Origin of the sequence: Streptomyces sp. WZ.A104, assembly GCF_002382885.1 — a bacterium.
In the GTDB taxonomy this organism is placed as follows: Bacteria; Actinomycetota; Actinomycetes; order Streptomycetales; family Streptomycetaceae; genus Streptomyces.
In genome coordinates, this window is record NZ_NWVL01000065.1 from 1 (window position 1) to 46,522 (window position 46,522).

General features: G+C 71.3%; 42 protein-coding genes, 1 tRNA gene and 1 pseudogene. 23 read left to right on the top strand and 21 right to left on the bottom strand.

Annotated elements, in window-relative coordinates; translation table 11 throughout:
• Positions 1-189 precede the first annotated feature (189 nt).
• The 13 genes from CIB93_RS28245 (at position 190) to CIB93_RS28310 (ending at position 9,530) form a co-directional block, all read left to right on the top strand.
• Positions 190-399, top strand: coding sequence for a hypothetical protein (locus tag CIB93_RS28245; RefSeq protein ID WP_096630928.1), 210 nt, complete (start codon positions 190-192; stop codon positions 397-399).
• A gap of 10 nt (positions 400-409) precedes the next feature.
• Positions 410-766: a DUF6251 family protein gene (locus tag CIB93_RS28250; protein ID WP_096630930.1), complete on the top strand. Its 357-nt coding sequence runs from the start codon at positions 410-412 to the stop codon at positions 764-766.
• An 18-nt stretch (positions 767-784) separates the two neighbouring features.
• A complete protein-coding gene (locus tag CIB93_RS28255) occupies positions 785-973 on the top strand; it encodes a hypothetical protein (protein WP_096630932.1) in 189 nt (62 codons plus the stop codon).
• Positions 974-1,053: 80 nt separating this feature from the next.
• Positions 1,054-1,377, top strand: coding sequence for a hypothetical protein (locus tag CIB93_RS28260; RefSeq protein WP_096630933.1), 324 nt, complete (start codon positions 1,054-1,056; stop codon positions 1,375-1,377).
• An 87-nt stretch (positions 1,378-1,464) separates the two neighbouring features.
• Positions 1,465-3,630 carry an FtsK/SpoIIIE domain-containing protein gene (locus tag CIB93_RS28265; protein ID WP_257002413.1) on the top strand — a complete coding sequence of 722 codons (2,166 nt, stop codon included), beginning with the start codon at positions 1,465-1,467 and terminating at the stop codon, positions 3,628-3,630.
• Positions 3,631-3,834: 204 nt separating this feature from the next.
• On the top strand, positions 3,835-4,041 hold the full coding sequence (locus CIB93_RS28270) for a hypothetical protein (protein ID WP_096630935.1): 207 nt from the start codon (positions 3,835-3,837) through the stop codon (positions 4,039-4,041).
• A 33-nt stretch (positions 4,042-4,074) separates the two neighbouring features.
• Positions 4,075-4,263 carry a hypothetical protein gene (locus CIB93_RS28275; protein ID WP_096630936.1) on the top strand — a complete coding sequence of 63 codons (189 nt, stop codon included), beginning with the start codon at positions 4,075-4,077 and terminating at the stop codon, positions 4,261-4,263.
• A gap of 10 nt (positions 4,264-4,273) precedes the next feature.
• Positions 4,274-4,480: a hypothetical protein gene (locus tag CIB93_RS28280; protein ID WP_096630938.1), complete on the top strand. Its 207-nt coding sequence runs from the start codon at positions 4,274-4,276 to the stop codon at positions 4,478-4,480.
• Between the two features lie 12 nt (positions 4,481-4,492).
• Positions 4,493-4,753: a hypothetical protein gene (locus tag CIB93_RS28285; protein WP_143660097.1), complete on the top strand. Its 261-nt coding sequence runs from the start codon at positions 4,493-4,495 to the stop codon at positions 4,751-4,753.
• 80 nt (positions 4,754-4,833) lie between these two features.
• Positions 4,834-5,748 carry a bifunctional DNA primase/polymerase gene (locus CIB93_RS28290; protein WP_096630941.1) on the top strand — a complete coding sequence of 305 codons (915 nt, stop codon included), beginning with the start codon at positions 4,834-4,836 and terminating at the stop codon, positions 5,746-5,748.
• 340 nt (positions 5,749-6,088) lie between these two features.
• Positions 6,089-7,633 carry a YfjI family protein gene (locus CIB93_RS28300; RefSeq protein WP_096630945.1) on the top strand — a complete coding sequence of 515 codons (1,545 nt, stop codon included), beginning with the start codon at positions 6,089-6,091 and terminating at the stop codon, positions 7,631-7,633.
• Between the two features lie 325 nt (positions 7,634-7,958).
• Positions 7,959-8,204 carry an AlpA family transcriptional regulator gene (locus CIB93_RS28305; protein ID WP_096630947.1) on the top strand — a complete coding sequence of 82 codons (246 nt, stop codon included), beginning with the start codon at positions 7,959-7,961 and terminating at the stop codon, positions 8,202-8,204.
• A 69-nt stretch (positions 8,205-8,273) separates the two neighbouring features.
• A complete protein-coding gene (locus tag CIB93_RS28310; RefSeq protein WP_096630948.1) occupies positions 8,274-9,530 on the top strand; it encodes a site-specific integrase in 1,257 nt (418 codons plus the stop codon).
• A gap of 182 nt (positions 9,531-9,712) precedes the next feature.
• Here CIB93_RS28310 and CIB93_RS28315 read toward each other — a convergent pair whose 3' ends face one another.
• The 4 genes from CIB93_RS28315 to CIB93_RS28330 all read right to left on the bottom strand — a co-directional run bounded on the left by CIB93_RS28315 (position 9,713) and on the right by CIB93_RS28330 (position 15,597).
• Positions 9,713-11,206 (bottom strand): Cys-Gln thioester bond-forming surface protein, encoded by a 1,494-nt coding sequence (locus CIB93_RS28315; RefSeq protein ID WP_096630950.1) that lies wholly within the window; start codon positions 11,204-11,206, stop codon positions 9,713-9,715.
• A gap of 188 nt (positions 11,207-11,394) precedes the next feature.
• A complete protein-coding gene (locus CIB93_RS28320) occupies positions 11,395-11,856 on the bottom strand; it encodes a single-stranded DNA-binding protein (protein WP_096630951.1) in 462 nt (153 codons plus the stop codon).
• Between the two features lie 124 nt (positions 11,857-11,980).
• Positions 11,981-13,957 (bottom strand): YfjP family GTPase, encoded by a 1,977-nt coding sequence (locus CIB93_RS28325; RefSeq protein ID WP_096630953.1) that lies wholly within the window; start codon positions 13,955-13,957, stop codon positions 11,981-11,983.
• A complete protein-coding gene (locus CIB93_RS28330; RefSeq protein WP_096630954.1) occupies positions 13,954-15,597 on the bottom strand; it encodes an ATP-binding protein in 1,644 nt (547 codons plus the stop codon). The genes CIB93_RS28325 and CIB93_RS28330 overlap by 4 nt, the downstream gene beginning before the upstream one ends.
• Positions 15,598-15,892: 295 nt before the next feature.
• Between CIB93_RS28330 and CIB93_RS28335 the strand changes: the two genes are divergently transcribed.
• The 3 genes from CIB93_RS28335 (at position 15,893) to CIB93_RS28345 (ending at position 18,848) form a co-directional block, all read left to right on the top strand.
• Positions 15,893-15,965 (top strand) — tRNA-Arg (locus CIB93_RS28335).
• Positions 15,966-16,408: 443 nt separating this feature from the next.
• Positions 16,409-18,085 (top strand): Eco57I restriction-modification methylase domain-containing protein, encoded by a 1,677-nt coding sequence (locus tag CIB93_RS28340; RefSeq protein WP_096630956.1) that lies wholly within the window; start codon positions 16,409-16,411, stop codon positions 18,083-18,085.
• A 13-nt stretch (positions 18,086-18,098) separates the two neighbouring features.
• Positions 18,099-18,848: a PaeR7I family type II restriction endonuclease gene (locus CIB93_RS28345; RefSeq protein WP_096630957.1), complete on the top strand. Its 750-nt coding sequence runs from the start codon at positions 18,099-18,101 to the stop codon at positions 18,846-18,848.
• Positions 18,849-18,936: 88 nt separating this feature from the next.
• Here the strand turns inward: CIB93_RS28345 and CIB93_RS28350 are convergent, their stop codons facing one another.
• Positions 18,937-19,689 carry a hypothetical protein gene (locus CIB93_RS28350; protein ID WP_143660098.1) on the bottom strand — a complete coding sequence of 251 codons (753 nt, stop codon included), beginning with the start codon at positions 19,687-19,689 and terminating at the stop codon, positions 18,937-18,939.
• Between the two features lie 185 nt (positions 19,690-19,874).
• Here CIB93_RS28350 and CIB93_RS38165 point away from each other — a divergent pair, with 185 nt between their 5' ends.
• Positions 19,875-20,015 (top strand): hypothetical protein, encoded by a 141-nt coding sequence (locus tag CIB93_RS38165; RefSeq protein WP_158740469.1) that lies wholly within the window; start codon positions 19,875-19,877, stop codon positions 20,013-20,015.
• A gap of 152 nt (positions 20,016-20,167) precedes the next feature.
• Here the strand turns inward: CIB93_RS38165 and CIB93_RS28355 are convergent, their stop codons facing one another.
• The 5 genes from CIB93_RS28355 to CIB93_RS28375 all read right to left on the bottom strand — a co-directional run bounded on the left by CIB93_RS28355 (position 20,168) and on the right by CIB93_RS28375 (position 26,432).
• A complete protein-coding gene (locus tag CIB93_RS28355) occupies positions 20,168-22,279 on the bottom strand; it encodes a nuclease-related domain-containing DEAD/DEAH box helicase (RefSeq protein WP_096630960.1) in 2,112 nt (703 codons plus the stop codon).
• A gap of 256 nt (positions 22,280-22,535) precedes the next feature.
• Positions 22,536-23,330: an ABC transporter permease subunit gene (locus tag CIB93_RS28360; RefSeq protein ID WP_096630962.1), complete on the bottom strand. Its 795-nt coding sequence runs from the start codon at positions 23,328-23,330 to the stop codon at positions 22,536-22,538.
• The gene (locus CIB93_RS28365; protein WP_096630963.1) at positions 23,327-24,280 is read right to left on the bottom strand and encodes an ABC transporter ATP-binding protein; all 954 of its coding nucleotides are present in this window, start codon (positions 24,278-24,280) and stop codon (positions 23,327-23,329) included. The genes CIB93_RS28360 and CIB93_RS28365 overlap by 4 nt, the downstream gene beginning before the upstream one ends.
• A gap of 138 nt (positions 24,281-24,418) precedes the next feature.
• Complete coding sequence (locus tag CIB93_RS28370; protein WP_096630965.1) at positions 24,419-25,123, bottom strand: response regulator transcription factor; 705 nt, start codon at positions 25,121-25,123, stop codon at positions 24,419-24,421.
• A gap of 73 nt (positions 25,124-25,196) precedes the next feature.
• A complete protein-coding gene (locus tag CIB93_RS28375) occupies positions 25,197-26,432 on the bottom strand; it encodes a sensor histidine kinase (RefSeq protein ID WP_096630966.1) in 1,236 nt (411 codons plus the stop codon).
• Between the two features lie 480 nt (positions 26,433-26,912).
• Between CIB93_RS28375 and CIB93_RS28380 the strand changes: the two genes are divergently transcribed.
• A complete protein-coding gene (locus tag CIB93_RS28380) occupies positions 26,913-27,788 on the top strand; it encodes a peptidoglycan-binding protein (RefSeq protein WP_096630968.1) in 876 nt (291 codons plus the stop codon).
• A gap of 290 nt (positions 27,789-28,078) precedes the next feature.
• On the opposite strand, the gene CIB93_RS28385 is transcribed toward CIB93_RS28380, so the two are convergent.
• The 4 genes from CIB93_RS28385 to CIB93_RS28400 all read right to left on the bottom strand — a co-directional run bounded on the left by CIB93_RS28385 (position 28,079) and on the right by CIB93_RS28400 (position 34,333).
• On the bottom strand, positions 28,079-28,546 hold the full coding sequence (locus tag CIB93_RS28385; RefSeq protein WP_096630992.1) for a DUF1772 domain-containing protein: 468 nt from the start codon (positions 28,544-28,546) through the stop codon (positions 28,079-28,081).
• A 376-nt stretch (positions 28,547-28,922) separates the two neighbouring features.
• The gene (locus CIB93_RS28390) at positions 28,923-30,641 is read right to left on the bottom strand and encodes a VWA domain-containing protein (protein WP_096630969.1); all 1,719 of its coding nucleotides are present in this window, start codon (positions 30,639-30,641) and stop codon (positions 28,923-28,925) included.
• Between the two features lie 138 nt (positions 30,642-30,779).
• Positions 30,780-31,682: an ABC transporter permease gene (locus CIB93_RS28395; RefSeq protein WP_096630971.1), complete on the bottom strand. Its 903-nt coding sequence runs from the start codon at positions 31,680-31,682 to the stop codon at positions 30,780-30,782.
• Positions 31,679-34,333 (bottom strand): alpha/beta fold hydrolase, encoded by a 2,655-nt coding sequence (locus CIB93_RS28400; protein WP_179500278.1) that lies wholly within the window; start codon positions 34,331-34,333, stop codon positions 31,679-31,681. Before CIB93_RS28400 ends, CIB93_RS28395 begins: the two co-directional genes overlap by 4 nt.
• Positions 34,334-34,465: 132 nt before the next feature.
• Here CIB93_RS28400 and CIB93_RS28405 point away from each other — a divergent pair, with 132 nt between their 5' ends.
• Positions 34,466-34,894, top strand: a complete 429-nt coding sequence (locus tag CIB93_RS28405) for a GNAT family N-acetyltransferase (RefSeq protein ID WP_096630973.1) — start codon at positions 34,466-34,468, stop codon at positions 34,892-34,894.
• Positions 34,895-34,927: 33 nt separating this feature from the next.
• Here the strand turns inward: CIB93_RS28405 and CIB93_RS28410 are convergent, their stop codons facing one another.
• From CIB93_RS28410 to iolC, 6 genes are all read right to left on the bottom strand, one after another.
• A complete protein-coding gene (locus CIB93_RS28410) occupies positions 34,928-35,545 on the bottom strand; it encodes a DUF4291 domain-containing protein (RefSeq protein WP_096630975.1) in 618 nt (205 codons plus the stop codon).
• Between the two features lie 129 nt (positions 35,546-35,674).
• Positions 35,675-37,177, bottom strand: a complete 1,503-nt coding sequence (locus CIB93_RS28415; protein ID WP_096630977.1) for a CoA-acylating methylmalonate-semialdehyde dehydrogenase — start codon at positions 37,175-37,177, stop codon at positions 35,675-35,677.
• Positions 37,178-37,224: 47 nt separating this feature from the next.
• Entirely contained in the window at positions 37,225-39,237 is a 2,013-nt protein-coding gene (gene iolD, locus CIB93_RS28420; protein ID WP_096630979.1) for a 3D-(3,5/4)-trihydroxycyclohexane-1,2-dione acylhydrolase (decyclizing), read from the bottom strand.
• Positions 39,234-40,157, bottom strand: coding sequence for a 5-deoxy-glucuronate isomerase (gene iolB, locus CIB93_RS28425; protein ID WP_096630981.1), 924 nt, complete (start codon positions 40,155-40,157; stop codon positions 39,234-39,236). The genes iolD and iolB overlap by 4 nt, the downstream gene beginning before the upstream one ends.
• A gap of 63 nt (positions 40,158-40,220) precedes the next feature.
• Entirely contained in the window at positions 40,221-41,108 is an 888-nt protein-coding gene (locus CIB93_RS28430) for a deoxyribose-phosphate aldolase (protein ID WP_096630982.1), read from the bottom strand.
• Entirely contained in the window at positions 41,105-42,181 is a 1,077-nt protein-coding gene (gene iolC, locus CIB93_RS28435) for a 5-dehydro-2-deoxygluconokinase (RefSeq protein WP_096630984.1), read from the bottom strand. Before iolC ends, CIB93_RS28430 begins: the two co-directional genes overlap by 4 nt.
• A 133-nt stretch (positions 42,182-42,314) precedes the next feature.
• Here iolC and CIB93_RS28440 point away from each other — a divergent pair, with 133 nt between their 5' ends.
• Both CIB93_RS28440 and CIB93_RS28445 read left to right on the top strand, forming a co-directional pair.
• Entirely contained in the window at positions 42,315-43,241 is a 927-nt protein-coding gene (locus CIB93_RS28440) for a sugar phosphate isomerase/epimerase (RefSeq protein WP_096630986.1), read from the top strand.
• 208 nt (positions 43,242-43,449) lie between these two features.
• Positions 43,450-43,641 carry an AlpA family transcriptional regulator gene (locus CIB93_RS28445; protein WP_010064909.1) on the top strand — a complete coding sequence of 64 codons (192 nt, stop codon included), beginning with the start codon at positions 43,450-43,452 and terminating at the stop codon, positions 43,639-43,641.
• 42 nt (positions 43,642-43,683) lie between these two features.
• On the opposite strand, the pseudogene CIB93_RS28450 reads toward CIB93_RS28445, so the two are convergent.
• Positions 43,684-44,461 (bottom strand): annotated as a pseudogene (locus CIB93_RS28450) (class I SAM-dependent methyltransferase).
• Between the two features lie 360 nt (positions 44,462-44,821).
• On the opposite strand from CIB93_RS28450, the gene CIB93_RS28455 reads away from it, so the two are divergent.
• Positions 44,822-45,136 (top strand): heavy-metal-associated domain-containing protein, encoded by a 315-nt coding sequence (locus CIB93_RS28455; protein ID WP_096630988.1) that lies wholly within the window; start codon positions 44,822-44,824, stop codon positions 45,134-45,136.
• 103 nt (positions 45,137-45,239) lie between these two features.
• Positions 45,240-46,522, top strand: a 1,283-nt coding sequence (locus CIB93_RS28460) for a cation-translocating P-type ATPase (protein ID WP_143660099.1), incomplete at its 3' end; no start/stop codon positions are given.

The following is a 46,522-nucleotide window of genomic DNA, read 5'->3' on the forward strand; positions in this document are numbered from 1 at the left end:
CGAGCACGTCCGTCAATCAGATCTCGATGAAGCGAAGGAGTCTCATGCACGTCCAAATGCTCACGAGTCACGGCCCCCGAGTCGAGCGGATCACCAAGTTGGTGCAGTTAACAGACCAGACCGCCCACATCCTCGCCCTGACCCTCGCCGCCCTCGCCCTGGGGGCCTGACCCGGAAGGACCGACACCTGTGCGCTACTCCACCCCCGCCGGAGGGACCACCACGGTGGCCGCCCGGCTCCTCGGACGCTCCACCGTGACCTGTACGTGCGGCTTCCACCGCACCGTTCCCACTCGGGACGCCGATGACCTCGCCAACCGGCACGCCAGATCGTGCCGACGTGGCACCCCGGCCCCCTCCCGCCGCCCCGGAGCGGGCTCGATCGGCAACCGCCGCTGAGAGGAACACCATGCCCACGAACCTCCCCGAAGCCCGTCGGCCGTCCGTCGTGCACCTCCCGGACGGCACCCCCGCCTACACCGACCACCTCCCCGCCACCTACCAACCCACAGGCGCGGCACCCCAGGTCATCCACGTCCACCAGGCACCCCCGGACCGCACCGTTCAGCGCCTCGCACTCGGATCGGGTGTGGGAGCCGGGGCGGTGGCCGCCGGGGTCTACTTCGGCCCGCTCCTCGTCGGCGTCCTCACCGCCATCGCCGCCAACCTCGCTCTCCTCGCCCTGGTCGCCTCCGTCTGCGCCTGGGGCGTCGTCACCGTCGTGAAGTCCGTAAGCGACAGCAAGAGCGCCCGCAAGCACCGCTGACCAGGAAGGGAAAAGCCCATGTTCCAAGCAGGCCAAGAGGTCCTGATCGTGGCGTGTGAGGACGACCCGCGCGCGGCTGGCAAGACCGGCCGGATTCTCGACGAAGTACCGCCCGGCCCCCTCACCGAGGGCCGGTGGACGGTGGACCGGATCAGCATCTGGATCGCCCCCGTGCTGTGCCACACCCACGAACTGCGGCCCGCCTGACGGCTGCCCGCGCCGCCCCGGCTCCCGGGGCGGCAAGGGGAGCCGGACAGCCCGGCCCCACCCCTTTTCGGGAGGTCACCGTGTACAGCTACACCCGAGCCGAGTCCCGCGAGCGCGCCAAGCTGTTCCGTAAGGGCTTCCGTCAGGCCCTCGCGGACTGCGTCGACCCCGACATCCGCCGCAAGATCGAGCGCATCGACCAGGCCGCCGCCGCCCGCGGCGCGCAGGAGCTGGCCGCGCTGCACAAAGTGCAGGCCGACGCCCGCCAGGACCTCGCCGCCGCGAAGGCGACCGAGCGCACCGCGCCGCGTGCCGACAAGGCCGCCGCCCGGGAGGCCCGCAAGCAGGCCGAGCAGCGCGTACGCCTCGCAGAACGCGCCGTCCGCAAGGCCGAGCAGGGCTGAGCGGGGACGGCCGACCCCGGCCAAGGAAACCGGCCGCCCCCACCTTCACCCCATCCCGTCGCACTGAGCAGGAGAGGCACGTTCATCATGACCGAACCCGCCAGCACGGTCCCCGTCATGGGGACCGTGCACCACCTCAACGACCACCGCCCCACCACCCCCGAGCCCGACACCGAGCCGGTGGTGAGCCTGGTCAAGGACCCCGTCACCACCCCGGCCACCCCGCCGTCCCCGCCCGTACGCCCCCGCGTGTCGCGAGCGGTCCGTACCGCCCGCATGGTCCGCGCCGCCGCCACCCACGACCGCACCCGCAACGGTGCCCAGTTCACCGTCCGGCACGGCATGTACATCGTGGGCGGGGGCCGGATCGTGGCCCGCCGCGCGTGGGAGGGCCGTACCGCCGCCCGCTACGAACGGATGCTGCGGGCGGCGGAAGCCGCGGGGAACACCGAGCTGGCCGACGAGTGGGAAGAGCGGCTGCACCGCTTCCGGGCTGAGCGGCACCGGCGGCGGATGGACCTGCTGACCGCCCCGCAGCAGGCCGTCAAGGCCACCGGCTACGGAACGGCCGGTGGACTCGGGTTGCTCCTGGCGGTCGGGATCGCGCTCGCCATCGCGACGAAGGACCCCGCCGACGTCGTCACCCCGCTGATGGCGCTGGTGGAGCTGATCCGGCTGCTGGTCGTCATCGTCACCGTGGTCTGGGGGCCGCTCCTCGCGGTCGGCCCGTGGCTCGCTCTGGCCGCTGTGTGGGCGGTGGGCCGCCACCAGCAGGCCGCACCGGCCTGGGCGATGCCCGCCGCCGACAGCGAGAACCGGGACGTGGTACCCGACGAGGGCGCGATCCTGGACGCGCTGCGGCACCTGGGCATCCCAAAGCTCAACGCCGCGTTCAAGGACGGGTGGCAGCCCCGCTGGGTCGCCCCGACAACCCGGTTGGGCAACGGGTGGCACTCCCGGCTGCAACTCCCGATGGGTGTCACGGTCGAGATGGTCACCGACAAGAAGACCGTCCTGGCCCACAACCTGATGCGCAAGCCGGTTGAGGTCTGGCCCACCGAAGCAGAGGCCAGCGTCCTCGACCTGTGGGTGGCCGATGCGGGTTCCCTGTCCGGGGTGGTGCCGGACTGGCCGCTGCTGACCGGTGGGGAGGCCGACTACTTCACGGGCGTGCCTGTCGGGGTGTCCCAGCGCGGGGATCAGGTGTCCGGCAAGCTCATGGCCGCGAACTACATGGTCGGCGGGATCATGGGCTCGGGTAAGTCGTCCCTGGTCGTGGCCCTGCTGCTGGGGGCGATGCTCGATCCCCTGGTCGACATCGAGGCCTACGTCATGGCCTACAACGTCGACTACGACCCGATGCGCGAACGACTGCGGACCCTGGTCAAGGGCGACGAGGACGAGCAGATCGAGGCCGCCGTCAAGGCCCTGCGGAACCTGCGCAACGAGGTCACCGAGCGGGGCAAGCTCCTCGAACAGCTCGGCGGGGACGAAGTCCGCCTCACCCGCGCCCTCGCTCAGCGCGACCCGAGAATGCGGCCGAAGGTCGTGGTGTTCGACGAGTGCCACGAGCTGTTCATGCACAAGAAGTACGGGGCCGAGGCCGCCGAACTGGCGGTGAAGGTGATGAAGAAGGCCCGCAAGGTCGGCATCACCCTCATCTTCGTCACCGTCTCGCCCACGGCGGACAGCATCCCGAAGGATGTCACCCGCAACACCTCCCACCGGGTCGCGTTCGCCGTGGGCGACCACGTCGCCAACGACGGACTGCTGGGGACGGGCAAGCACAAGGCGGGCATCACCGCCACCACCCTCAACCCGGCCGAGAACGTCGGCACCGCCCTCACCGTCGGCTTCACCAAGAACCCGTTCGAGCTGGTCCGCTCCCACTACGTCCGCAAGGACGCCACCACCGACCAGATCACCCCCGTCGTCAAGCGCGCCCTCGCCCTGCGCGAAGGCATGGCACCCGTCCCGGACCCGGTGGGCGATGAGCCGGCCGACCACCTGACCGACTTCCTGGCGGTGCTGGGCGAGGCCAAGCGGATGCGGACCGATGAGGTCCGCCAGCGCCTCGCCGCCCATAACCCGGGCGAGTACCGCGGGTGGACCGCGAGCGACCTCATCCAGGCCCTCGACGTGGTCGGGGCACCGGCCTACAAGTCCGGCGGGGTCATGGTCGTCAGCCGTGCCCGGCTCCTCGAAGCATCCGAGGACCGCACCGACACCACCCCCGAAAGTCACACAGCGTGAAGGGAGGCGGGCAGGGAGGAAGGGAGAACTCCCTACCCGCCTCCCTCACCCCGCCTCCCCAGCTTGACCAGCCGTAACACCCCGTTAGGGAGGCAGGGAGGCTACCTACGCCGACCAGCGGAAACCCCCGAAATCCAGGTTCCCGCACCCCTTCCCACTTCCCTCCCTGTCACACACAGCGACCAATTCAAGGAGATCAGAACCGTGGCTACCAAGAGCACCTGGAAGGTTTTCGCCCGCGTCGAGAAGAACGGCAAGTACGCCGAGTACGACGACGTCGCCACCATCCACAGCCCCTCCGGCGTGCCCACCGCGAAGGACGTCCTGGCCGCACAGCTCACCGAGATCATCCGGCAGAACCCGCACCTGCGCGGCGGCCGCATCACCGGCACCGCCACCCGCATCAACTGACCACCCAACAAGACCAGACCAGAAGGGCATCCCGTGGCTATATCCCTCTCCCTCGTCGCCATCTTCGGACTCGTCCTGATCTTCCTTCTCCGTGACCGCAGCCTCACCGTCACCGGCGCGGTCGTCAGCGGCGGATTCGGGTTCTTCCTCGCCTCCACCGGCGCCGCCGGACCCATCAACCAGATGACCTCCGCCCTCGTCGACGCCATCCCCAACCTCTGAGGAGCACCCCGTGGCCACCAAGAGCACCTGGCACGTCCGCGCCCGCGTCGAGAAGAACGGCCAGTACGCCGAGTACGACGACCACGCCGAGATCGTCTCGCCCGGCCCCGTCCCGTCCGCCAAGGACGTCCACGCAGCACAGGTCGCCCAGATCATCGCCCAGAACCCGCACCTGCGCGGCGGCCGTATCACCGGCACCGCTACCCGCATCAACTGAGAGGGCCGCCCCGTGGCTGTACGCCGAAGCATGTGCTGGGTTGCCGTCTGCGACGTCTGCGGCACCGAGCCTGACACCAACCCCGGCGAGTGTGTACCGCACTTCGACACCCCCGCCGAGGCCATCGCCAACGCCGCCTACTGGGGCGACCCCGTCACCAGGTGGACCTTGACCCTCGACGGCCGCCTCATCTGCACCGCCGACGACCAGGAACACCGCACCGCCCGCGAATACCTGCCCGGCCCCGACGCCATGACCGTCACCTACATCTGACACACCGAGAGCGGCCCCCTCATCTCACCAAAGATCCGGGGCCGCTCTCGTCCACCAACTCAACAGTGGAGGCACCCAGCATGACCCACCCTGCCCCCATCAGGCGAGAGGGCCCACAGCTCGCCGCCGCTCTGGCCGCCGCCGAACGCGCCTGGTACGTCTTCCCGCTCCGCCCCGCCGACAAGCGCCCCGCCCTCCACGGCGAAGCCGCCTGCCCCGGCACCGGCAACTGCGCGGCCGGGCACCGGAAGCCGGAACAGCGCGCCACCACCGACCCCGACCGCATCCGCGCCGCCTGGTCGGCAGGGGCGTTCAACGTCGGCATCGCCACCGGCCCGTCCGGGCTGGTCGTCATCGACCTGGACACGGTCAAGCCCAAGGACCCGAAAGGAACGCCTGACGGCGTCACTTCCCTGCAAGCGCTCTGCGAGCGCGCCGGGCAGGCTGTCCCCACCACCTACCGGACCCGGACCGCGAGCGGTGGGCACCACCTGTACTTCACCGCCCCGGACGGCGTCCGGCTCGGCAACAGCGCGGGCAGGCTCGGCAAGCACATCGACACCCGCGCCCACGGCGGCTACGTCGTAAGCGCGGGGAGCACCCTCCCGCACGGTGCGTACGAGGTGGTCGACCCCACCGACCCCGTACCGCTCCCGAAATGGCTGCACGCCCTCCTGGAGCCCCGTCAGTCATCACGGGGCCTGGCGACGGCTGCACCCGTGCCGGTTCGGGCCTCCCGGTACGCCGCAGCGGCTCTCAGGGCCGAAACGGCGGCCGTCGCGGGGGCCGGGGAGGGCTCGCGGAACTGGACGCTGGTTCGGGCCGCACGGGCGTTGGGGCGGTTCATCCCGTCCGGCGACCTCGCCCGCCATGAGGTAGAAGCGGCTCTTAATTCGGCGGGAATGGCGGCCGGACTCCGCGAACACGAGTGCCGCGCCGCAGTGACCAGCGCTCTCAACTGGTCCATCGCCAACAACCCCGAGCGGCCGACATGACCGCCCCCAGGAACACCCGACTTAAGAGCCTGTCAGCCCCCCCGAGTAGCCCGCAGGCCGCCAACCGTGCCGCAGGACCGGCCGGTGGTGGCGTGCCGAAAGGCGTCGGCCGCAAGGCCGTCCCCGTTGCTGTTCGCTCTGACCTTCGGCTGCAGCCGGTCCGGTGGCTTCGCGTCGTCGCGCCGCCGTCGTTCTCGGCGCTGGTGTCGGCGCGGTCCTGGTGCCGGTGCGGCTACGAGCGCACCGCACGCGGCCGGTCCGGTGTCCTGGCCCTGATCGAGGCCCACACCACACATCCCGAGTCCTGCCCGCTGCTCAACACGGAAGGGAGCAAGGCCGCATGAGCGCCGACCTGTGGGAGGGCTTCAACGATGCCCTGGACCCCGAGACCATCACCGGCCCCGTGTGGGACGAACCCGTCCCGCTCAACCCCCGCCGGAAGCTCCCGGTGTTCCCCGTGCACGCGCTGCCCGAGTGGCTGGGCGGCATGGTCGCCGGAGTGGCAGAAGAGACGCAGACCCCGGTGGACCTGGCCGGGTGCCTGGCGCTGGCGGTGCTCGCCACGGCCGCCGGGGGGAGGGCAACGGTTCACGTGCGGGGGCACTGGCGGGAGCCGGTGAACCTCTACACCGCCGTGGCCCTGCCCCCGGGCAACCGGAAGTCGGCCGTGTTCGCGCTCATGACCGGCCCCCTGTTGGCCGCTGAGAAGGCGTTGGTGGAGCTGTCCGGGCCGCGCCGGGCGGAAGCCGAGACCACCGCCCGCCTCGCCCGCTCGGCCGCCGACAAGGCCGCGCAGAAGGCCGCCGCCGCTGAACCCGGGCTGCGAGACCAGCTCACCGCCGAAGCCGTCCACCTCGCCCAACAGGCCGACGAGATGACCGTCCCCGCGAAACCGCAGTTGGTCGCGGATGACGTCACCCCCGAAAGCCTCGCCACCCTGGTAGCCGACCAGGACGGGCGGATGAGCGTCATGTCCGCCGAAGGGGAGATCTTCGACATCATCGCCGGACGCTACTCCGGCACCCCCAACATGGGCATCTTCCTCAAAGGCCACGCCGGAGACATGGTCCGCGTGAACCGGCAGGGGCGAGATGCCCAGCACGTCGAAGCCCCCGCCATCACCATGGGTCTGGCCATCCAGCCCGAAGTCCTCGACGCCTTGGGCAGAGTGAAGGGGGCTGACGGGCGAGGGCTGCTGGCCCGGTTCCTGTACGCCAAGCCCGTGTCCCTGGTCGGGTCACGGAACCTCACCCCGGACCTTCTTCCGGAGGAAACCGCAGCCACCTACGCCAAGCAGTTGGGCGGCCTCGCGCTGGGGTTGGCGGATTGGACCGACCCGGCCGTCCTCACCCTCACCCCCGACGCGGACGCGGTCCTACTGGCCTACCAGAAGGTGACCGAGTCCCGGATCGGGAAGGGCCGCAGCCTCCACCCGATCATCAAGTGGGCGTCCAAGCGCGACGGGGCCGTCGCCCGCATCGCCGGGCTGCTCCACCTAGCCACCCACCCGGACAACGGTTGGATGGTCCCCATCGAGGCCGCAACCATGGCCAACGCGGTGGAGATCGGGGACTACTTCACCGCTCACGCCCTGGAAGTCTTCGACGCCATGGGAGCCGACCCCGCGCAGGAAGCCGCCCACCAGCTCCTCACCCACCTCAAGGAACAGCGCCTGTCCGGCTTCACCAAGCGGGAGCTGTTCCGGGGCCTGTCGCGCGGCGACTTCCCCGCCATGACGGACCTGGACCCCGCGCTGACGCTACTGGACGAACACGGCTGGGTCCGACAGCAGCCCGCACCCCCGCGTACCGGGCGCGGTGGTCGGCCGCCGTCGCCACGCTTCGACACCCACCCCAGCGTCACCCCGCCGCTCACCACCGGCTGACAGAACCCCCATCCCGCTGACAGAACTGACACAACCCCCGCCCGAGGCCGCTGACCTGTACAAACGGCCATGATCACGGCTCTGACAAAACCTCCGGAAACTCTGACAGAACCCCCCCGCCCCCCCGTTTCCGGCACGGCCCCCACCGGCCGTGCCGGTTCGGGGGTGCTCTGGCAGAACCCCCCGCCCGGAGGTTCTGTCAGAGTTTTTCGAGGTTTTGTCACGACGTTGGAAACCGGAGTAACCGCAGGTCAGCGGGCTAGCGACGAGGTTCTGTCAGTTCTGTCACGGAAACCCTGACCACTGCCGCCCCGAGGAGTCCCCCGTGGCACCGAAGCGCACCCCCGAGACCGACCCCCGCGCCACCCTTCGAGGCGGCCTCCCTGACCGCTACCTCACCCCCGAGGACATCGCCGCTCTGCTCACCATCCCGCTGGAAACCGTCTACGCCTGGCGCAAGAAGCGCACCGGCCCGCCCGGCTTCCGCATCGGCAAGCACCTCCGCTACGACCCCGGTGCCGTCCATGCCTGGATCACCACCCTCACCGAGACCAACCGCGAAGCAGCCTGATCCACACACCCGCAGGGGCGCGACCACGACCGGTCGCGCCCCTGCGGCATCGCTAACAGGAGCACCGCCTTGGCTGGCCACATTCAAGACCGCTGGTACAAAACCGAACTCGGTCCTGACGAGAAGCCCCGCCGCGTCCGGAGCGACCGCTATGGCACGGGACTCCGCTACCGCGCCCGCTACATCGGCCCCGACGGCACTGAACAGTCCAAAAGCTTCCCTGACCGCAAGAAGGGGCTGGCTGAGAAGTGGCTTACGCGCATCGAAGCGGACATGGACGCGGGGCAGTACATCGACCCGAAGGCTGGGCAGATCGTCTTCCGGGACTACGGCGAGAAGTGGCTGGGCGGGCTGACGACGGAGCTGGGGAGTCAGGAAGTCGTGGGCAGGCGTATCCGGTTGCACGCGTTCCCCTACCTCGGTACGCGCCCCATGGGATCGTTCAAGCCCGAGCACATGCGCACCTGGTTGAACACCCTCCAGCTGGCCGTACCCAATGGCACCTACCGCCGTGCGATCTACGACTCGGTGTCGTCTCTGTTCAATGCCGCGGTAGACGATGGAGTGATCAAGTCCAATCCGTGCCACGCCCAGTCGGTCAAGCCTCCGATTCCGGAGCAGCGGCTGATCGTGCCATGGACCGAGGAACGGGTACTGGCTGTTCGTTCAGGGATGCCCGACCGGTATGCGGCCACCGTGGACGCTGGCGGGGGTTGCGGTCTGCGGCAGGGGGAGGTGCTGGGCCTTGCCGAAGACAATCTGGACTTCAAGACGGGTTGGGTGCATGTCCGTCAGCAGATCAAGCGCGTTGGCGGCACCCTCGTCTTCGCCCCGCCCAAGCGCGGAAAGCTGCGGGATGCGCCTCTCAGCGACGCGGTGGGGACCGGCTTGCAGGAGCACATGGACTTGTTCCCGCCCGTCGCCGTCACTCTGCCGTGGAAAACCCCGAACGGCCCCTTGGTGACACTGAGGCTGGTCTTCACCAGTACCGTCGGCAAGGCGATCTGGCGAAGCTACTTCGACGACTACGTGTGGAAGCCTGCCCTGGCTCACGCTGGCGTCATCCCTCCCAGGGAGCCGGGACAGCGCTACGCAGCCGCTCCGGACGACGGAATGCACGCGCTGCGGCACTTCTACGCATCGGTGGTCCTGGAAGCCGGAGGGAGCGTCAAGGCTCTGAGCACCTACCTGGGGCACTCGGACCCGGGGTTCACGCTCCGGATCTACACTCATCTTCTGCCCAGCAGCGACGAGAAGGCCCGAGCCGCTATGTCGTCCGTGTTCCGGCGGGTCCACTCGTTGGATGACCTCTCAGCGGCGGCCTGACGGCCCACAGACGGCCCACGGCCCCAGTTCGGCCCCTACCTGGCGGTTCCATCCCAGGTCAGGGGCCGAATGACGTTCTCGGGCCGCCAGAAACACCCCATCTTGCCTGACGTCCAACCCCGGACGGAAACCCGTATCACCGTAGGCTCCTTCCTCGCACGTCACCGCATGTGTGCGGGCACTCACTCGTCCTCGGTGCGCGCCTGCTTCCGGCGGAGGAGGAAGACCGCGCCGCCGCCCACGACGAGCAGTCCGAACGCCACGGCCGCGATCATCGGGGTGGCGCTGGAGCCACCGGTCGCGGCGAGGTCGCCCTCCAGGCCCGAGGTGCTGGAGCCGGTCGTGGCCGGGACGGACCGCTGGGCGCTCCGGGTGCCGATGTCGTTGCCCGCCCCGCCGTCGGCCCCGTCCCCGCCCGGCGGGACGCTGCCGGCGGTGGCGCAGTCCAGCACCCCGGTGAAACTCTTCCGGAAGCCGCCGGGCCCGGTGATGGCGAAGTCGTACGCCTGATCCTCGGCGACCGGAAGGGTCACGGTGCGGGTGGCCCCGGCCGCGACGGCGTGCTCGGCACCGGCCAGCTCGAACGTGAACGGCGCGTCGCCACGGTTGGCGACGGTGATGTCGACGCCGCCCTTCGCGCAGTTCTCCCGGGCGGTCACCGCGGGGGCCGGGCCCGTCTCGGCCCAGGTGGCGGTGGCCCGCGCGGAGACGGTGGACTCGCTGGACCCGGCCAGGATCTGCGCCTGGGTCCGGCCGATCCCGGTGAAGGCCCGGCCGACCGGCACCTGGGTGGTGGCCTGGACACTCAGCGCGGCGGAGCCGTCGGCGGTGTCCTTCGGCAGGTCGAAGTACAGCCGGTCGCCGTCGGCGGCGGCGGTGATGGCCTCGCCCTTCTCGTCGGTGACCCTGATCCCGCTGGCCGCCGCGTCCACCGGGGGCGACACCGAGACCTGGTCGGCGCCGGTGCGGACGGTCACGGGCCCCAGCCGCTCCCCGGCCCGGCCGGAGACCGCCGCCGGTTCCAGGGTCAGGGAGGCGCGGGGCTCCTTCGCGTTGCGCGCGTGGCGGTGCAGCCAGTCGGCCAGCTTCTCCGCCTGCTTGTCCACCGCGGTGACGTCGGCGCCGTCCGAGTAGCGCCAGATGGCGACCTGGGTGCCGGCGGCGGCGGTCCGCTCGGTCAGCGGGCCGGTCCCGGCGGCCTCGGCGAGGGCGGCGAGGTCGTCGACCTGAGGGTAGGAGTGCTGGAGGATCCAGCGGATCTTCCCCGCGTTCCGGTTGCCGCCCAGCGAGGTTTCGGCCCAGGGGGTCTCCAGATACGTCGCCTGGTTCTGGGTGGGGTTGTGGAGGTCGATGCAGTACGTCTTGAGCTTGCCGCCGCCGTCCACGGTCATCTCGAACAGCCCGGCGGGCAGTTCCTGGGTCCGGTCGGCCTCGCCGTTCTCGCCCGGCACGCGGAGCACGGCGCTGTCGAAGGTCTTCAGCCCGTCGAGCACCGCGGCCGCGCCGCCGTGGTGCCGCCCCGGGTCGCCGGCCACCGCCGGGCCCGCGCCGACGAGAGCGGCCGCCGCGACGAGACCGGAAAGCAGCAGCGCGGCGACCGGGCGGAGGATGCCTCGGCCGGGGGGCGCCCCTGTCGTACCGGAAGGCGCAGCGGACACTGAAGACTCAGACAACACAGAATTCCCCTCCGGGCGGGACCCTCGCGCGTGGTGCGCGTGTGGGGAATGTCCCGCCAGCAGACCCAAGTGACCCATGAGCTCTGGGAATCCTAAGGAACGGGCGAAGGGCGATCCCCCGTACTGCCCTGGGACAACCATTCCGAATCGGAATCGTTATCGCCCAGGCGGCACCCCGGCCAGCCTTTTCAGGACACCACCGCCATTTCACCGGCTCGTTCCCGCCCCTGCGGCGACGGCTCCGCATCGCCGTCCGTGACGCGCTCCGGACGCTCCGTCAGACCAGGCTCGGCCCTGATCGCCCTGCGGAAGGCGGCCGTTCCGCGGCTCAGGTCATGACCCACGGCGACGGCCTCGACATCGACGAACGTCCGCCGCTGACCACCCTGTTCCTCCTCACGCACCTTCAACCGGCCGTGCACGAGCAGTGGTTCACCGACGGAAACGGAACCGGCCAGATTGACGGCCAGGGTCCGCCAGGCCCAGACGGTGTAGAAGCTGGTGTGCCCGTCGGCCCAGAGCTGTTTCTCGCGGTCCCAGCGGCGCGGTGTCACGGCGAATCGGAATCGCGCCATTCCTCCGGTGGCCGTCTCCCGGAACTCCACGGCCGTGGCCGCGTTTCCCACCAGCGTCACCAAGGTCTCATTCATTTTTCCCGCCCCCGATTCCTGCCCTGACGTGCTGTCGTCTTCCTGCCCTGACATGCTGTCGTCCGACGTTGTCGTACGGACTCCATGGTGAACGCCGGAAGGGAATCGCGCCGGGGCCTGTGGACTACCGGCCGGTTGTGGAAAACTCCGCCACCGTCACGTACCGCTCGCGCACCTCCCGGTAGCGCACCAGCTCGGCGGCGACCGGGTCCAGGACCCTCGCCCGGCCGCACGCGGCCGCGGCCTCGCGCAGCCGTCGCTCCGCGTCCTGCCCGTAGCGCCGGGCCGGTCCCCGGATGGCCGCCGCGCAGGACCACTCCACCAGCGGCCCGCCGACGACTCCGGCCAGCATGATCAGCGCGGGGGTGACGAGCCCCGGCTCCAGGACGCCGATGATCTGGCCGACCAGCCACAGACCGCCGAAGATCTGGATCAGCGTCATCGACACCTGGGCCAGCACCGCGGCGGGCCACCACTTGGGCCGGGGCGGCTTGGCCGGGCGCCCGCCGACCGGGGGGCCGCCCCTGCTGCCCCGCCCCTCGGCACCGTCACTCCCGGGCTGATCATGCCGGCCGGAGCCGCCGCCCCGCCCGGTGGCTCCGGAGCGCCGCCCGGCACCGCCGCCCCGCCCGCCCGCACCGGGCGCCCCCGCCTTCACCGCGAGCTCGTCCAGCGCTTCGGGCAGCCCCTTCGCCCCGCTGAACGCGGCCTCCCGCACTGCCTGCGCCCAGGGCCCGGGCAGCCCGTCGGCGGCCTCGTCCGCGACGATCCGGACCGCCTGTTCGACCCGCTGCCGGGCCGTCAGTTCCTCCTCTGGCGGGATGAGCGCCTGGCCCATCCGGTCCAGGCTGCCGGGCAGGCCCCGGGACTCGTACCAGCGCCACAGCCGCAGCCACGGCGTCCCGCAGGCCCGCCCCGCGTTCCTGCGCCACTCCCGCTCGGCGGCCTGCCCGGCGGCCGCCGCCCCGACGGCTTCGGCCAGCCGGTCGGTGAACTCCTCCCGGGCCCGTTCGCCAAGACCCGGCCGCCCCTCCGCCACGTACACGGGGCGCAGTCGCGCCGCCGCCGCGTCGACGTCGGCGGAGAGGCGGCGGGTGGCGGCCGTGCGGTCCTGGACGAACCGGCCGACCATCTCGCGCAGTTCGGGCACCCCGTCACCGGTGAGCGCGGACAGGGACATGACGGTGGCGCCGGGTTCGCCGTGCTCGCCCAGGGCGATCCCGTCCTCGTCGAGGAGGCGGCGCAGATCGTCGAGGACGAGGTCGGCGGCCTCGCCGGGCAGCCGGTCGGTCTGGTTGAGGACGACGAAGGTGACCTCGGCGTGTCCGGCGAGCGGGCGCAGATAGCGTTCGTGCAGGGCCGCGTCGGCGTACTTCTCCGGATCGACGACCCAGATCACCGCGTCGACCAGGGCCAGGACCCGGTCCACCTGTTCACGGTGTTCGGTGGCCGCCGAGTCGTGGTCGGGAAGGTCGACCAGGACGAGCCCCTGGAGCACCTCGTCGGAGGCGACGGGCCCGGGGTGGGGCCTGCGCCGCAGCCGCCCCGGGATGGCGAGGCGGTCCAGCAGTCCGGCGGCCCCGTCGGTCCAGCTGCACGCGATGGGCTGGGAGGTGGTGGGGCGGCGCAGCCCGGTGTCGGAGATCTGGGCCCCGGCCAGCGCGTTGAACAGGGTGGACTTCCCGCTGCCGGTGGCGCCCGCGACGGCGACGACGGTGTGCCGGGAGGAGAGCCGCTGCCGGGCCGCGGCCTCGTCCAGCACCCGTCCCGCCTCGGCGAGGGTGTCCCGGTCGAGCCGGGCCCGGGAGAGCCCGACGAGTTCGCGCAGGGCGTCCAGGCGGGCGGGCAGCGGTCCGCCCGAGGGAACGTACGCCTCGACCTGTGGCCGTACGTCGTCCTCGTCCGGGACTCCGGGCCCGGGCTCCCCGCCCCGACGGGCCTCGGCAGCGGCGGCGCGGCGGGCGATGAGCCCGTCGTCCCAGCGCCGGCCGGTGCGCTCGCCGTCGGGCCCCGGCGTGGGCCCGTCCTCGCGGCCACCGTCCTTCCGCGGGCGGGCCTTCGCCGCACCGTTGTCGTGGTCCTCGTCCGTGACGGCGGTCATCGCTGCCACCTCTCCTTCTGCAGTACGGAAAGCGCGGCGATCAGTTCGGCCTGGGGTTCGGGGGCGACGTCGAGGGCGTCGAGCGGGGCGAGGCGGCGGTCGCGTTCGCCGCCGAGCACCTGATCGATATAGCCGGTCAGCAGCTCGCCGCCCTTGTCACGGAGCCTCAGCGCACCCTGGGCGCCGATGCGTTCGGCGAGCTGCTCCCCCGCCGTACGGGCCCGTCGGCCGCCGAGGAGGGCGGCCGCGAGGAGGGCGGCGACGGTCTCGGGGTCGGGCGCCACACTGCGGTCCAGCTGGCGCACCTCCTCGTCGGCCAGCTCCTCCAGGACCCGCCGCCACCTGCGTACGGCGACGGCGATCCGCCCCTCGACGTCCTCGGCGGGCCCCCACACCCCGGCGTCCCGTCCCGCGCCGTCGAACCGGAACAGGGCCCCGGCGGGCTCGCGACGCCACTGGGTGCGGATCTGTTCGTCGGCGGCGGAGACGGAGCACTGGAGGAGGGCCACCAGGCTGTCGACGAGCGCTTCGAGGAGTTCCTCGGGCGCGCTGTAGAGCGGGTAGCCGCGCCACCGGGTCCGCGCGTCCCCGGAGAGCACCGCCCCGCTCTGGAGGCGTCGCCTGATCCGGGCGGCCTCCTTGCCGTACGCGTCCTCGACCACCCCGGTCAGCCGTACAGAGGCGGCGTACTGGGCGGCGACGGCGGCGGCCAGCTCGGGCATCCGTACGTTCAGCGACTCGATGACGCCGGACGCGGTGCGCCCCACCGCCTGCTGCCGGGCCGCGGGGTCCTGGGCCCGGTGGGTGAGCCAGGCGCGCAGCGGGGCGACGGCGGTGGTGGGGAGCAGTCCGCTGCCGCCGCCCGCGGACTCGGGCAGTTCGGGGATGGTGAACCGGGGTACGTCCCCGAGTCCGGCCCGGGTCAGCAGCGCCGCGTACTGCCGCGACACCTCGGCGATCACCTGGTGGGGCACCCGGTCGAGGACGGTGATGAGGGCCGCGTCGTACTCCTTCGCGGTACGCAGCAGGTGCCAGGGCACGGCGTCGGCGTAGCGCGAGGCGGTGGTGACCATCACCCAGACGTCGGCGGCGCAGATCAGCTCGGCGGCCAGGACCCGGTTGCGGACGACGAGCGAGTCGATGTCGGGGGCGTCCAGGATCGCGAGCCCGCGGGGCAGACTGACGGCGGTCTCCACCCGGAGCGCGGTCTCCCCGTGCTCACCGCGCGCCCCGAGGTCGTCGAGCCCGTCGGGGTCGGGCGTCTGCCCCGGCGGCAGCCAGATCCGGGTGAGCTGCGGCAGCACGCGTACCCCGGCGAACCAGTGGTGGTCGTCGGGGTGGCAGACCAGCACCGGGGTCCGCGTCGTGGGCCGCAGCACCCCGGCCTCACTGACCCGGCATCCCACCAGCGAGTTCACCAGCGTGGACTTCCCAGCTCCGGTGGAGCCGCCGATCACGGCGAGCAGCGGCGCCTCGGGGTCCTTGAGGCGTGGGAGCAGGTAGTCGTCGAGCTGGGCGAGGAGTTCGACCCTGGTCTGCCGGGCGCGTTCGGCCCCCGGCAGGGGCAGTGGGAGACGCACAGCGGCGACACGGTCGCGCAGGGCGGAAAGTGCGTCGATGAGCTGAGGCCGTACGTCCATGGTCACCACATGCGAAGAATGCCCAATTTTAGAGCCTTTTTGAAGCTTATAGCCCCCTCTGCGCGGCGGTTCCACCCTCCGGACAGAGGGGACGAGTGGGGCAGGGGCATAACGAGTGCACAACACCCGGCGCGCGGGGGGCGAAAACTGGTGCAGGAATCGCACCCACCTGCGATTATCGGTTCGCTTCACCGAACCTCCACATCGTGCCACGCAGGTGAAGCAGCCGGGTCCAGGGGATCGGAGCCCTATCCTTGTCCCGGCACGGCCACGGAACCACCGATCAGGACTCCCGGCCCCCGTAGCTCAGTGGATAGAGCAGGTGCCTTCTAAGCACTTGGCCGCAGGTTCGAGTCCTGCCGGGGGCGCACGATCCAAGACCCTCTTTCGGGAGGGTCTTTTCTGCTGGTCAGGGCGGTTTCCCACGGCCGGTCGAGAAGCCGGGAAGCGAGGCCGAGGCGGCTTGGAATGTCCCGCTGAAACCGGCCGGTGGCGAGGTTCGGCCTGAAACCGGTCGGCGGCGAGTTTCGCCGGCCGGTCGGCCCGGAAACGGCCCGCAGTTCGGGCCGCCCACCGGGGCTCTGTCGCCGCGGTGGCCGGGCGGAAGCACGCCCGGCTCGGAGCCGAAGGGGAGCGTGTGCGGGACGGTCGAAGTGCCCGATGTCCGGCAACTGCCCACCCGTCCGTCCGCGCCGGAGCAGGCCTGAGCTTCGATCCTCCTGTTCTTCACGGTCACCGGCCTTCCGCTCGCGGACTTACAGCTGCCGTCACAGGCCCCTGCGGCGAGAATCCTCCCTAGTAGGGTCGGAATGTGGCTACTCCTCTGTTCATCGACACAGACCTTCACAACCTTCCCGCCCTCCCCGTGGAGGCTGTGGAACACGGTGAGGTCTTCACGCGACGCTGGGTGGTCGACCTTGCCCTCGATCTCCTCGGCTACACCGTGGACAAGGACCTCACCGAGGTGAGGCTTGTCGAGCCCGCCTGTGGCGCTGGTGCATTCCTGGTCGCGATCGCTTCAAGGATCAGTTCGTCCTGCCGCGCACACAATCGCCCCATCACGGATGCACTCTCCGCAGTTCGAGCCCTGGACCTGTTGCACCGCAACGTGCTGCGGAGCCGCGCGACTGTCGAGGCGCAGTTGGTTGCCGAGGGATGGCCGGCAGAGGAGTCGCGAAAGGTGGCTGCGGCTTGGGTCGAGCAAGGTGACTACCTACTGCAAGCTGACGCCGACCATCGAGCTGACTACGTGGTCGGCAACCCTCCGTACATCCGTCTCGAAGACGTTCCCGACGCCCGGATGACTGCATACCGTCAAGCCTGCACCACGATGGGTGGCCGAGCGGACATCTACATCGGCTTCTACGAAGTAGCGCTACGGAGCCTCGCCCCAGGGGGGCGGCTGGGCTTCATCTGTGCGGACCGCTGGATGCGGAACCAGTACGGTCGTCGACTCCGGCAGATGGTACGCAGCCGCTTCAGCATGGACGTGGCGCTCGTCATGCATGACGTGGATGCCTTCGACGATCAGGTCTCGGCCTATCCGGCCATCACGATCATCTCCAACCAGGCTCAGGGCCGCGCAGTGGCAGCAGACACCACCCGGGAGTTCGGCAGCGCGCAGGCCCGGGACTTTGTGTCCTGGTGTGCACAGGACTCCTCGCGGTCGATCACCACAACGGCATTCCAAGCAGCCCGCATGCCCAACTGGTTCCCGGATGAGGATTCCTGGCCGGCCGCCTCCCCCGCCAGGCTGGCGGTACTCGAGGAACTCACAGAACGCTTCCGGCTGCTGGAAGATGACAAGACAGGCACTCGGGTCGGCATCGGCATTGCCACCGGCGCCGACAAGGTCTTCCTCACGGAGGACAAGGGGCTCGTCGAGAGCGATCGCCTCCTCCCCATGGCCATGGTCCGCGACACGACCAGCGGTGCCCTCCACTGGCACGGCACATATCTGGTCAACCCATGGACAGCCGAGGGCCGCCTCGTCGATCTTGCCGCGTATCCCCGCCTCGCCTCGTACTTCGAGGAACATGGAACCGCGCTACGGAAGCGCTACGTCGCGACCAAGCAGCCTGATCGCTGGTACAAGACGATCGACAAGGTCGATCGCCGCCTGATCGGTCGGCCGAAGCTGTTGTTGCCGGACATGAAGCTGACGATCCATCCGGTCCTCGATGAAGGCGGACTGTACCCTCACCACAACCTGTACTTCATCGTCTCGGCAGCCTGGGACATGCGCGTTCTCGGCGGTCTGTTGCTGTCGAAAGTTGCCGAGGCTTTCGTAGAGGCGTACGCCGTCAAGATGCGAGGGGGAACGATCCGCTTCCAGGCTCAGTACCTCCGCAAGATCCGCGTGCCCGATCCGCAGGCGATCAGCGAGTGCGACCAGATCGCACTCAGGGAAGCCTTCGACAACCGCGATGCGCAGGCTGCCACTGAAGCTGCTCTGCGTGTCTATGGGCTCGCCGAACTACCCGACTAGAAAGGAACGGATCTTGACGGTTACCCGCCAAGACTTCGAGGACGCCATAGCTGCGTACTGGGACGCCAAGAATAATCAGCACGAGCTCTCCGCCATCAAGGACGCCGTGGGGGCGGGAACGGCTGGCTCAGTGCGAGGAGGAAGGCATTTCGACCACATTGTTGCGTTGCTTGCCAAGTTCTTCCTCGATGCTGGTTACGCACCGGAAGACATTCGCGTAAATAAGCAGCAGGGACTGGAGCTTCCTGGGTACTACCGGCCCCAAAAGCAGTGGGATCTCGTGGTGACTCGCGGCAACACCCTGGTTGCCGCCTTCGAACTCAAGGCCCTGGGCGGGCCTTCGTTCGGAAACAACTACAACAACCGGGTCGAGGAAGCACTAGGCAGCGCAGTGGACCTGCGCCGCGCCGCCCTCGCTGACGCTTTCCCCGGCGAGAAGCCGTGGCTCGGGTATTTTTTCCTAATGGAAGATCACCCCAAGTCTCGCAGCCCAGTATCGGTCCGGAAAGGCCCATTTCCGGTCGAGCGGATCTGGCTGGGGAAGTCCTATCAAGACAGGTTCTCCATTTTCTGCGAGCGCCTTATGGACGAGGGGCTTTACGACTCTGTCTGCTATATCACGTCATCGAAGGAGGAAACGAGGCCAACCGAGCCCGTCACAAGCCTGGACTGGCGCCACTTCTCTGCAGCAATCAACGCTCGCATCAGGTACCTGGAGGACCTAGGACTTCCTGGCCCTGGTCAAGGGGATCTGCCGATGTAACAGCATCGCGGCGCCGCTGGATTCGGTGCCGCGATCCGCTTCCGTCAGCCTGCCGGAAACCGACAGTCCGATACAACGAGTGCCGACCTCAGTCGCCCGGAGCATCACTGAGTGCGCCGAGGAGCATTTGCAGCTCGCGCGGACCTCCACCGCAGACCGCCTCCGCTGATTCGATCAGCCCCATTAGGCCCTCCAGCGAGGAATCGCTGCGAACGTGCCCCACTATTCCGACCCAGTAGTCAATCGAATCCGGTGCGCCTGCGACATAGATCTCTTCGGGCAGCTTCGCGTTGCGCAAGAACTCGTAAGCCTTGGTCTTTACGGGAAAAAGAGACAAAAGTACGGCGGATATCGCCAACTCTATTACATTCAGCCAAGCTGCACTGTCGAGCTCCGAGGCAGCCGTCAGTGCGTCAGAGTCAACCTGCGGGCTGCCCCTTCGGTGCAGAAGCGCCCATGAACCATCCCCGTCATGGGGCTCCCGCGCTCCAGCTGGTACGCCCCCGGGCGCTGTCTGCGACGGCTGCTCCTCACCGCCCCCCGCAACGGAATACTCCCGGGCGGCAGAGATCCACAACTCGTGGAACCGGTGCACCTCTTCGTCCCGGTCCCGACCAGCCAGACCGGCAAGTTCATACGCCAGCGCGCGAACGACTGTCAGCGCGGGCAGGTCCGGCTTGCGGAAGGCCGCATGGATGGTGCTCTTGGAGCCGGAGGATGACATTCGTGCCATATCCGGACAACTCGGCCACCCAGCCAGCAAGTGCAGCTGGTGCAGAGCTTCGTTGAGTTCCCTGAGAGCGCCCGGGGGAAGCCCCGGCTTCTGCAAGGCCTTGGCCACGACTTACCCCCGACCGTCCAGCACCGTCCAGAAACGTCCAGCAATACTCGCACGGCGTCCAAACATGTGCTCGGACGCCCTAAGACGTCGAAAGGCAGCCTCACACATCCTGGCCTGCAAGGGAGGGGTGACTCTAGGTTCGGGGCGCCCAGCCAGGGGTGCACGACCAGGAGGGTCTCGAAAGCATGTCGAAGAAGTCCACTTCCGAGAAGTCCACCTTCGAGCGGTTGATCCGCACCGCGCTGTTCGCATCCGTCCGTGGGGCGGCGTACACCGCAGGCGCCGTCATGGTGACGGCAACCGTCTGGTGGCTACAGAGCCTGTAGGTGCCTATCGAGTTCACGAAACGGGGCGTTGAGCTCCTCCTTGCGGGTGGCTCCTGCCGGGGGCGCCACGGCCCTCCCCGACCTCCGCTTCGAGGTCGGGAAGCCGCGCGGCGGCCGCTGAGGCCTGTCCGCCGGGGAGTACGGGACAGCCCCTAAGAGGCCACGCCGCCCAGCCACAGCACGTCACGCGCCCGGGTCATCGCCACGAACAGCTGGCTGCGCAGCAGCTCTTCACGCTCCCGTGCCGTCTCGGCCGCCTCCGCCGCGTGGGGGTCGCCGGACAGCGACCCGTTCGGCAGGGCGGCAGTGTGCTGCGGCAGGTACACGCGCTTGAACTCCAGGCCCTTGGCCCTGCGATAGGTGCCCAGCTTGACCGCGTCGACGGGGCGGCCGTCGTAGTGCTCCAGCGGGCACACCGGGATCTCCGCCTGGGTGAGCAACCGCTGGTAGTGGCCGATGGCCCGCACGGAGGGACACAGCACGGCGGCGTCGGCCCGCGCGCCGTCGGGCAGGGCGTGCAGCGCGTCGAGGAGCGCCCGGTCGTGTTCGGTCACCGTCGGCTCGGTGACCCGCACCACCTGGCCGTCGTGGTACGTGAGATCGACGTCCCGGCGGCCCGGTGTGCGCAGGCCGTCGATGTCGTCGAACGCGACATCGGCTACCACCGCGAGTGCCGTGTCGAGGATCTCCTTGCTGTTGCGGTAGTTGGTGCGCAGGACCTGGCCGCGGTCGCCCCGGATGTCGATGCCGGCGTCGGCGAGGCGGAACCCGCCCGGGTAGACGGCCTGTTGGCCGTCGCCCACCAGAAGGAGGCCGTTGGGCGCATCGCCGGCCAGGGCGTGCAGCAGGCGCACCCCGACGAGGGTGAGGTCTTGGACCTCGTCGACTATCACGGCCGCGTAGGGCGGCTCCCCCGTGTGTCGGGTCGCCTCCGTCAGGGCGAGGGAGAGGACGTCATTGAAGTCGTGCACGCCGCGTTCGGCGCGCAGCGACTCGTACGTCTCGTACAGCTCCCACACGGCCTGCCGGTGCGGCCTGCGCAGAATCGCCCTGCGGCGGCGCCGGGCCACGGTCGCGTACTCCTCGAAGGCGGTGATGCCCCGGCCCTTGATGACGTGGTCGATCTCCTCGCGCCAGTAGCCCGGCGCCGGGTCGATCTCGGCGAGGCGGCTGCCGCGCCCGACACGCGTCCAGGCGAGGCTGAAGGCGGTCTCGGCCTTGTCCTTGTGCAGCCGGACCTGGACGCCGCGCTCCTGGAGGAACTCGTGCGCCCACGCGTGCAGACTGCGGAAGTCCACACGGTCGGCGACCGCCGGGGACATGGCCCGCAAGAAGGTGCCCTGGACCCGGGGCAGGTTGTTGGCGAACGTGACGAACAGGATCCGGCCGCTGGTACGCCGGGCCAGGTGGGCCGCGCGGTGCAGGCCCACAACGGTCTTGCCCGTGCCCGCCGGACCGCTGATGCGCGCCGGGCCCGACCAGTTGCGGCGTACCAGCGCGACCTGGTCGGGGTGGAGGAACGTCATCCACTGCTCGATCGGGTCCCGCATCGCCTCTTCCAGCGCCGCGTCCCGCAGACCGGAGATGTCGAACAGCCCTTCGGGTTCGGACTGTTGGCGCGCATCGGCCTGGCGAGGGAGCCCGGCGGGAGGCGGCGGGGGCGTCTGTGCGACCTCCGATCCCTCGTAGTCGGGGAAGACGCGCTCCAGATGGTCGGCGATCGCCCGGACCGATTCCTTACGCAGCCGGGAGCGTTCGGACAGGAGGGCGGGGCCGACCTCGTGCTCCCCCAGGAGCCGGATCCGGCCGAGCTCGGCGTCGACCCGACGGCCCGCGAAGACCATGAGCGGCTGGACCGCCACCGGGGACAGTCCGAGCGAGGCGACCGCGCCCTCGGCGGCCTTCGTCACCGCCAGGAGCCTGGTGGCGTGCTCGTCGCGCGGTTCGCCGCCCGCCCGGAGCTTGCCGTCCAGGACCTCGGGTGCGGACCGCCAGTTCTTGACGTCGATCACGAAGACCCCGCCGGGCCCCACCAGCAGCATGTCCACGTTGGCGGTACGCGTCCCCGGCCACCGCCGGTCCACGAGCAGACGCCAGCCGCGCTCCGTGAGCACCAGCAGCTGAGCGGCGACCAGGCGTTCGCCCTCGCTCCCCGCCTCCCACTGGCGTGCCTGGCGCCGGGCCGCCTGCCACTGTTCACGCAGCAACCGCTCCTGGCGCCGCGCCTCCTGGGCCCGTCGCGAAGCCGACCCGCCTGCCCCCATACCCAGCCCCCCTCGTACGCCCCGTAGTGATCATAGGACGGTCAGCGACGGGGCGTCAGGGCGCGTCGCTTTCCGGGGCTCGACGAACCGCGTGGCCGCGAGCGCCGGAAGCAGCGGCCCGGCGCCTACAGCGCTGGACACCTCGACCGCGTCGGAGTCCGGTTCCTCGTTCGACCCTCCACGTCCCCCGTCCGCCTGGGTGACGCGTTCCGTCACCGGGTTCGTCAACCTACCGGGGGGGTGACTCCCCGGCGTCTCACGCGTCCCGCCGCCTCAGGAGCAGCAGGGCGGCCGACGCGACGGCGGCCGTGCAGGCGGCGACGAGGAGCAGGGAGGGCCAGGGGCCGAGGCTGCCCACGGCGTCGGCGGTGGCCTCGGAGGTCTGGGTGAGCTTCTCCAGGGCGGCCGTCGGGGAGACTCCGGCGACCCAGCGCTCGGCGTCGCCGAAGAGGGGGCCGAACAGGGACGGCAGGAGCAGCACGCCGATCACCGTGGTGACCGCCCCGGCGGAGTGGCGTACGAGGATGCCGACGGCCAGGCCCAGCACGGCGGCCACCGCGAAGGAGGCGGCGATGCCGAACAGGGCGGGCAGCGGCTCGCCCTGCGCGTAACGGCCCTGCGGCAGCAGCGCGTCCCCGACGAGGTAGGCGAGGGAGCAGGAGAGCAGGGCGAGGACGTACATCACGCCCGCCACCAGGGTCGCCTTGGCCGCGAGGACCGCGCCCCGGCGGGGAACGGCGGCGAACGTCGTACGGATCGTGCCGCTGCTGTACTCCCCGGTGACCACCAGCGCACCCACCACCGCCGCCAGCATCTGGGCGACGACCGAGAGCGTGAGGCTGCCGCCGAGGACGGTGTCGTCGGGTTGCAGGCTGCCGGTGGCGGCGACGAACACCGCGCCGACGACGGGGAGTGCGGCGGCGGCCGCGGTCGTCCACACCGTGGAGCGCACACTGCGGAACTTGATCCACTCGTAGGCGAAGGCCTCCGGGAAACCGGTCCGCTTCCGCCGCGTTTCCCTGTTCGTTCCGGGTCGGTCGAGAACGGTCATCGGACTGTCTCCTTCCGGCTCGCCGAGTGGGTCCTGTCCTCGGCCCGGTAGGCCCGGAACTCCACCGAGGACTGCGACAGCGTCGTGTAGACCTCCTCCAGCGAGGAGTGTGCGGGCGTGAGTTCGTGGACGGCGATCCCGTGGTCGCGGGCCAGGTCGCCGATGGTCGCGGCATCGGGCCCGTCGACCCGCCAGCCGCCGCGGGCGTCGAGCCGGACGCCCGCTCCAGCCGCTGCCAGCAGGGCCCGGAGCTTCTCCGGTTCGGGGGACCGTACGAGCGTGTGGGCGCGGGAGTTGGTCTCGATGAAATCGCGCATCGTGGTGTCCGCGAGGAGCCGGCCCTGTCCGATCACGATGAGGTGGTCGGCCGTGAGCTCCATCTCGCTCATGAGGTGGCTGGAGAGGAAGACCGTGCGGCCCTCCGCCGCCAGCGACTTCATCAGCTCCCGGATCCAGCGGATGCCCTCGGTGTCGAGGCCGTTGACCGGTTCGTCGAGGATCAGCACCTCCGGGTCGCCGATCAGCGCGGCCGCGATGCCGAGCCGCTGGCCCATGCCGAGCGAGAAGCCCTTGGTGCGTTTGCGGGCCGTCGCGACCGGCAGGCCGACCAGGTCGAGCACCTCCTCGACGCGGCGGCGCGGGATGCCGTTGCTCGCCGCGAGTCCGGCCAGGTGGTGGTAGGCGGAGCGGCCGCCGTGGACGCCCTTGGCGTCGAGCAGCGAGCCGACGGCGCGCAGCGGGCGGGGAAGGTCCCCGTACGCCTTCCCGTCCACGGTGACGCGTCCCGCGCTCGCGGAGTCGAGGCCGAGGATCAGGCGCATGGTGGTCGACTTCCCGGCGCCGTTCGGACCGAGGAAGCCGGTCACCCGGCCGGGGCGGACGGTGAACGACAGCCGGTCGACGGCGGTCCGGTCGCCATAGCGTTTGGTGAGTTCCGTTGCTTCGATCATGCCGCCGACGCTACGAGCGGGGGGCCGGGGGCGAATCCTCCGGCGGGAGCCGCCTCCTACTCCCGCCGGAGTACGGTCCTGTCGGCGCACGGTCCTGTCGGCGCACGGTCCTGTCGGCGCGCCGTCCTGTCGGCCTGGTCAGCGGTCTCCGGCTCTGACCAGGCCCGTTTCGTAGGCGAGGACCACCAGCTGGGCCCGGTCGCGGGCTCCGAGCTTGGTCATGGTCCGGCTGACGTGGGTCTTCGCCGTCAGCGGACTCATGATCAGCTCCTTGCCGATCTCCTCGTTGGTCAGTCCGGCGGCGACGAGCGCCATCACCTCGCGTTCCCGGTCGGTGAGGACCGCGAGCCGTTCGGCGCCCGCCGCCTCGGGCGCCTTCAGCCGGGCGAACTCCTCGATCACCTGACGGGTGACGGCCGGGGCGAGCAGGCTCCGGCCCGCGGCGACGGTGCGGATCGCGGCGCGCAGGTCGTCCGGCTCGATGTCCTTGAGCAGAAAGCCCGCGGCACCGTGGCGCAGGGCCTCGAAGACGTACGCGTCCACCTGGTACGTGGTGAGCATGACCACGCGGACGTGGTCGAGGGAGCGGTCCCGCGCGATCCGGCGGGTGGCTTCCAGGCCGTCGACGCCGGGCATCCGGATGTCCATCAGCACGACGTCCGGACGGGTCATCCGGACCGCCTCGACGGCCTGGGCGCCGTCGGCAGCCTCCGCGACGACGATCAGGTCGTCGGTGAGGTCGAGGAGGGCCCGGAACCCGGCCCGTACGACGGTCTGGTCGTCGGCGAGGACCACGCGGACGGTCGTCGCGCTCGCGGAGGTGCCGTCCGGCCGCTCGGTCATGAGGTCGCTCCGGAGGTCGTGCTCACGGGGTCGCTCCAGAGGTCGTGCTCACCGGTCGCTCCAGGAGTGGTGCTCACGGAGTCCCTCCTTCGGCCGGGAGCTCCGCCGGGAGTTCCGGCGGGAGTTCCGCCGGGAGTTCCGCCGGGAGTTCGGCGTGGACGCGGAATCCGCCGCCCGGGTCCGGACCGTACGTGACACTGCCTCCCACCGAGACCGCCCGCTCCCGCATCCCGATCAGGCCGAAGCCCTGGTCGGCGGCCCCGGCTCCGGGCGGGTCCGGGGGCGGCGGGACCGGCGGGCCGTCGTCCACGACCTCCACGCTCAGCCGGGGGCCGGTGCGGGTCACCGACACCGCGGCGTGCGTGGCCGCGGAGTGCCTCACCACGTTGGTCAGCGCCTCCTGCACGATGCGGTACGCGATGGCCTCGACGACCGCGGGAACCCCGGCGCCCCCCGTGTCCCGGCGCAGGCTGACCCGTACCCCACCCGCCTCGACCCCCGCCACCAGCTCGTCCAGCTGGTCCAGGCGGGGCGCGGGGGCCGTGGACTCCGCCTCGCGCAGGACGGACAGGGTGGCGCGCAGCTCCCGTACGGCTTCCTTGCCGGAAGCGCGCACCTGGGTCATCGCGCGCCGGGACACCTCAGGGGCCGTGTCCAGCGCGTCGAGGGCCACCCCGGCCTGGACGGTCATCGCGCTCACGGTGTGCGCGAGGATGTCGTGGACCTCCCGGGCGACCCGCGCCCGTTCCTCCCGGACCCGGCGGGCCGCCTCCCGCTCGCGGTCCTCCTCGGCCCGGACGGCCCGTGCCGCGTACTCGGCGAGCAGTTCCCGGCGGGTCCGTACCACCTCACCCAGCAACAGCGGGACGAGCGGCCAGACCATCTCCAGGACGGGCAGGCCCTGCGGGTTCACCACGTCCCGTCCCACCACCAGCGCGACCGCACCGGAGGCGAGCGAGGCGACGACCGCCGTCCACAGGGTGCGCCGCCGGTCGCCCAGCACCGCGACCGTGTACAGGGCCACGATCACCGGGAGGTTCAGCAGCTCCCCGATGTGCCCGTACAGTGCCCACCCGGCGCAGGCCGCCCCGGTCACGCAGGCCACCGGAACGGGCCAACGGCGGCGGCGCACGAGTGCCGCCAGCGAGACCACGAGCAGCGCCCAGGTCAGCGCGTCGGCCTGGCGGTAGCCGGGATCGTTGACCGCCGCGTCGGCCGCCGTGAACACCCCGACCACCGCCGCCACCAGCAGATCCGCGGCAAGCGGCGGCAGGGCCCGCGCGCGGGCGGCCAGGCGGTCGAAGGTCATCACCCCCTCACGGTAGGAGGCGCTGCGCCCGGCCGCATACGACAGAGGGAGTACGACAGCGGGAGCGGGAGTATCCGGGGCGCGTCGTTCCGGAGGTACGGCACACCCCCGCCGCGGCATGCTCCCGGACAGGCGTTCGGACCCGCTCGGGCGGGAGTTCGGAAGGCGGCGCAACCTTCCGCCGGACGGGACGTTCGGTAGGGCTCGGAAGCGGGCAAATCATCAGGTAGGCCATATGTGGCCCTCGTCCCCCCACCCCCCAGGCCGCTCCCGACGGCCGCATCAACCGGCGCACCTGCGCAACTTCCCGTGCTCTCTCCCCCCCGGGGGGCCGTCGGCCCCGCCGCACGCACAACGGACCGCGGACACCGAACCGCGCACGACGAACCGCCCGCACATCGAACCGCCCGCACACCGACCGCCCGTGTGAACCCACACACCCGCTTGACCCCACGCAGCCGCTGGGAAAGGAGCGCCACGATGGCGACGCCGCTGTCCGCCGACAAGCTGCTCAAAGCCCTCCGCGACGAAGGCCTCCACGTCGTCGAACACCGGAGCTGGCGTACCAACAACCGCAACCACAAGGGCCCCTGGGGTCCGACGCACGGGGTGATGATCCATCACACCGTCACCTCGGGCACGACGTCCTCCGTCGAGCTCTGCTACAACGGCCACTCCGCCCTGCCCGGCCCGCTCTGCCACGGCGTCATCGCCAAGGACGGGTCCGTCCACCTCGTGGGCAACGGCCGCGCCAACCACGCCGGACTCGGCGACGACGACGTACTGCGTGCCGTCATCGCGGAGAAGGCGCTGCCCCCCGACAACGAGGCCAACACCGACGGCAACAGGTATTTCTACGGCTTCGAGTGCATCAACCTCGGCGACGGGAAGGACCCGTGGCCCGCCGCCCAGCTGCTGGCGATCGAGCGGGCCGCCGCCGCCGTCTGCCGGGCCCACGGCTGGACGCAGCGGTCGGTGATCGGGCACCTGGAGTGGCAGCCGGGCAAGATCGACCCGCGCGGGTTCACGATGAACTCGATGCGCACGAGAATCGGCAAGCGGCTCGGCGGCGCCCCGGACGGCCCCTCCAAGCCGCCGCCGAGACCGAGGTACGAGCCGTACCCGGGGGCCGCGTTCTTCAAGGTCGGCCGCAACAGCCCGATCGTCACAGCGATGGGAAAGCGCCTGGTCGCCGAGGGCTGCGGCCGGTACACGGTGGGTCCCGGCCCAGCGTGGTCCGAGGCCGACCGGCGGTCGTACGCCGCCTGGCAGCGCAAGCTGGGCTACACGGGCGGCGACGCGGACGGCATCCCCGGCAGGACCAGCTGGGACCGGCTGAAGGTCCCCAACGTGTGACGCTGGAGGCCGGAGGCCACCCACGTGCGGGTGACCCGGCGACTGACTGTCTGCCTCCGAGGAGCGGTGCGATGACGGTAGAGGTACGGACGGTCACGGCCGGAGGACTGCCCCGGTACACCGACGGCATCCACGACGCGTACGCACGAGCGTTCGCGGGCCCGCCGTGGAACGAGAATCCGGCCGGGGCGGACGCCTGCGCCGAGCGGCCGGCGCGGGACGCACGGCGGCCCGGGCGCCCCTCGGCCCCCGTCACCCCTGGCGCGCGGAGGCCGGTCGGGGATGACGCCCTACAGGGCCGCGGTCAGCAGGGCGCACGCCGCCAGCGCGAACGCGGTGCGGACCTGGTGGAGGGTGTTCCAGCGGGGCTCGAAGGCCGCGCGCGCCGCACTGTCGTCGCCGCCCTCGGACGCGGCGAGGGCGTTGTTGAGCGGGACGTTCCCGGCGATGGTCACCACATGGCCGGCGACCGCGCAGACCAGGGCGGCCACGATGGCGGGCCCCGCCACCTCGTCGTGCTCGCCCAGGCCGGTGAAGAACGCGGCGGCGGGCAGGGCGACCACGCTCAGGAACAGGACGAGGAAGACGGGCCCGGGAACCTTCTCGTTGAAACGGCGCATGGCAGCCGTGAACTGTTGGTCCGTCAGTTCTGCGAGGCCGGGCATGATCGCGACCAGGAAGGTCAGCATGAAACCCGCGTAGAGGCCGTTGACGATCACGGAGAGCGCCAGGAGCAGGGAGGTCATGGCGGACATCATGACGCGGAACTCCGGTGCGTACGGCCATTCACCGGATGACCGTACGAACACCTCCGCGCGGACGCACGCCCTTCTCCGCTCCCTCCTGGTGTGACGTGACGCCGCAGTTGGCCAGTTGGCGGTCCAGTTGGCCGGTGCGGCTCGTCCTGCGCGAGGAGCTGGTACTCGGGCGAACCGCCGGGCCGCGTGACCACCCGGCTCACCGTCCCGCCTCCGCCTCGTGAGGAGATCTGCGTCCACCCCTCACACGTACGCGTTGCAGCTGACCGGAACGCGCAAGACTGACTGGCCGGCGGACTGACTCGTGGCCCTGGTCGACCAGACCGGCCGACCAGGGCCACGACACAGCTCCCGCCCCGCTCGGTCGATCCCGCCCTCAGTCGATCTCGCCCTCGGTCGGTTCCGGTCCCTTGTCCGTGCCCGGTCCGCCCTTGAGCCGGTTCGCCTGGCCGATGGCCGTGGCCAGCTTCCGTACGGAGCTGTCCTCGGTCGTCTCCGCCAGTTGGGCCGCCCGGGACGCGAGTGCTCCGAGCCCGGGCGCCCCGGGGAGGTCGCCGTTGCGCAGGTTGTCCGCGAAGAAGGCAGCCACGGCTGCCACTTGGAGCCGGTCGGTGTCGCCGCCCCACAGGGGGCCGCCGATCGCGTCGGTCCGTACGGTGCCGGTCTTCTCGTGGGCCTTGCGGGTCTTGGGGTCGAGCCAGCGCACGGTGGCCCTGGCGACTGTGCCGGACGTGCCCGCGCGCAGGCGTACGGCGTACAGAGCGGTCACCGTGTGGCCGGGGCCGACCTCGCCGCCGTCGACGCTGTCGTTCCGGAAGTCCTCGTCGGCGACCTTGCGGTTCTCGTAGCCGATCAGCCGGAACTGCCGCACCGTCTTCGGGTCGAACGCCACCTGGGCCTTGGCGTCCCGCGCCCGGATTTCGAGGTGGGCGGGCAGCTGGTCGACGAAGACCTTGCGGGCCTGCTCGTCGTCACCGACGTACGTGGTGTTCCCGTCGCCCTTGTTGGTGAGCTGCTCCATGAACGCGTCGCCGTAGTCGCTGCCGACCCCGACGCCGAAGAGGGTGATGCCGTACTCGCGGCGGGCCGAGTCGATCTTCTCCAGGATGTTCTCGGCCTTGGTGTCGCCGGTGTTGGCCAGCGCGTCGGACAGCAGCACGACTCGGTTGGTGGCGCCCTCGCGGTGGCCCTCGACGGACTCCTCGTAGCCGAGGGTGATGCCCGCTTCGGCGTTGGTGGACCGTGCCGGCCTCAGCTCCGCCACCGCGCTCTTGATCCGGTTCCGGTTGTCCTTGATACGAGTCATCGGGAGCCGGGTCTCGGCCTCATTGCTGAAGGTGACCAGGGAGATGGAATCGTCGTCGCGCAGCTCGTCGGTGAGGACCGTGAGGGACTTCCTGACCAGGTCGAGGCGGCCGACCTCGGCCATGGAGCCCGAGATGTCGACGACGAACGTCAACGCTGCGGGCGGCCGTTCACTGGCCGGCGGGGCAGTCCTCGTGGCCAGCCCGACTCGAAGCAGCGACCAGTCGGAGGCTCCGGTTCCGCCACCCCCGCCTCCTCCCCCGCCCTCGCCTCCGCCCTTCAGGGCGTCGATGCGCGCCCCGTCGACGGTCACCGAGAAGCCGTTGCCCGCGGGCCGTTCGTACCCCTGGCGGAAGCTGTTGACGAACTCCTCGGGCCGTACGTCCTGGGGTGCGGGCAGCTTGCCGTCGCCGAGGGTGCGGCGCGCGTAGCCATAGCTCGCGGTGTCCACGTCCAGGGCGAAGGTGGAGAGATAGTCGGGCTCGGCCGGGTCCGGCTGCGCCCGGCCCTCCTCGCTCTCCCGGACCCCCTGTGCGGGCGCGGCCGCATCGGGCGCGGGCTGTCCACCGGTCGCCCCCGGCCCTTTGCGGGCGGCGGAGCTGCGGTCGGCGGTGGCCCCGCTGTCTCCGGTGCCGCCGCAGGCCGTGAGCAGCACGCCGCCCGCCAGCAGGAGCGCGAGGACTCCGGTCCGCCCGACCGCCGTCCGGCCCCCTGTCCCCGCCCCCGCGCCTGCCCTTGCCCGCTTCCCGCGCCGCTGACTGTGCGGTCCGAGCCGATTGGCCTGGTTCATTCCTAGCCCCCCACGTTGTCACGATGTCCTCGACATCTGTGAATGTGACGTACGGGGCCCCCGGGCGGAGTCGACGAAAGCGTTGCGGAACCATCTCGATGCGGCAACAGCGGGCGGGCGACCGGCGGAACATCAGGTTCAGGACACGATGTCCTTACGGCTGAACCCGCGGAAGGCCAACGCGAACAGGATCAGGGCATAGGTCACTGATACGGCCGTGCCCTTGATCATGCCGCCCCACTCCAGTTGCGGCTGAAGCGCGTCGGCCCAGGCGAACTGCCAGTGCGCGGGCAGGAAGTCGCGCCAGGAGCCGAGTGCGGTGATCGCGTCGAGCACATTGCCGAGAATCGTGAGGAAGACCGCGCCGCCGACCGCGCCGAGCGGCGCGTCCGTCTTCGTGGACAGCCAGAACGCCAGCCCGGCGGTGACCAGTTGGGAGACGAAGATGAACGCCACGACGAGCGCGAGGCGCGGCACGGTGTCCCCGGCCGCCAGCGCTCCCCCGGTGGGCAGTTTCAGCGGGCCCCACCCGTAGGCCGCCGTGCCCGCCGCCAACGCGACGACCGGCAGCAGCACCATCGCGGCCAGGCTGAAGCCCAGCGCCACGACCAACTTGCTCCACAGCAGCCGCACACGCGGCACCGGCGCGGCGAGCAGATAGCGCAGCGAGGACCAGCTCGCCTCGGAGGCGACGGTGTCCCCGCAGAACAGGGCCACCGGGATCACCAGCAGGAACCCGGCCGAGACGAACAGTGAGGTAGCGGCGAAGTTCGCGGCCGACTCGGTCGCCACGTCCATCAGGTTGATCCGGTTGCCGCCCCGGCCGCCGCCCTCGCCGTCCGGTGTGCCGCCGATCGCGAAGGCGATGATCAGGATGAACGGGAGGGCGGCGAGCACCCCGCCCATGAGCAGGGTGCGGCGCCTGCGCAACTGCCGCATGGCCTCGACGCGGAGGGGGAGGGTGCGCCCGGCGCGGTAGCCCGCGGCCTCCGGGTGCTCGGTCTCCACCCGGGACTCGGGAGGCTGGACGGGGGCGCTCATGCTGCTCCTCCGGAGATCAGGGTGAGGAAGGCGTCCTCCAGGCGGCGGTGTGGTCCGACGCCGGTGACCGGGACGTCGAGCCGGACGAGGTCGGCGACGAGCCGTGAGGTGGTGGCCCCGTCGAGGCGGACGAGGAGTCCGCGCCCGTCGTCGGTGCGGACGGCGGAGCCGATGCCGGGCAGGGCGGCGACCTTCTCCGCCAGCGGCTCGGACACCTCCTCCGCCACGCTCACCAGGAGCATGTCGCCGGAGCCGGTGATCTCGGCGACCGGACCCGCCTGGACGAGCCGGCCCCGGTCCATGACGACCAGGTGGGTGCAGGACTGCTCGACCTCGGAGAGCAGGTGGCTGGAGACGATGACGGTCCGGCCCCCGGCCGCGTAACGGATCATCACGTCCCGCATCTCACGGATCTGCGGCGGGTCGAGCCCGTTGGTCGGCTCGTCGAGGATGAGCAGGTCCGGCATGCCGAGCATGGCCTGCGCGATGGCGAGCCGCTGCCGCATGCCCTGGGAGTACGTCCGTACGGCACGGGCCAGCGCGTCTCCGAGTCCGGCGATCTCCAGGGCCTCGTCGATGCGGGCGTCCTCGGCGGGGCGGCCGGTGGCCTGCCAGTACAGGTCGAGGTTGGCGCGCCCGGAGAGGTGCGGCAGGAACCCGGCCCCCTCCACGAACGCCCCGACCCGGGAGAGCACGGGTGCGCCGGGCCTGATGGCCTGCCCGAAGACGCGGATCTCGCCCTCGTCGGGGCTGATGAGCCCCATGAGCATGCGCAGGGTCGTCGTCTTGCCCGCGCCGTTGGGCCCCAGCAGCCCGAGCACCTGCCCCTTCTCGACGCGGAAGGACAGCTCGCGCACGGCGTACCGGTCGACGGACTTCGCGTACTTCTTCGAGAGCCCGGTGATCTGGAGCGGTACCTCGGCGAGTTCGGGGTCCGGCGCGGGCGTCGCGGTGCGGCGGCGGGCCGTGAGCAGCAGACCGGCCGCGATGACGAGGGCGGCGGCGGGAAGGCCCCAGGTCCACCACGGGGGCGCGGCGGCCGCGGTCCGCACGGCGGGCGCGGTGGGGATGGTCAGCGGGCCGTCGGCGGTCACGGTGTACGTGGCGGGCTCGGCCGGGGACGCGTAGCCGAGGTCGGTCGCGGAGAACACCAGCCGCAGCCGGTGTCCGGCGTCGAACTCGTGGTCCACGGCGGGCAGGGCCAGTTCGAGGGGCTTGCCCTGCTGGTCGGGGGTGATCCGGTAGGGGGCGACGAGCTGGTGGGGCAGCACCTGCTGCCTGCCGTCCGGCGACACGTCGTACACCTTGCCGAAGAGCACCGCGTCCCGGCCGCCGCTCGCCGTCACGTTGACTTTGACGGTCGGTGTGCCGGTGACGCGTACGGAGGTGTCGAGCGGGGCGGACTCGAAGCGGCCGAACTGCCCGGGGAAGTCGAGCGAGAGCCCGACGCCGAGGGAGGAGAGCTGGGCGAGTCCGCCGCCGATGCCCGGCACGGCGGAGATGGCGGGCGGCGAGGAGCCGGCCGGGTTGCGGAAGGTCTTCGTCCCACCGCCGAGCGCGAGGTCGCGGCCGCCGCTGCGCAGCCCGGGGTAGGTGTCGCTGCTCGCCCCGCGCAACAGGGCGGCGCCGTCGGTGGAGTCGAGGCCTCCGGTCCGGGTGACCCGGAAGGCGGGCCCGGTGTCGGTGCCGCTCTCCTCCTTCAGATACCGGTCGAACCAGGCCCCGACGCGCCCCTCGACGCGGCTCGTCTCGCTGTCGCCGCCGTCGTGCCCGCCGGAGATCCAGTCGACGGAGACGGGCGCGCCGTTGGCGCTGATGGCCTTCTGCATGGCGTCGGCGTGGCCGAGCGGGAAGAGGGAGTCGGACTGCCCCTGGAGGAGGAGCGAGGGAACGTTGATGCGGTCGGCGACGGCGGACGGCGACCGCTCTGCGAGCAGCTTCACCGCCTCGGCGTCGGGCTTGCCGCTGACGGCGACCCGCTCGTACATCTCGCAGAGTCGCTGCTCGAACTTCTCGCAGCCGCCGCCGGTGGTGATGAAGATCCCGGCCCAGAGCTTCTTGAAAACCCCTTCGGGGAAGAGGGCGTCGGCGAGGTTCCAGTAGGTGATCACCGGCGCGATGGCGTCGACGCGCTCGTCGTGCCCGGCGGCCAGCAGGGACACGGCCCCGCCGTAGGAGGCTCCGGTGAGGCCGACCCGCGGGTCGCCCTTCCCGTCGAGCTCGACCTCGGGCCGCCCGGCCAGCCAGTCGATGAGCCGGGAGACATCCCTGACCTCGTGCTCCGGGTCGTTGAGGGAGATCTTCCCGCCGGACTTCCCGAAGCCGCGCGCGGACCAGGTCAGCACCGCGTACCCGTCGGCGGCCAGCTTCTCGGCCTGGGCCCGTACGTCGTCCTTGCTGCCGCCGAAGCCGTGCCCGATGAGCACGGCGGGCCGCTTGCCGGACCCTTCTCCGTAGAAGTACGAGGTGTCGACCGGCACCCCGTCCATCCGCAGCGTCCGGTCCTCGCGCTGCACGGCGGGCGAGCCGTCGTCGGCGACGGCGCTGAAGGTGCCACCGCCCACGAGCACGGCGAGCGCGGCGCCGGCCGCGGCCCACCGGCCGGGGGTGCGGGGCAGCAGGCGCCGCCATCGAGCAGTAGGGGTCTCCATCCCTCGACCCTAGTCGGCGGACGCAACCCGCTTGCCTGCCGCCAGGGTGAGGTGTGCGGCCTCCCTGAGAGGTACGGTGCACCTCATCCGTACTCCGGATGCGGTACGGAATTTCCGCCTCGGGAGGCCATTGTGGACATTCGCCGCGCAACGACGGCCACGGAACTCCTCGCCGCCGGCCACCTCTTCGACACCCCGCCCCGTGAGACCTGGGCCACCCGCTTCCTCGCCGCGGACGGCCATCTGATGCTGATCGCGTACGTGGACGGCGTCCCGGCGGGCTTCGTCTCGGGCATCGAGATGCTGCACCCGGACAAGGGCACGGAGATGTGCCTGTACGAACTCGGCGTCGACGAGGCGTTCCGCCGCCGGGGCATCGGCGCGGCCCTGACGCGGGCGCTCGTGGACATCGCCCGGGAGCGCGGGTGCTATGACCTGTGGGTCGGCGTGGAGCGCGACAACAAGGCGGCGCTGGCGACGTACCGGGCGGCGGGGGCGGCGGACGACGGGGACTTCGCGATGCTGACGTGGGAGTTCGCGGGGGAGGACGCCTCGGAGTAGAGCGAGCGGGGACACGTGACCCCGTCGCACCGCTCACACCGCGATGTCCCCGGCGGGCCGCACGGGGCGTGGCGCGGCCAGGTCGAGCGGTGTCTCCACCGGCAGCAGGGCGGCGGCCCGCTCCCGCTCCCCCGCCCGGACCGCCGCGTGCACCTCGCGCGCGAGCGGGGTGACGTCGCGGACGGCCACGGTCCACTCGTCCGCGTACCGCCGGGCGGCCTCGCCGCTCAGCCCGAGCTGAAGGGAGCGGTACGGGAGCGGGTTCAGGTCCAGGTCGCGCTCGGGGTCCCACTGGACCCGGGCGGGGGCGGTGCGCAGGCTCCGCTTCCAGGACCTCTCGTCGGGGTGCACATCGCGTACGTAGTGGGAGAGTTCGGCGTGCGCGAGGGCCCATTCCAGGCCGCTCCGCTCGATCTCGACGGCGAGGACGACCTCCTGCCCCTCCTTGGTGCCCCAGCCGCAGCGGTACATCATCCACAGGAAGCTGGGCTTGATCCAGGTCATCCGGTCCCGCTTCCAGGCGGCGGGAAACCGCCCGTCCCGTGCGGCGGGCAGCCCGATGCCGGGCCGGTACGCCTGGTAGACGGTGACGGTCGAGGCGGTGTGCTGGGCGCGGATCTCGTAACGGGGCGGGAGGGGCTGGGTGTTCATACGCCCAGGATGAGGGACGCGTACACATCAGGGCACCCGGATTTCCGCCGGTGGCCCGGCGCGCCCGAAGCCCCCGCCCGCAGCGAACGCGGACGGGGGCCAGGGCCGGGGGAAGCGGGGCGGCGGCCCTCAGTGGTTGCGCGGGAAGCCCAGGTCGACGCCTGCCGGGGCGTCGGCCGGGTCGGGCCAGCGGGTGGTGACGACCTTGCCGCGGGTGTAGAAGTGCACGCCGTCGTTGCCGTAGATGTGGTGGTCGCCGAAGAGCGAGTCCTTCCAGCCGCCGAAGGAGTGGTAGCCCACCGGGACCGGGATCGGGACGTTGACGCCGACCATGCCCGCCTCGACCTCCAGCTGGAAGCGGCGGGCCGCGCCGCCGTCACGCGTGAAGATCGCGGTGCCGTTGCCGAACGGGGAGGCGTTCATCAGGGCGACGCCGTCCTCGTACGTGTCCACGCGGAGCACGCACAGCACCGGGCCGAAGATCTCGTCCTTGTACGCGTCGGAGTCGGTGGAGACCTTGTCCAGGAGGGACAGGCCGATCCAGTGGCCGTCCTCGAAGCCCTCGACCGTGTGGCCCGTGCCGTCGAGGACGACCTCCGCGCCCTGGGCGGCCGCGCCCGTGACGTAGGAGGCGACCTTGTCACGGTGGGCGGCGGTGATCAGGGGGCCCATCTCGGAGGCGGGGTCGTTGCCGGGGCCGATCTTGATCTTCTCGGCGCGCTCGCGGATCTTGGCGACCAGCTCGTCGCCGATCGCGCCGACCGCGACGACGGCGGAGATCGCCATGCAGCGCTCACCGGCGGAGCCGTACGCAGCCGAGACCGCCGCGTCGGCGGCCGCGTCCAGGTCCGCGTCCGGGAGGACCAGCATGTGGTTCTTCGCGCCGCCAAGCGCCTGGACGCGCTTGCCGTTGGCGGAGGCGGTGGCGTGGATGTAGCGGGCGATGGGGGTGGAGCCGACGAAGGAGACCGCCGCCACGTCGGGGTGGGCGAGGAGGGCGTCCACCGCGACCTTGTCCCCGTGGACGACGTTCAGGACACCGTCCGGAAGGCCGGCCTCCGAGGCCAGCTCGGCCAGCAGGTTGGCGGCCGACGGGTCCTTCTCGCTGGGCTTCAGCACGAACGTGTTGCCGCACGCGATCGCCAGCGGGAACATCCACATCGGCACCATGGCCGGGAAGTTGAACGGGGTGATGCCCGCGACGACGCCCAGCGACTGGCGGATCGAGGAGACGTCGACCCGGTTGGAGACCTGGGTGGACAGCTCGCCCTTGAGCTGCGTGGTGATCCCGCACGCCAGCTCGACGATCTCCAGGCCGCGGGCGACCTCGCCCAGCGCGTCCGAGTGCACCTTGCCGTGCTCGGCGGTGATCAGCGCGGCGATGTCGTCGCGGTGGGCGTCCAGCAGCGCGCGGTAGCGGAAGAGGACCGTGGTGCGCTGGGCGAGGGAGGACGTGCCCCAGGTCGCGTAGGCGGCCGTCGCCGCGGCCACCGCCGCGTCCACCTCCTCCACCGAGGCGAGCGCCACCCGCGTGGTGACCGCGCCGGTGGCCGGGTCCGTGACGGGACCGTACTGGCCCGACGTGCCCTCCACTGTCTTGCCGCCGATCCAGTGGTTGACGGTCTTCGTCATGACGTACTCCTTCAGGCTTCGGGCTTCAGGCAGGCGCAGGCGTGGTTTCACAGGTGGCGGCGTCGGGCGGCGACCTGCCGGCCGTACTCCTCCCGAGCCTTGACCGCCGCCGGGCGGCTCGCGGTTTCGGCTACCGGAACATCCCACCACGCCTGTGCCGGAGGGGGGCCCGACACTGTGTCGGGCGTTTCGGTCTCGACGTAGACACAAGTGGGGCCCTCCGCGTCGCGGGCCTCTGCGAGGGCTTTGCGCAGGTCGTCAACGGTGGTGGCGCGCAGCACGTGCATGCCGAGGGAGGCCGCGTTGGCGGCGAGGTCGACGGGGAGGGGCGGGCCGGTGAAGCCTCCGTCGGCGTCCCGGTGGCGGTAGGCCGTGCCGAAGCGCTCGCCACCGACCGCCTCGGAGAGGCCACCGATCGAGGCGTACCCGTGGTTCTGGAGGATCAGCAGTTTCAGCGGCAGTCCCTCCTGGACGGCGGTGACGATCTCGGTGGGGTTCATCAGATACGTGCCGTCGCCGACGAGCGCCCAGACAGGGCGGCCCGGCCGGTCCGCGCGGGCCTGGGCGGCGGTCGCGAGCAGGACGCCGATCGCGGCCGGGATCTCGTAGCCCATGCAGGAGTAGCCGTACTCGACGTGGTACTGGTCGCGGGAACGGGTCCGCCAGAGCTTGTGTAGATCGCCGGGGAGAGAGCCCGCCGCGTTGATCAGGATGTCGTCCTCGGTGACGAGCGTGTCGAGGAGGCCGAGGACCTGGGTCTGGGTGGGGCGCGCGGAGGGGTCCGGGGTGGCGAAGGATGCCTCGACCCGCTCCTCCCACGCCTCCTTCGCGCTGGTGTACTCCGTCTCGTACGCCGGATCGACCCGGTACCGCCGTCCGGCGAGCGCCGCCGTGAGCGCCTCCAGACCGGCGCGGGCGTCGGCGACGAGCGGGAGGGCGGCCAGCTTGTGGGCGTCGAAGCCGGTGATGTTGAGGTTGAGGAAGCGGACGTTCGGGTTCGCGAAGAGCGTTCCGGACGCGGTGGTGAAGTCCGTGTAGCGGGTGCCGATGCCGATCACCAGGTCGGCGCTGCGAGCCAGCTCGTCGGCGGTGGCGGTGCCGGTGTGCCCGATGCCTCCGACGTCGGCCGGATGGTCGTGGCGCAGTACGCCCTTGCCGGCCTGCGTGGTGGCGACCGGGATGCGGGTCCCGGCGGTGAACGCGGCGAGGGTCTCCTCGGCGGCGCTGTGGCGGACCCCGCCGCCCGCGACGATCAGGGGGCGGCGGGCCGAGCGCACCGCCCGAACAGCCGCTTCCAGTTCGAGCGCGTCAGGGGCGGGCCTGCGGATGTGCCAGTCCCGCTCGGCGAAGAACTCCTGCGGCCAGTCGTAGGCCTCCGCCTGGACGTCCTGCGGCAGCGCGAGTGTGACCGCCCCGGTCTCGGCGGGGTCGGCGAGGACCCGCATCGCCTGGAGGGCGGCCGGGATCAGCGCCTCGGGCCGGGTGATCCGGTCGAAGTAGCGTGAGACGGGGCGCAGACAGTCGTTGACCGATACGTCTCCGGCGTGCGGCACTTCGAGCTGCTGGAGTACGGGGTCGGCGGGCCGGGTCGCGAACGCGTCGCCGGGGAGGAGCAGGACGGGCAGGCGGTTGATGGTGGCGAGGGCGGCCCCGGTGACGAGGTTGGTGGCCCCCGGGCCGATGGACGTGGTCACCGCGTGCGCCGAGAGCCGCCCGGACTGACGGGCGTACCCCACGGCAGCGTGCACCATGGCCTGCTCGTTGCGGCCCTGGAGGTACGGCATGCGGTGCGCGATCCCGCTTCCGGTCCCGATCCCGGTCCCGGCCCCGTTTCCGATCCCGTTTCCGCCTCCGCTTCCGCTTCCGCCGCCCGCTTCCACGAGTGCCTGGCCGATGCCCGCGACGTTCCCGTGGCCGAAGATGCCCCAGGTGGCGCTGATGAGCCGCTGGCGGCGGCCGTCGCGCTCGGTGTACTGCCGGGCCAGGAAGGCGACCAGGGCCTGAGCTGTGGTCAGACGGCGGGTGGGACAGAGCCGGTTCGCGGGACTCGTCGGGCTCAAGGTGTTACCTCCGGGCCGGGCGACGGATGCGCCGTGTACAGCGGGAGTCTGGCGTCGATCGGTTCGTCTCGCCAGGTGTCGCGGATCCAGCGGTGGTCGGGATGGTCGCGGATCAGCCACGCGCGTTCCTCCCCCGGCCCGGCCATCACGTTCAGGTAGTACAGCGTGCGGCCGGGCGGGGCGATGGACGGGCCGTGCCAGCCGTCGGGGATGAGGACGGCGTCCCCGCTGCGGACTTCGGCCAGGACGTCCGTACCGCCGTCGCGCGACGGGGAGACCCGGTGGTAGCCGAGCCCGCCGTCCTCGACCTCGAAGTAGTAGATCTCCTCCAGCTCGCACTCCTCGCCCGGGACGTGCTCGTCGTGCTTGTGGGGCGGGTACGAGGACCAGTTGCCGCCGGGGGTGAGGACCTCCACGGCGATCAGCCGGTCGCAGTCGAAGGTGTCGGCGGCGGCGAAGTTGTTCACCTGGCGCGAGCAGGTGCCGGAGCCGCGCAGCTCGACGGGTACCTCCGGCGCGGGGCCGTAGCGAGCGGGGAGTCGTCGCTCGCACTTCGCTCCTGCCAGGGCGAAGCGGCCTCCAGCGCCGGAGGCGATCTGTGCCTGGGCGTCACGGGGTACGTACGCGAAGTCGGAAACCCCGCTGAACACGCTTTCCCGGCCCAGCAGTTCAAAAGTCTCACCTGCTGTATGCACCGTACAGCCGCCGGTCAACGGCAGGACGATCCATTCGCTCCCGCCGGTGACGAGCGTGTGAACTCCACCGGGCTCCAGCTCCAGCACCCGCAGGCTTGACCGGTCCCATCCGGCCCGCTCGGGATCGATATCGAGGGCGTACGGGCCGTGCGCGGCGCTGCCGGAGACCAGGTGGTGCTGGTTCCGATGCTGGTGCTGGTGCTCGTGCTGGTGATGCGTCGTCATGTCCGACTCCCTACCCGTCCGGAAACCGTCTGGAGCGATACGCCGGTCAGAGCCATACGCCGGTCAGAGCGATACGGCGGTGTCGACGGCACGCGCCACGTCCCCGCCGACCGGGTAGAGCAGCGAGCGCCCGACGACGAGGCCCCGCACGGTGGGCAGCCGCAGCGCGGTGCGCCACTTCTCGTACGCGGCTTCCGGATCGCCGCCGACCTCGCCGCCGAGCAGGACAGCGGGCAGCGTGGAGGCCTCCATGACCCGACCCATGTCGTCGGGGTTCTCGGTGACGGGGACCTTCAGCCAGGTGTACGCGGACGTCCCGGCGAGGCCCGACGCGATGGCGATGGAGGTCGCCACGGCGGCGGCCCCGAGGTCGTTGCGGAGGCGGCCGTCGACGCGGCGGCAGAGGAACGGCTCGACGAAGACGGGCAGCCGGCGCGCGGCCATGGCGTCGATGGCCCGGGCGGCGGAGTGCAGGGTGTCCAGCGAACCGGGGTCGTCGTGGTCGATGCGCAGCAGCAGCTTCCCCGCGTCGAACCCGTGGCGGACCAGGTCCTCGGGGCGGTGGCCGGTGAACCGGTCGTCGAGCTCGAACGCCGCGCCGGCCAGCCCGCCCCGGTTCATCGAGCCCATGACGACCTTGTCCTCCAAGGCGCCGAGGAGGAGCAGGTCGTCCAGGACGTCGGCGGAGGCCAGGACACCGTCGACGCCGGGGCGGGAGAGGGCGAGGCAGAGCCGCTCCAGCAGCTCGAACCGGTTGGCCATGGCCAGGGCCCGGTCCCCGACGGCGAGCGCGCCACGTGCGGGGTGGTCGGCCGCGATGATCACCAACCGGTCGCCGGTGGTGCGGAGCAGAGGGCGCCGCTTCCGCCGCGCGGCGGCTTCGGCCACCGCTTCGGGGCGCTCGGCACGCAGCCGGACGAGCTCGGACACGGAGACCGCGGCAGCGCTCATGAGCCCGCTCCGGTGGCGGGGGCCTCGGAGGCGGAAGCCTCGGAACCGGAGATCACGGGACCCGGAACCTCGGAGGCGGAAGCCTCGGGGCCGGAAGCCTCGGGCACGAGGGCCTGTTCGACCTCGTGCGGGAAGGGCATCGCGGGCGAACAGGCGAGACGGGAGGCGACGATGGCCCCGGCCGCGTTGGCGTACCGCACGATGCGGTCGAGCGGCCACCCCGCGAGCAGCCCGTGGCAGAGCGCGCCTCCGAACGCGTCCCCGGCGCCGAGGCCGTTGACCACGTCCACCGGCAGCGGCGGGCAATCGGCGGCCGTGCCGTCACGGTGGACGGCGAGCACGCCCTCGGGGCCCTGTTTGACGACGGCGAGCTCCACCCCGGCCGCGAGCAGGGCACGGGCGGCGGCGTACGGTTCGCGCTCACCGGTCGCGATCGCGCACTCGTCGACGTTGCCGACGGCGACCGTGGCGTGGGCCAGCGCTTCCCGGTACCGCGCGGGCGCCTCCGTACTGTCGTCGCCGCCCTCCCAGAACATGGGCCGCCAGTCGAGGTCGAACACGGTCGCGATGTGCGGCGGGCCCGGCGGACTGCCGGCGCCACGGGCCCGGAGGGCGGCCAGCGTCGCGGAACGGCTGGGCTCGGCGCTGAGCCCGGTGCCCGTCATCCAGAAGATCCGGGCATCGCGCACCGCGTCGAGGTCGAGTTCCGGCGCGTGGATCTCCAGATCGGGCGCCTTGGGCTGCCGGTAGAAGTAGAGCGGGAAGTCGTCCGGCGGGAAGATCTCGCAGAACGTGACCGGGGTCGGATATTCCGCCACCGCCGTCACCCATCGGTCGTCCACCCCGAACTCCCTGAGCTCCTGGTGGAGATACTCCCCGAAGGCGTCCTCCCCCGTACGGGTGATGACCGCCGTCCGCCGCCCCAGCCGGGCCGCCGCCACCGCCACGTTCGTGGGGGAACCGCCGAGGAACTTGCCGAACGTCTCGACCCGGGCGAGCGGCACCCCGATCTCCAGCGGGTAGAGGTCCACCCCGATCCGCCCCATGGTGATCACGTCGTACGGCTCAGGCATGCGCATCCCTTCGACCCACCGATGGCCGGCTGACCCCAGGTCTAGTCGCCTCCCGGGAACCCTGTCAATATTTTGTCCGGACATTCGGACGAACTCTTGACACCCTTCCGCACAGGCCCCGAGGCTGGGCGATATGACCGCCTCCGCCCGTTCTTCGGCCCGTATCCGTATCGGCTCGGCACCCGACTCCTGGGGAGTGTGGTTCCCCGACGACCCGCGGCAGGTGCCGTGGCAGCGCTTCCTCGACGAGGTCGCCGAGGCCGGGTACGCGTGGATCGAACTCGGCCCGTACGGCTATCTGCCCACCGACCCTGCCCGGCTGGCCGACGAGACCGGCAGCCGGGGGCTGACCGTCTCCGCCGGCACCGTCTTCACCGGATTGCACCACGGCCCCGACGTCTGGGAGCGGACCTGGGCGCATGTCGCGGACATCGCCGCACTGACCCGGGCCATGGGTGCCGAACACCTGGTCGTCATCCCCTCCTTCTGGCGCGACGACAAGACGGGCGAGGTACTGGAGGACCGGACGCTCACCCCCGCGCAGTGGCGCGATCTGGCCTCGCAGACCGAGCGGCTGGGCCGGGAGGTCCGGGAGCACTACGGACTGCGGATCGTGGTCCACCCGCACGCCGACACACACATCGACAGCGAGGAGAACGTCAACCGCTTCCTGGACGCCACCGACCCCTCCCTGGTCTCGCTCTGCCTGGACACCGGGCACTACGCCTACTGCGGCGGCGACAGTGTCAAGCTCATCGAGACCTACGGGGAGCGCATCGGCTACCTCCACCTCAAGCAGGTCGACCCGGAGATCCTGGCCGCCGTGGTGGCCGAGGAGGTCCCGTTCGGCCCGGCGGTGGCCCGGGGGGTGATGTGCGAACCACCGGGCGGAGTCCCCGCCCTGGAACCGGTCCTGGACGCGGCGCGCGCCCTGGACGTCGACCTGTTCGCGATCGTGGAGCAGGACATGTACCCGTGCCCCCCGGACAAGCCGCTCCCCATCGCACGCCGCACCCGCGAGTTCCTCCGCTCCTGCGGATCGCCCGGCTCCGCCCTCTGACGTCCCCGGAACGTCACACATATCTCCGTTACGCGGCTTTTCCGTCACAGGCGATCAACAGCCCCACCCCGCCTGTCGGCCCGGGGCGTTGAACCGAGCACAGGCTGAGTGATCGTCGGCTTGCGCTCCGCGGCTCCCCCTTGACGGCCTCTCAACGGCTGCCACTGCGGAGCGCAGCAGAGCAGAGAAGTGCAGAGAGGTGTCACTGATGACGGACAGAACACTCTGGTCCTACAAGGACATTGCCGCACATATCCAGGTCCAGCCGGACACCGTCCGCTCCTATCGCAAGCACGGACTGCTGCCCCCGCCCGACCAGGTGAAGAACGGAAAACCGTACTGGTACGGAGACACCGTCCGCGCCTGGGTCGCCTCCCGCCCCCGCAACCGGGGCCGCTGAACCCCGCCTCCCCTTTCTTCTCCCCTCTTTCCCCTCTCCCCGCTACCTCTGGGCGGCGGCTGTGCGGAACAGCGCCGTCCAGAGGAACGGCTCCCCGAAGCGCGGGGAGTCGGGCGCTTCGTCGCGCATACGCCTCAGCTCGACCTCCGCCAGATCAGCGAAGATGCTCCGCAGCGCCTCGGGCGTATAGGCAAGTCCGCCCTGGAGACCTCCTGTTCGGTAGAGCTCCGCGTCCGGGAGCTCGGACCCCATCCCGCCCTCCCCCGCCGCGAAGCAGGTGAGCGCGAAGTGTCCGCCCGGCGCGAGGCAGCGCTCCAGGAGGGAGAGATAGCCGATACGGCGGTGGGGCGGCAGGTGGTGGAAGCAACCGGAGTCGTAGATCAGGTCGTACGGGCCGGACAGGGCGGCCCCCGCCGCCGTCAGGTCGAACGCGTCACCGCAGTGGAACCTGACCGCCCCCCGCTTCCTCCCCGGCCCGCTCTGCCGCCCTCCTCCCGGCCCGCTCCCCTGCCCAGGCGATCGCCGCCGGGGAGAGGTCGACCGCGTCCACGTCGAACCCGAGCGCGGCCAGGTGGAGCGCGTTGCGGCCGGGACCGCAGCCGAGTTCGAGCGCGCGGCCCGGGGCGATCAGCCCCCGGCGGAGATACCCGTCGAGGCTCTCGTCGGGCTTGTCCACGAAGAACGGCACCGTCTTCGAGCGGTCCGCGTAGAAGTCGTCCCACCAGGACGACCCGTCGGCCGTCCACCGGTCGGCCTCCGGCGCGAACAGCCCGTCCAACAGCACCATGACGTCATCTGCCGTGCGTACATTCCGGTCCATCCGGCCCCCCTTTTCCGATGGGGGAATTCTCGCGCATCCCCTCGCGAAATCCCAGGTCACAACATGTTTTGCCGATTCCCCCAGTGGGTGCCTCACGCCGCCCCCGGCCGACACCGGCACCCACCTGCGCCCCCTGCCGCCCCGCTGCCCGGCGGGCGCGACACCCCCCTCCCCGAGGCCGTTCCCGGGCTACCCGAGGGCTCTTTCCGAACGGGTTCCGCCCGCGACCGGCGCAGAGCGCCACCAGGGTGCATTGATACCCCCTCGGGGTATAGCATGGGGTAGTGGGGTTCCCGGAGCCCTGCGGGCTGCCGCGCCCCGCCCCACACCGCCAAGCGTGTTCGCGAAGAGGAGAACGTCATGACCGCCGAGACCGAGACCCCCCAGTCCACCGGCTCCTGCTGCTCGCCCACCGGGTCCTGCCACGACGGTGCGGCCGACGTGCAGATCGCGTCCGACTCGGTCACCACGGTGTACCAGGTCAAGGGCATGACCTGCGGCCACTGCGAAGGCGCCGTGTCGGAGGAGATCTCCGAGATCGCGGGCGTGTCCTCGGTCAAGGCCGTCGCCTCCACCGGCCGGGTGACGGTGGAGTCCAAGGCTCCGCTGGCCGAGGAGGCCGTGCGCGCCGCCGTAGACGAGGCCGGGTACGAGCTCGTCGGCCAGGCCGTCTGAAGGCCGCTCCCCCCGAGCCGCACCTCCCGCTCACTGTCGGGCCGGACCCACCAGTCGATACTGGTGAGGTACGGCCCGACCTGCGTTACCCAGGAGTTCGGACATGGCCAGCACAGCAGCAGCCGGTATCCCGGCCGCCGACACCTCCGAGGCCGAGCTCATGATCGGCGGGATGACCTGCGCCTCGTGCGCCGCCCGCGTCGAGAAGAAGCTCAACCGGATGGACGGCGTCACCGCCACGGTGAATTACGCGACCGAGAAGGCCCGCGTCACCTACGGGGAGGGACTGGAGCTGGCGGATCTCGTCGCGACGGTCGAGAAGACCGGCTACACCGCGCGCCCCGTCGCGCTGCCACCGGGCAGAACGCCGACGCCGGCACCCACCCCGTCCACCCCGGAGCCGTACGTCTCCGGGGCCGACGCCCGGACGGACGCCGAGGCGGCCCGCCGCGCAACCAGCGACACGGGCACAGACGCGGGCGCGGACTCAGACACGGGCATAGGCACAGGCGCGGACACAGGCGCAGGCACGGGCACGGGCGCCGACCCCGTCCTCCCGCCCCACGCCGCCACCGGCCCCGACACCGCCGCGCCTTCCGCCGAAGCCGAGCAGGACGCCTCTCTGGCCTCCCTCAGGCAACGCCTGGTCGTGTCCGCCGCACTCGCCGCCCCCGTCGTACTGCTGGCCATGATCCCCGCCCTCCAGTTCGACTCCTGGCAGTGGCTGAGCCTCACCCTCGCCGCTCCCGTCGTCATCTGGGGTGGCCTGCCCTTCCACCGGGCCGCCTGGACCAACGCCAAGCACGGCGCGGCCACCATGGACACACTGGTCTCGCTCGGCACGCTCGCCGCGTTCGGCTGGTCGCTGTGGGCCCTGTTCCTCGGCGACGCCGGGATGCCCGGTATGCGGCACGGCTTCGACTTCACCGTCTCGCGCGCCGACGCCACCTCCGCGATCTACCTGGAGGTGGCGGCCGGAGTCATCACGTTCATCCTGCTGGGCCGCTGGCTGGAGGCCCGCGCGAAGCGGAAGTCCGGGGCGGCGCTGCGGGCGTTGATGCACCTGGGCGCCAAGGACGTCACCGCCCTCAGGGCCGGTACGGAGGTACGCATTCCGGCGAGCGCGCTCGTCGTCGGCGACCATTTCGTCGTACGCCCCGGGGAGAAGATCGCCACCGACGGAACCGTGATCGAGGGCTCCTCCGCCGTCGACGCCTCCATGCTCACCGGCGAATCGCTGCCGGTGGACGTCACGGTGGGCGATCCGGTCACCGGTGCGACGCTGAACGCGGGCGGGCGGCTCGTCGTCGAGGCCACCCGCGTCGGAGCCGACACCCAGCTCGCCCGAATGGCGAAACTGGTGGAGGACGCCCAGAACGGCAAAGC

What these genes read in the sequence shown, in the direction of transcription:
- CIB93_RS28320 (WP_096630951.1), bottom strand. Translation starts at nt 11,856, where the DNA reads ATGAATGAGACCTTGGTGACGCTGGTGGGAAACGCGGCCACGGCCGTG.
- CIB93_RS28445 (WP_010064909.1), top strand. Translation starts at nt 43,450, where the DNA reads ATGACGGACAGAACACTCTGGTCCTACAAGGACATTGCCGCACATATC.
- CIB93_RS28365 (WP_096630963.1), bottom strand. Translation starts at nt 24,280, where the DNA reads ATGATCGAAGCAACGGAACTCACCAAACGCTATGGCGACCGGACCGCC.
- CIB93_RS28455 (WP_096630988.1), top strand. Translation starts at nt 44,822, where the DNA reads ATGACCGCCGAGACCGAGACCCCCCAGTCCACCGGCTCCTGCTGCTCG.
- CIB93_RS28300 (WP_096630945.1), top strand. Translation starts at nt 6,089, where the DNA reads ATGAGCGCCGACCTGTGGGAGGGCTTCAACGATGCCCTGGACCCCGAG.
- CIB93_RS28380 (WP_096630968.1), top strand. Translation starts at nt 26,913, where the DNA reads ATGGCGACGCCGCTGTCCGCCGACAAGCTGCTCAAAGCCCTCCGCGAC.
- CIB93_RS28395 (WP_096630971.1), bottom strand. Translation starts at nt 31,682, where the DNA reads ATGAGCGCCCCCGTCCAGCCTCCCGAGTCCCGGGTGGAGACCGAGCAC.
- CIB93_RS28430 (WP_096630982.1), bottom strand. Translation starts at nt 41,108, where the DNA reads ATGAGCGCTGCCGCGGTCTCCGTGTCCGAGCTCGTCCGGCTGCGTGCC.
- CIB93_RS28400 (WP_179500278.1), bottom strand. Translation starts at nt 34,333, where the DNA reads ATGGAGACCCCTACTGCTCGATGGCGGCGCCTGCTGCCCCGCACCCCC.
- CIB93_RS28355 (WP_096630960.1), bottom strand. Translation starts at nt 22,279, where the DNA reads ATGGGGGCAGGCGGGTCGGCTTCGCGACGGGCCCAGGAGGCGCGGCGC.
- CIB93_RS28265 (WP_257002413.1), top strand. Translation starts at nt 1,465, where the DNA reads ATGACCGAACCCGCCAGCACGGTCCCCGTCATGGGGACCGTGCACCAC.
- CIB93_RS28440 (WP_096630986.1), top strand. Translation starts at nt 42,315, where the DNA reads ATGACCGCCTCCGCCCGTTCTTCGGCCCGTATCCGTATCGGCTCGGCA.
- iolB (WP_096630981.1), bottom strand. Translation starts at nt 40,157, where the DNA reads ATGACGACGCATCACCAGCACGAGCACCAGCACCAGCATCGGAACCAG.
- CIB93_RS28415 (WP_096630977.1), bottom strand. Translation starts at nt 37,177, where the DNA reads ATGACGAAGACCGTCAACCACTGGATCGGCGGCAAGACAGTGGAGGGC.
- CIB93_RS28390 (WP_096630969.1), bottom strand. Translation starts at nt 30,641, where the DNA reads ATGAACCAGGCCAATCGGCTCGGACCGCACAGTCAGCGGCGCGGGAAG.
- CIB93_RS28290 (WP_096630941.1), top strand. Translation starts at nt 4,834, where the DNA reads ATGACCCACCCTGCCCCCATCAGGCGAGAGGGCCCACAGCTCGCCGCC.
- CIB93_RS28360 (WP_096630962.1), bottom strand. Translation starts at nt 23,330, where the DNA reads ATGACCGTTCTCGACCGACCCGGAACGAACAGGGAAACGCGGCGGAAG.
- CIB93_RS28330 (WP_096630954.1), bottom strand. Translation starts at nt 15,597, where the DNA reads ATGGACGTACGGCCTCAGCTCATCGACGCACTTTCCGCCCTGCGCGAC.
- iolC (WP_096630984.1), bottom strand. Translation starts at nt 42,181, where the DNA reads ATGCCTGAGCCGTACGACGTGATCACCATGGGGCGGATCGGGGTGGAC.
- CIB93_RS28255 (WP_096630932.1), top strand. Translation starts at nt 785, where the DNA reads ATGTTCCAAGCAGGCCAAGAGGTCCTGATCGTGGCGTGTGAGGACGAC.
- CIB93_RS38165 (WP_158740469.1), top strand. Translation starts at nt 19,875, where the DNA reads ATGTCGAAGAAGTCCACTTCCGAGAAGTCCACCTTCGAGCGGTTGATC.
- CIB93_RS28410 (WP_096630975.1), bottom strand. Translation starts at nt 35,545, where the DNA reads ATGAACACCCAGCCCCTCCCGCCCCGTTACGAGATCCGCGCCCAGCAC.
- CIB93_RS28375 (WP_096630966.1), bottom strand. Translation starts at nt 26,432, where the DNA reads ATGACCTTCGACCGCCTGGCCGCCCGCGCGCGGGCCCTGCCGCCGCTT.
- CIB93_RS28385 (WP_096630992.1), bottom strand. Translation starts at nt 28,546, where the DNA reads ATGATGTCCGCCATGACCTCCCTGCTCCTGGCGCTCTCCGTGATCGTC.
- CIB93_RS28250 (WP_096630930.1), top strand. Translation starts at nt 410, where the DNA reads ATGCCCACGAACCTCCCCGAAGCCCGTCGGCCGTCCGTCGTGCACCTC.
- CIB93_RS28325 (WP_096630953.1), bottom strand. Translation starts at nt 13,957, where the DNA reads ATGACCGCCGTCACGGACGAGGACCACGACAACGGTGCGGCGAAGGCC.
- CIB93_RS28370 (WP_096630965.1), bottom strand. Translation starts at nt 25,123, where the DNA reads ATGACCGAGCGGCCGGACGGCACCTCCGCGAGCGCGACGACCGTCCGC.